This window comes from Rhizobium sp. BK176 (assembly GCF_024808055.1).
Genome location: NZ_JANUBV010000026.1, coordinates 1 through 55,892 on the forward strand (window position 1 = coordinate 1; position 55,892 = coordinate 55,892).

A 55,892-nucleotide genomic window follows, 5' to 3' on the forward strand; every position below is an offset into this window, starting at 1 on the left:
TGCGCATAGGCGTGTGCAGTCTCCTGCACCATGCGCTCCTCGTCCGTCAGCTGCTCCACCAGCCGGAACGGATCGGCCCAGTCGAAGATCTCGCGTGTTTGTAGCATTATGTCTCTCATCATTTGGTCTTCAGGAGTTCGCGCGCGATTATGAGCTTCTGCACCTCGGTTGCGCCTTCGTAGATGCGTAGCGCGCGGATCTCCCGATAGAGTTTTTCGACAATCTCGCCGGTCCGGACACCGCGACCGCCGAACAGCTGAACTGCGCGATCGATGACTGTCTGGGCCGTTTCCGTCGCCGTCATCTTCGCCATTGCGGCTTCCTGCGTCGTCGACAGCTTCTGCACATCGCGTCGCCACGCAGCCCTGTAGGTCAGCAACGTCGCGGCGTCGATCCCTGTTGCCATGTCGCCGAGGGCTGCTTGGGTAAGCTGGAGATCGGCCAGCTTTGCACCGAACATCTGCCGCTCTCTCGCATGCGAAAGCGCTTCGTCAAGGGCGCGCCGGGCAAAGCCCACGGCGGCGGCGGCGACCGAAGCCCGGAAGATATCGAGAGTGCGCATGGCGATCTTGAAACCTTCGCCCGGATCGCCGAGCCGCCGCGATGCGGGGATACGGCAGCTCTCGAAGCGGGTTGTTGCGAGCGGGTGCGGGGCAATGACATCGATGCGCTCGGCGATCGAGAAGCCGGGGTCATCGGCAAAGACGACGAAGGCTGAAATGCCGCGCGTACCCGGCGCCTCGCCGGTTCGGGCAAAGACCGTATAGACATCGGCGATGCCGCCGTTGGAGATCCAGGTCTTTTCGCCATCGAGAATGTAGTGGTCGCCGTCGGGGCGAGCCGCACAGGCCATGGCCGCAACGTCGGATCCCGCATCCTTTTCAGACAGCGCAAAGGCGGCCAGCCATTCGCCGCTGCGCACTTTCGGCATGACGGCGGCGCGAAGGGCGGCCGAACCGCTGAGGCCGATCGCTCCGGTCCCGAGCCCCTGCATCGCGAAGGCGAAGTCCGCCAATCCGTCATGCCAGGCAAGGGTTTCGCGCGCCAGGCAGACCAGGCGTGAATCAATCAGCGGGTCGGTTTCGGAAGCGCCCGTTGCCACCTTCAAAATTCCCGCGTCGCCCAACGCCCGGACGAGCCTGCGACATGCGGCATCGACATCGGTGTGGTCGATCATCGTCATCGCATCGGACTTGGCGAATGCGTCCAGCCGGGTTGCGAATTCGCGATGGCTGCTGTCGAAGAACGGCCAGTCGAGATGATCCCAGGATGGACCAGTCAATGTCGCGGGAATGGTCATAGTCTAGTTTCCCTCGAAGGTTGGCTTGCGCTTGGCGGCAAAGGCTTCAAAGGCGCGGCGAAAATCCTGTGTCGCCATGCAGATGGCCTGTGCCTGCGCTTCGGATTCGACCATCTCGTCGATGCCCATCGCCCATTCCTGGTTCAACATGGTTTTGGTCATGCCATGTGCGAACCACGGTCCGTCGGCCAGCGAGGCTGCTAGCTTGTGTGCCTCGGCGGAGAGATCGCTGCTTGGATGAAGGGCATTGTAGAAGCCCCAGGCATTGCCTTCGGCGGCGGACATGGAACGCCCGGTGTAAAGCAATTCGGCGGCGCGGCCCTGGCCGATGATGCGGGGGAGGATCCCGCATGCGCCCATGTCTGCCCCCGCAAGCCCGACGCGGGTAAAGAGGAAGGCAGTCTTTGCTTCAGGAGTCGCCAGCCTGAGATCGGACGCCATGGCGAGAATTGCGCCAGCGCCTGCACAGATGCCGTCGACAGCGGCGACGATCGGCTGTGGGCATTTGCGCATCGCCTTGACAAGATCACCCGTCATGCGCGTAAACGCAAGGAGCTCGGGCATTGCCATGCGCGTCAACGGCTCGATGATCTCGAACACGTCACCGCCAGACGAGAAATTGCCGCCAGCTCCCGATAGCACGATCGCCCGCACGTCCGATGCATAGGCGAGATCGCGAAACAGGTCGCGCAACTCGGCATAGCTGTCGAAGGTCAACGGGTTCTTCCGATCCGGCCGGTTGAGCGTGATCGTCGCAACGCGTCCGTCCTCGCTGACGTCCCAGAGGAAATGCCGGGGTTGAAGGTCCCTGAAGGAGCGCAGGTGTCCCTGCATGGTCATGTCGTTGTCGCTCATCCCGCCAAAACCTCCCCACCAGCCACTGCGATGGCCTGTCCGTTGATCGATGCGCTGCCGGGGGCCGCAAGCCACAGCACTGCGTCCGCGACCTCTTCGGGCTTTACGAGCCGGCCTTGCGGATTGGATTTCGTGAATTCGGCGAGCGCCTGTTCGGCGCTGCGCCCGGTTTTTTCGATGATCATTTCGATCGATCGCGCGATGATCGGTGTGTCGGTAAAGCCCGGGCAGACTGCATTGACGGTTATCCCCGTCTTTGCGAGTTCCAGCGCCAGTGACCGGGTCAGGCCAACGACGCCATGCTTGGCCGCGACATAAGCGGAGACGTATCCATACCCGGTCAGCCCCGCGGTCGAGGCGATATTGATGATGCGTGCCCCGTCTCCCCGTGCCTTGAGGTCCGGCAGCACCGCCTGGGTCACGAGGAAGACGCCGGTCAGATCGACGGCGAGCACCTCATTCCACATGTCGAGGCTGGTCTTTTCGAAGGCGGCGCTCGGGGCCTGGCCGGCATTGTTGACGAGAATGTCTACCGGGCCGAATGCCTTGCGGGCGCTCCCCAGTCCCCTGGCGATTGCTGCCGCATTTGTCACATCGAACCCATCGACGACATGAACACCTTCGGTTCCGATTTCATCGGCGAGAGCCTGCAGCGGCTCGCGCCTTCTGCCGGCGAGCGTCACATGCGCCCCGTCCGAAACAAGGGCACGGGCGATCGCCGCTCCGATACCGGACCCGGCGCCGGTGACGAGGGCGTGGCGGCCTGAGAGTTTGCCTGACGTGGTCATCATGACGCGCCTATTTGGCCGGCGCCGCCGTGGCGGCGCGGGCGAGGTTGGCCTCGTACTGATATTTGCCGGCCTGATATTGCTTCGGCCACGCTATCGAGGTCAGACCGATCTTGGCTGCTTCATGCAATGACCAGGCAGGGTCGGCAAGGTGCGGACGGGCAACGGCGCATAGATCGGCGCGACCGGCCGCAATGATGGAGTTGGCGTGATCGGCCTCCGAGATCGCGCCGACGGCGATTGTCGGAATGCCGACCTCGTTGCGGATCTTGTCGGAGAACGGGGTCTGGAAGAGGCGGCCGTAGACCGGCTGCTCGTTTTTTGACACCTGACCCGAGGAGCAATCGATGAGGTCAGCGCCGGCATCCTTGAACATCTGCGCGAAGATTGCCGCATCCTCGGGCGTGTTCCCGCCGTCCATCCAGTCATGACAGGACAGTCGCACGGACATCGGCTTGTCCTCGGGCCAGGCGGCGCGCATTGCCCGGAAGATCTCGAGCGGGTAGCGGGCGCGATTTTCGTGGCTGCCGCCATACTCGTCATCGCGCAGGTTGGTGACCGGCGAGAGGAAGCTGGATAACAGGTAGCCGTGGGCGCAGTGCAGTTCGAGCCAGTCGACGCCGGTCGTAACCGCAAGTTCCGTCGCACGGACATGGTCTGCCTTGACGCGGTCCATGTCGGCGCGATCCATCGCCTTCGGGACCTGGCTGTTCTTGAGATAGGGCACGGCGGAGGCCGAGATCAGCGGCCAGCCGCCTTCGCTGACGGGTTGGTCGATGCCGTCCCAGGCGAGCCTGGTCGAACCCTTGCGGCCGGCGTGGCCGATCTGGATTCCCATCTTGGCGGCGCTGTTGGTGTGAACGAAATCGACCAGCCGGCGCCATTGCGCGGCTTGCTCCTCGTTCCAGAGCCCGAGGCAACCAGGCGTGATGCGGGCGTCGGGCGAGACACAGGTCATTTCCGCAAACACCAGTCCGGCACCACCGAGCGCCCGCGAGCCGAGGTGGACGATATGAAAATCGTTCAGCAATCCATCCTGTGCCGAATACATGGCCATCGGCGAAACCACGATGCGATTGATGAGCGTGGTTCCGCGCAGTTGATAGGGCGTGAACATCGGTGGCAGGCACCTGTCGTTTCCGACAGCGACGCCCGATTTCTTCGCAAACCAGCGCTCGTAGCCTTCGAGCCAGGTCTTGTCGCGCAGGCGCAGGTTCTCATGGCTGATGCGTTGAGAGCGGGTCAGCATGGAATACATGAACTGCTGCGGCTCAAGCCTATCGGCGTAGCGGCGACCCACGACCTCGAACCATTCCATGGCGTTGCGCGCCGCATTCTGGATGCGCGCGACGTCGACACGGCGAATCTCCTCGTAGGTTTCGAGGACGGCCGGGATCGCTTCCCTGCCGTGTCCGTGCATCTGGAACTGCCTTGTCAGCTCGATCGCATCGTCGATTGCGAGCTTCGTGCCGGAGCCGATGGCGAAATGTGCGGTATGAGCCGCGTCGCCCATCAGCACGACATGCGAGTTGCCATTGAAATGACTCCACTTGCCGCAGATCAGGCGATTGAAGTTCAGCCAGGCAGAACCACGCAGATGGCGTGAGTTGGTCATCAGCGGTGCGCCGTCGAGCACCTCGCGGAACAGGTTTTCGCAAAACGCGATCGAGCCGTCCTGATCCATCTTGTCGAGACCGTGGGCCAGGTAGGCCTCCTCGGTCGTCTCGATGATGAAGGTCGAGGTCTGGTCATCGAACTTGTAGATGTGCGCCTGGAACCAGCCGTGGTCCGTCTTGCGGAAGTCGAAAGTGAAGGCGTCATAGAGTTTGTTGGTGCCAAGCCAGATGTACCGGTTCGGCCGGGTGATCATGTCGGGTTGGAACACCTCGGGATAGTGGTTGCGGATCTTTGAATTCAACCCGTCCGATCCGATCACCAGGTCGGCGTCGGGGAAGTCGAGATCGGAGGTCACGTCGGTTTCGAAGATCAGCTCGACGCCGAGTTCCTCGCAGCGCTTCTGGAGGACGTTGAGCAGCTTCTTGCGACCGATACCGACGAAGCCGTGGCCGGACGTGCGCTGGCGGGTGCCCTTGAACCAGACCTCGATGTCGTCCCAGTGATTGAACGCATCCTGGATCTCAGCGGCACTTTCCGGGTCCCATTCCTGCATCGCGGCCATGGTGGCATCCGAGAACACGACCCCCCAGCCGAAGGTATCGTAGGGCCGGTTGCGCTCGACGACACGAATGGAGTGCTCAGGGTGAAGCTTCTTCATCAAAAGGCCGAAATAGAGCCCCGCTGGACCTCCTCCGATACAGACGATGCGCATCTTCATTCCTTCCCGGTCACGCCGCGCATGTGCCGGCGATCAAGTTATTTGAAGTTTAAAATATATAGAGGCAGAGCGAGGCGTCAAGGGTTAATCAATGGAATCCCGCAGGCGGTGGGCTCGTCCCTATCGCTCGAGCCTGCGATATCCACCATGCCAGTAGATCAACGCATCCTGGCCTTCAGTGACGCGAATGGCATTCACCTGGCCGATAATGATGGAGTGCGTCGCCCGGTCGATCATTTCCTCCAACGTGCAATCAAGGCTAACGGTGGCATCGACCAGCAACGGGGCACCGGTCGAAAGCGTGATCCACTCGGCGTTGGCGTAACGCTCAGAGCCTTTGCAGCCGTGGCGGCCGGAGAAGCGTTCGGCAATGTCCTGCTGGTGGCCCGCCAGCGAATTGACGCCGAAATGGCCGAACCGGCGAAAAAGCGGCCAGCTGGAAGACGACCGGTTGACGCAGGCCATGACCAGTGGCGGGTCGGCGGCCAGCGAAACGGCAGATGTGACGACGAGGCCGGAGCGCTCGCTACCCGTTCCAACAGTGATAACGGCGACATTGCCGGGAAGATGGCGCATGGCGGCCCGGAACATGTCCGTTGACGGTTGAAGCCCGCCCTGGCTTTCCTGAAGCAGCATGACAATCCTCCCAGAATGCGTGGTGTGTGCGCCCGCTCAACCGGAATTGGTTTTCCGCAATAGAGCATGCGCCGGTTCAGATGCTGGAGCGTTCCGTTCGCGGCGGTTGGAGACGTTGCGGCGACAGTGCCGAAAACGATTTGAGCGCCCCGCCAGGGTTAGACAGCAATATCGAATGCCTTGGCTGGACGGCGAATGCCCTCTGAGGCCAGGATCGGCAGGACCGTGTCGCGGAAGTACGGGAACTCCACCAGATAGTCCACGAACGAGAGCGTCGTGCCCCGGAAGCCGGCCTTATGCAGCGAAAGGATGCCGTCTGCGATCTGCTCTGGTGTTCCGACGAGCGGGAAGCCGCCATGGCCTGCGGCCATCCGGTCCCGGATCAGTGCCAAAAGGTCATGCGGGAAGGACTGGGCATGCGCAAACTGCAGGCGCACCAGATTGTCGACGGCGTCCCAGTCAGCATTGTCCTGCCCGAAATGACGAAGATAGTCTCGAGCCTCCTTCTCCGTCGGGCGGCAGACGACGTGTGAAAAAGTCAGGACGCCGACAGGGCGGCCAACGTCTGCAGCCTGCGCCTTCAGTGCGGTGATCTCGTCGACCGAGCGGGCGAGATCGATTGCCGGCGTGAACAGGAAATCGGCGTTGCGGACCGCGAAGTTGCGGCCTTCACCGGAGCCTGCCGCGTTCAGGATCGGGACATGGCCGGATGGCCGTGGGTCTCCCAGAATGTTGGTGAGCTTGAAGTGCTGGCCGTTCCAGTCGAAAGCCTCCTTGCGGCTCCACAGTGCCTTGACGACATCAAACCACTCTTGCGCATATTCGTAACGCTCGGCGTGACCGGCTGGAAGGTCGAGACCGAGCGCCTGATATTCCGGCTGGTTCCAGCCCGCGACGATATTCAGCCCGATCCGGCCGCCGCTGATCTGGTCGATGGTGGCGATCTGCTTGGCAACGACCGCCGGCAGGTTGGCTGCCGTATGGATCGTCGCAAAGACGTTGATATCGCGTGTCCGCGCCAGAAGTGCGGCCGCCCAGGTCATCGTTTCGAGCACGTTGCCGTGGAAGTTTGTATCGCCGCCATACCCGATCCAGCGTGCGATCGGGAGCATGAAGTCGATGCCGGCCGCGTCGAGGAGGTGGGCAAGTTGCAGGTTGTTGTCCCAGGAGTTCACCCAGCGTTCGGGAACCTTTGTTACCGACATGCCGCCGGAACAGTTGGTCGCGAAGGTCCCGAGCAGGAACTGCTGGTCGTCGAACATGGAGTTGCGCTCATTGATCATGGGTTCACCTCGTATTATTTGTTATAATTTATGATACAAACTCTATGATTAAATTTATCGCTGTCAATCGACAAATGCTGATGGACGCGGTTTTGGGTGGAGGCTATGTCTTGGCTTTGGGAGATCGAAGAGATGCAGCGCAAGGAACCGCATGAAAAGCAGCCTGATGCGGTGGACCGCAGCTGGCATCTGGCGCGCACAGCCGTCGAGGTGGATGTCGCCGAGATCGAGTACGCGCTGATGCGCGCCTACGAGGCGTTCGGCCGCTGGCAAACGGAGTGCCTCGCGTCGGTTGTCGATATTGCCGCAAGCGGTCCCGAGAATGCCATGCTGCACATCATCCGGATGAATGACCGCCCGAAAACGATCAAGGATCTCGCGCGTCTTGCCAACCGCGAGGACATTCCGAACATCCAGTACAGCCTGCGAAAGCTGATAGGGGCGGGGCTGGTCGTGCGCCAGGGCAGTGGCCGGTCGGGCGTCACCTATCAGGTGACCGAAAGCGGTCGTGGGGTCACTGACCAGTATGCGGACATCCGTGCGTCACTGTTGATTGCGGCCATCAAATCGGTTCCGAATTTTCCGCACAAACTGGAAGAGGCAACGCGGACACTGGAGCTTTTGACGGGTATTTACGAACAGGTTGCGCGCGTCGCTGCCACGCATCGTCGCTCGCATCCCTGACGCTCACTGGAAGAACTAAGCCTCGGCAACGCGGTCGAGCCAACCGGGCTCAATACGGGGCAGGGGAATGGCGTCAAGCAAGGCGCGCGTGTAGGCGTTTTCGGGAGCAGTAAAGACACGATCGCACGAACCGTGCTCTACCACGGTGCCGTGCCGCATCACGTAGACCCTGTCGCAGACTGCACGGATGACGGACAGATCGTGGCTGATGAAGGCCATGGACAGACCGAGGTCTCGCGAGAGTTCCTTCATCAGGTTGAGGACCTGGGCCTGGGTGGAGACGTCGAGCCCGGAAACGACTTCGTCGGCCAGAACGAAGTCGGGTTCGAGCAGTGCTGCTCGCGCAATGCCGACACGCTGGCGCTGGCCGCCCGACAGCTCATGCGGATTGCGATCAAGGCAGGCGGTCGGCAACATGAAGCGCTCGAAGATCGCGGCGATCCGGCGCTCTGCGCTCCTGGCGTCGTCTGCGAGACGGTGCAGGAGCAGGGGCTCCACGAGAATGCGCCGGATCGTGTGGCGAGGGTTCAGCGAAGCCATTGGATCCTGAAAGATCATCTGCATGCGTCTTCGCAGTGGCCGTAGTGCCGCGTCGGGAATGTCTGTGATGTCTTTCCCGTCGAAATGGATCGTACCGGCCGAAACATTGACGAGCCGAAGCAGTGCGCGGCCAAGCGTCGTCTTGCCCGAACCGGATTCACCGACGATGCCGACTGTTTCTCCACGCCTAATGTCAATGTCGACGCCAAACAGCACCTTGTGGCCGCCGCCCGGCTTTCCGAGCAGTCCGCGGGTCGCGCCGTATGTGACTTCGATGCCGGATGCGGTCAAAAGCTTGTCAGACATTTGGCCTCGCATCCGTTCCAATTTCCCGCCGCAACTGATCGAACACGGCCTGCGGGACAGGCGTCAGCCCGGCGTCCGGACGGTCATAGCGCGGGCTCGCCGCAAGCAGGGCCGCTGTGTAAGCGTGAGCCGGTCGCTCGAGAACGTCAGCACACGATCCGGCTTCGACGACCTTGCCCGAATAAAGCAGTGTCACACGATCGCAAATCTGTGCGACAACGCCGAGGTCGTGCGTTACGAAGATCACAGCCGTTCCATGCTTGTCCTGCATGGCCCGGATCAGACGCAGTATCTGCTTTTGCACGGTCACGTCGAGTGCCGTCGTGGGCTCGTCGGCAACCACGAGCTTGGGCTCCAGTGAGAAGGCGGCGGCGATCAGCACGCGCTGGCGCATGCCACCGGAAAGCTCATGCGGATAGGCCTGCAGCACACGCAAGGGATCGCGGATGTGCACCTCCTCCAAAAGCGAGATGGCCCTTGCATGCGCTTGCCGCACGGACATCCCACGTTTCATTCTAAGGCCATCTGTCAGCTGCGCTTCGATGCGCCGGCTCGGGTTGAGTGCCGTTTGCGGATCCTGCGGAATGAGCGCGATTTCGTTTCCGATGATCTGCCGCAATGTCCTCGGAGGAAGGGTCAACAGATCGCGATCCTCAAACAGAACCGAACCGCCAGTGACACGAATGGTGCGTGGCAGGATGCCGAGCAAGGCTTTTGCGATCGTGGATTTTCCCGCGCCGCTTTCACCGACGAGGCCGAGCACTTCGCCACGCATCATCTTGAGCGACACATCCCTGAGGATGGAAGCGCCGCCATCACGATCGGAAACAGCCGTCAGGCCGGTTATGGAAAGGAGAGGAAGATTGCTCATCGGCCCATCACCGGATCAAGGGCACGGCGAAGGCCATCGCCCAGCTGGTTGAATGCCAGGACTGTAGCAAACAGCGCGATCAGCGGCGCGACCATGACCCACCAGCCTTGATAGATCATCTGCCTGCCGGCAGCGATCATGCCGCCCCATGTCGGTGTGTCCGAGGAAACGGAAAGGCCGACAAAGGACAGGATTGCTTCGACGATCACCGCAATGCCCATCTCCAGGCTCACCAGGGCGATGAGGACCGGCGCGACGTTCGGCAGTATTTCCGAAAAAAGAATGCGTGCGCGGGAAAAGCCTATGGTTTGCGCAGCCGTTACATAATCCATCTGCGCCTGGGATTTCGTTTCGGACCGGACGACACGACAAAATCGCGTCCAGTCAATGATGACGATGGCGGCGATCACCGAGTGAACGCCGGCGCCGAGAACAGCAACAAGAAGGATCGACAAGAGGACGGGCGGGAATGCCATCCATATGTCGACAAGGCGCGAAATGACCCGGTCCGCCCAGCCGGCGTACCAACCGGCGATGAGGCCCAGCAACGTGCCAATCAGAGCTGCAAGCGTTGCTGCGACAAAGGCGACGAGCAGCGCAATGCGGGTCCCGAAGATCAGGCGCGAGAGCACGTCGCGGCCGAGATCGTCGGTGCCGAGCCAGTAGCCGGGCTCCGCACCGTCGATCCAGGCAGGAGGCAGGGTGCCAAGCATGAGGTCCTGTTCGAGCGGATCCTTGGGCGCGATCCATGGCGCGCCGACTGCAAGCAGGACGAGGATGAGGATGAATGCGCCGCCAAGGACGACCTTCGGTTGGGCCATGAGTGCGCGCCGTCGCCGTTTGGCCGCCGTTTGTTTGGGATAAGAAGGAATATCAACCATGACGCAGCCTCGGATTGAATGCGGCAACCAAGAGGTCGACAAGCAGGTTGACCAGAATGAACAGCACCCCGAAGACGAGTACGAGACCCTGGATCAAGGGCAGGTCGCGGTTGATGACGGCGTCAATCGCCATGTTGCCGATGCCGGGGTATGAGAAAATCCGCTCGACGATAACTGTGCCGCCGATGAGAAAGGTGAATTGGACACCCGTGAGCGCGATGGTCGGGCCGATCGCGTTGCGTAGCGCCTCCTGCACCACAAGGCGAAGCTCCGACATGCCTTTCAGCCGGGCGAGGAGAATGTAATCCTGCATCATTGCTTCGGACAATGCCGCCTTAAGGACACGGGCGATGATTGCAGCAAGCGGGAGGCCAAGCGCGAGCACCGGCATGACCATATGTGCGACGACATCGGAAAAAACTGCAAAGCGTAGCCGCGCGAGGCTCTCGATCAGATAAAACGATGTCGCAAACGGCATGTCGGTCGTAGGGTCGATGCGACCGGAAAGCGGAAACAGTGGATAGAAGACCCCGAGCATCAAAACGAGTGCCAGGGCCCAGACAAAATCTGGAACGGCCAGAAAAACCCCGTTCAGGGCGTCGACAACCGGTTCGAGCGGGCCGCGCCGCATGAGCGTGCCGACGACCGCGATCGTTACCCCCGATGCAACTGCAAGGACGAGGGCCGCGACGGCAAGTTCGAGCGTTGCCGGCAGGCGCTCGCCAAGCAGGTCGAGAACGCTGCGCTTGAGAGATATCGAGGTGCCGAAGTCGCCGCCGAGCATCGCCTTCAGCCACAAGCCGAACTGGACCGGGAGGCTCGCGTCCAGGCCGTAATGGGCGCGCAGAGCGGCAATGTCGGCAGCACTTGCGCCCGGCGAAATCATCATGGCGATCGGATCGCCGGGCACCACGCGCAACAGGACAAAGACGATCAGGGCGACGCCGAACAAGGTGACGGCTGCCATGACGACGCGGTTGAAGATAGAAAGCGCTATCATCAGCTCATTTTTCTCGCAGGACGCCGGATTTAGCCAACATGCGGCCGGTAGCGCCTGCAAAGGATGCCCTTTGGGAATGCGGACGGGCCAACTGACCCGCCCGAAGCCGGATTTATCATCCGGTGGGGAGCATGCTTTACGCCTTTGCGACGAGGGTCGGCTGCAGGGCGCCCGATACGTTCGGGACAACCTTGAGGCTTTCCTTGTAGACGATCGGCTGGGCGTATTGGAGAAGCGGGATTACATAGCCCTGTTCTGCAATATACTTGCTGACGGCCTTCCACCCGGCGATGCGCTTTGCCTCATCCTTCTCGCCCCAGAGCGGGCCGATCATGTTGTCGAGGTCGTCGGTATTCCAAACCGAATGCGGCGAGGGGCCGAACATCGCAAAGCCCGTCGACGTGGTTGGGTCACCGATCGCGTTGCCCCAGTTGTAAAAGGCAGCCGGCGCCAGCGCGTCGGCAGCACGCAGTTCGTAGTGCTTGGCGATTTCGTAGACCTCGATGTCGGCTTCGATGCCAACCTTGCGCCACATCCCCACGATCGCCTGGATCATCTCGTAATCCTTGGGCTTGAAGCCCCGCGTGGTCTGGATCTTGAACTTGACGGGCTTTTTCGGCGAGTAACCGGATGCGGCGAGCAGCGCCTTTGCCTTCTCGGCATCGAAGCCGACGACGATCGACGGATCGAAGGCATCATATTCGGGCGCCTCCAGCGTGTCGATCGGCACGCCATAGCCGCGCAGCAGGCGGGCAACGATCGCCTTTTTGTCGATTGCGTGGTGGGCGGCCAAACGCACGTTCTTGTCCAGCATCACGTCGATGTTGTTGATGAAGATCATGCCGATATCGGAGATCGGGGTCGCGGTGCCCGAAAGCCCCGACTTCTTTTTCAGGCGATCGAAATCTTCGTAGGGAATTTCGAGCGTGACATCGGAAGAGCCGGCTTCGATTTCAGCGACGCGGCTGGTCGTATCGGGTACGAACTTGAAGACGACGGTATCGAAGGCGGGCTTGCCGCCGAAGTAGTTTGCGTTTGCCTTGAGGCGGAGAAAGGCGTTGCCCTCGTAAGCGTCGACCATATAGGGGCCGGTGCCGATCGGCTTCTTCTCGAAGCCTTCTGCACCGACTTTTTCATAATAGGCTTTGGGCAGGACGTAGCCGGTCAGAAACGCCATCCACTTGAAGTAGGTCGGCTCGAAGCGCAGTACATCGCCGGTGATGCGATGGCCCTCAATCTTATAGTTGCCGGCCGTCGACCAGATGAAGGAAATCGGATTTCCTCCCTTCTGATCGGCCGCGCGGGTCAGCGACCAGACGACGTCCTCCGGCGTAAACGGCGTGCCGTCATGCCATGTGACGCCTTCGCGGACATCCATCCAGACCTTGGTCTTGTCTTCATTCCATCCCCAGTCCGTCAGAAGCCCGGGTTGGAACTTCAGGTCCGGTCCCTGGCCGATAAACTGGTCGAAGATCGAGCGATAGATGGCCTGGATGGCCGGATTGACCGCCGACGGGCCGGTGGTGGGGTCGAAGGATGGCAGATTGACGTTGAAGGCTATCGTCAGCGTGCCGTTTTCGGCAGCCAAAACGATATTTCGACCGGCGAGAATCCCGGTAATGAAGGTTGCTGCGCCCAGGCTCAAGGCCTCGCGCCGAGTAAGCGTCGTCATAGTCACTCCGTTCCCCTTGTGAAGCGGAAGGAGGGTTTTCTTACCTGCCGGCCGCTGGCGATTTATTATCGGAATGCTTCAACCTTAAAATAAGTCACAGAAACCGGCAAGCGCTTTGTTGAAGCTTGAAAAATCCACTTCCGTGATCAATAATATGCTAGAGCATATAATTTTCGGCAGATGGCCATTGGTCATGCCGACGCCGGTGTGTAACGCCTTCAATCAAAGAAGGCATTTGCCGATTGACAGGGTCGCGCGCGCCGAAATATGCTTTTGCAAATGAATAGAAAGGCAGTCCGCATGGACGAAGGGGAATGCCATGGCCGAACGCTCATTTGCGCGTGAAGTCGAGGATCTGAAGCTGGGGGAAGGTGAAATCTTCCGCGGCGAAGGCATCCTTGCAATCACAAAAGCTCTCCTGCAATCCGGTGTGTCCTATGTCGGCGGATATCAGGGTTCGCCCATCTCGCATCTGATGGACGTGCTTGCCGATGCCAAGGACGTGATGGAGGATCTGGGCGTCCATTTCGAGACCTCGGCGTCGGAAGCCGCGGCCGCAGCCATGCTTTCGGCTTCCGTCATGTATCCGCTGCGCGGCGCCGTCACATGGAAGTCGACAGCCGGCACAAACGTCGCCTCGGACGCGCTGTCCAATCTTGCGTCCGGCGGCGTGACGGGTGGCGCGCTGATCATCATCGGCGAGGATTACGGCGAGGGCTCCTCGATCATGCAGGAGCGCAGCCACGCCTATGCGATGAAGTCGCAGATGTGGCTCCTCAATCCGCGTCCCAACCTGCCCTCCATCGTGCAGTCGGTGGAGAAAGGGTTCGAGCTGTCGGAAGCCTCCAACACGCCCGTTATGTTGCAGGTCGGCATCCGCAGCTGCCATGTTCACGGCCAGTTCGAGGCAAAGGACAACAAGCGGCCTGAGTTCACGCTGAAACAGGCCTTGGAAAATCCGGTGCGCGACGTCAATCGCATTGTCCTGCCGCCGGCGTCCTTCCTGCATGAGAAGGAAAAGCTCGGCAAGCGCTGGCCGGCTGCAGTCGAATATATCAAGAAGAACGAACTCAACGAATACTTCGGCCCTTCCGAAGGCGACATCGGCATCATTCTTCTTGGCGGGATGTACAACGGCGTCATGCGCGCGCTGCAGCAGCTCGGGCTTGCCGATGTCTATGGCAACTGCTCCGTGCCGCTCTATGTCCTGAACGTTGCCTATCCCCTGGTCGATGATCAGGTTGCCGACTTCTGTGCTGGCAAGAGGGCGGTCCTTATGGTCGAGGAGGGCGCGCCGGAATATATCGAACAGTCGCTGAACACCGTTCTGCGCCGTCGCGACATCCAGACGAAGGTATCCGGCAAGGACGTCCTGCCGCTTGGCGGCGAGTACACCACGCCTGTGCTGATGAAAGGCATCAGGGATTTCCTCGAGACGCATCAGCGTGTGCTGCTCGGCAATCAGCCACCGCTGCCTGACCCGACGCCGGTCCTCAACGATCCGAAGGTCAAGGCGCTTGCAGAAGTGGTGCCCCCACGTCCGCCTGGCTTCTGCATCGGCTGTCCCGAACGGCCAATCTTTGCGGCCATGAAACTTGTGGAGCAGGAACTCGGCGAGCACCATGTCTCGGCCGATATCGGCTGTCATCTCTTCTCGATCCTGCCGCCCTTCAATATCGGCGGCACGACGATGGGCTACGGCCTTGGCCCAGCCTCGGCCTCCGCTTTCAATGTCGATGCGGAGAAGCGGTCGATCTCGGTCATGGGGGATGGCGGCTTCTGGCACAACGGTCTTGCGACCTCGGTCGGCAATGCCGTGTTCAACAAGCAGGACGGCGTCATCCTTGTTGTCGACAATTACTATTCGGCCGCAACCGGCGGCCAGGACGTGATGTCCTCGCGCGCCATCAATCCGCGCCGCAAGACGAACAACTCCATCGTCAACGCCGTGAAGGGGATCGGCGCCACATGGGTTCGGCAGATCGACCGGACCTATGACGTTGCCAAAATGCGCGATACGCTACGCGAGGCCCTGACGACGAAAGAGCCGGGCCCAAAGATCATCGTCGCCTCGTCGGAATGCATGCTGAACAAGCAGCGCCGCGTGAAGCCGCAATTTGCCAAGGCCGTCAAGGACGGCCAGCGCATGGTCAAGGAGCGCTTCGGGGTTGACGAAGACGTCTGCACCGGCGACCACGCCTGCATTCGCCTTTCCGGCTGTCCGTCCCTGTCGGTCAAGCACACCGACGACCCGCTGAAGGATGACCCGGTCGCAGCAATCGACAACAACTGCGTTGGTTGCGGCAACTGCGGCGAGGTGTCGGAAGCGGCCGTCCTCTGTCCGTCTTTCTATCGCGCTGACATCATCCACAATCCGACCGGTTGGGATCGGTTTACCGCCCGCCTGCGTAGCGCCGTCATCGGCTGGCTGCAGAGGCGTCGCGCCTCCAGCCGCATTGTCTTCGTGGAGCAAGGCCTGCTATGAACGAGCAACGTCCCATGAGCACTCGCCTTTCGACCGACAAGCCAATCTCGCTGGCAATCCTTGCCATGGGCGGCCAGGGCGGCGGCGTTTTGGCCGACTGGGTGGTCGGAGTTGCCGAGAGCCAGGGCTGGATGGCTCAAACAACTTCCGTTCCAGGCGTCGCACAGCGAACCGGGGCGACGATCTATTATCTGGAACTCTTGCCGGCGCGCGATGGCCATGAGCCGATCTTCGCGTTGATGCCGACGCCCGGCGATGTCGACGTCGTGCTTGCCGCCGAGCTAATGGAAGCCGGGCGCTCGGTGCTGCGCGGCCTCGTGACACCAGACAAAACAACCCTGATCGCATCGACGCACCGTGCCTTCGCCGTCGGTGAAAAGGAAAAGCCCGGCGATGGCATCGGCAATCCCGTTGTTGTCGTAGAGGCGACGGATTTTGCAGCAAAGAAAACCATCGCCTTCGACATGGAAGCGCTGGCTGTCAAGAACGGCAGCGTGATCTCGGCCGCAATGTTCGGTGCCCTGGCGGCGGCCGGTGTGCTGCCCTTTCCCAAGGATGCTTTCGAAGCCATGATCAGGGCGGGGGGCAAGGGCATCGAGCCCAGCCTGCGCGCCTTCAACGCCGCTTATCAACGCACCGTGGAAAAACCGCGCGATCCGGTCTCCGACCGGCCGCACAAGCGGCTTGATCCCTTGCCGTCAAGCACTGGCCATGCGACGCTCGATGCTCTGCTCGACAGGATACGCGGCGAGTTTCCCGAGCCGGCACGCGCATTGCTTTTCGCCGGTGTCAAGAAGCTGACCGACTTTCAGGATCCGGCCTATGCCGACGAGTATCTGAACCGTGTCGGCGCGCTTCTGATGAACGACCGGGCGGCGGGCGGTCCGGACAAGGACTACGCCTTCACCTGCCAGGCGGCAAAATATGTGGCCGTGGCGATGGCCTATGACGATGTCATACGCGTGGCCGACCTCAAGGTCCGCGCTTCGCGCTTCGACCGCGTCCGCAAGGAAGTCGGCGCCAGAGACGACCAGATCGTCTACATGACAGAATACATGCATCCGCGCATGGACGAGGTTTGCGGCACCTTGCCGAAACGGATCGGCCTCTGGATCGAAAGTCGGCCGGCCGTCTTCAATCGCCTCGATCGCTTCGTCAACAAGGGTCGGCGCGTCAAGACGGGCACGCTGTTCTGGTTCTTTTGTCTCTATGCGGTGTCAGCCCTGCGCGGCACACGCCGCGGCACGCTGCGCAACATGCGAGAGATTGAACATAGAGAAAACTGGCTCACGCAGGCGCAACGGCTGCTTCCAGACGATTATGACCTTGCCGTCGAGGTCCTCAACAACCGGCGTTTGGTGAAAGGTTACTCTGACACCCATACCCGGGGTCTGTCCAAGTTCGACCGGGTGATGTCGGCACTGCCGCTGTTGAAGGGGCGCGAGGATGCAGCGGCATGGATGCGACGGCTGCGGCAGGCGGCATTGCTCGACGAGAACGGGATCGCACTGGATGGAGCGTTAAAGACGGTTGCGACGCTCTGACGCGTGGCGATCTCAAATCTCATGCTTGCGGATATTGTGCAGCACCTTGTGCAGCGTCGACAGGAAGGCGCGGTACTCGACTTCGTCCACGCCGTCGAACATCTGCAGGAAGAGGTCATACATGCTCGGCCAGAGCTTTTCGAACGCTGCCCGCCCTTCTTCCGTGATCGAAACGTCTCGGACGCGCATGTCCTCAGCCCGAGGCTGGCGCCTGATGTAGCCTTGTTCCTCGAGTGAATCGAGTGTTCGGCTCATGGTCGATTGTTCGGTCACCGCGAAGACGGACAGTTCGTTGATCGTAACCGACGACGCAATGCTCAAGACCGCGAGCGTGCGCATTTTGGCGGTTGTCACGTCCTGTTCCTTGAGCTCTTCTGCCAGATTGGCGTTCCAGCGCGCCATCAGTCGGTTCATCAGGTAGGGGGCGAAATGGTTGAGGCCGATCTCGCCCATCGTCGGACGCGTCTCGTAACCGTCTTCCTTGCGTCGCAGAACCGTACCCGAAAACCGTTCTTCCATGGATGAGCGTTTCCTTGTCCTTGCGTCAGGGGAGGGAAGATGCGAGCAAAAATCCGGAGCCGCCTGACAGACCGGGGCCGGGATGGGCCGATGCGCCGATATGGTAGAGACCCGGAATGTGGGTGCGGTGGTTAACAGAAGACTTAAACGGGCGCCAGAGGAAAAACTGGTCTATTCCGCAGTAGCCGCCATAGGGATCGCCGCCAACGAGGTTGATGTTCATTGCCTCGAGATCAGCGGGAGAATAAGCCGCGCGAGCCAGCTTGATCGATTGGAAATCCTCGATGTGTTGCGACAGGATTGCCTCGATGCGATCGGCGTAGCGCTCGCGAATGGCTTGCGTCCAAAGACCGTCGGATGTGGTTGCGATCTCGCCCGCCGCATCGCCCTTGATGAAGCGCGGCGCTTCGGGCAATTGCAGCCAGAGGATCGATTTTCCGTCTGGTGCACGGCTCGGGTCGAGAGATGCAGGCTGGCCGACGCAGATCGTCGGCTCTGCGGGCAGCAGGCCACGCTCGCATTCGTTGGCGGCGCGTGACACCCCGTCGAGACCGGGTGTCAGATGCAGTAGTGCGACCTTCCCGAGTTCCGGATTGGCCTTCCACCTCGGCGGCTCAGCCAGTGCGTAGTGGATCTGCATGTTGCCCTTTCCATAGCGGAAGCGCGCAACGGCCTCTGACGTCTCGGCGGGCAGAGGCTGCGGCCAGTCCTTCGTGAGACGCCCGTAGAGCTGGTTCGGCGTGGTTGAGCAGATGACACCGCGGTTGGCTGCGAGGATCTCGCCGCTCGCAAGCCTGACGCCGCCAGCCTGGCCTGAAGGGGATGTTGTCACCTGCGCGACGTCGGCTCCGGTTCGGATCTTGCCGCCATGATCGGAAATCAATCTTTCAAAAGCATTGAGCAGGGAGACTGCGCCTCCCTTGGCGATCGGGCAGCCGGCAAGTTCAATCGCAAAGCCGATGACCTTCAGCATTTCGGCGGAATACGCGGCTTCCGGTCCCAAGCCGCAATGCAGCACCCAAGGAGCCCACAGGGCATGAATATCCTCGGACTTATAGGTGGTTTCCAGATAGCCGCGGGCAGGGACCAGCGCCTCGCCGAACCAGGCGGCAAGTTGGCGAAGACCGCGTCCCCAGCCCTGCTTTGCGACGGCCTTCAGCGTCGTGCCAGACCACAGCGCGCCACCGAGAAGTGAAAACAGGAAAGGCGCGTCTGCACCGAGCTTGTTCATCTCGCTCGAGAAGACCATGCCGTCACCGGCGTGGAGCTTGTCGAAGGTCGCGACGTTGCGTTGCCGGTCCATGGAGAAGATGACATGCGAACCATCCGGCCGCAGGACGCCGGTCGGCAGATCCGCATGTGCGAATTCCAGACCGCGGGCTTCAAGATCCTTGCCGAGCACCCCATAGGCGGGCGAGGTCACAAACAGCACCATCGTCGTCGCCATCAGGTCGTGGACAAAGCCGGGCTCGGTTATTTCCTCGCTGCGCAGGCAGCCGCCGATTTTTTCATTCCGCTCGAGAACGAGGACCTTGCGGCCCTTCTTCCCGAGCATCGCGGCTGCCACCAGCGCGTTTATGCCACTCCCGACAACGATGTAGTCGTATTCAGCCATTGTGTCGCCTCGGCGCAGCCAGAAATGTCAAACGGGCCGGAGTCTGGCTCCGGCCCGCACGAGCTTTAAGTCGTGACAAGCGCCAGCGCGCGCACGGGTGAACCGGTGCCCTTGACGAGCTTCAGCGGAGCGGCAATCAGGACCGCACCTTTTGGCGGCAACTGGTCGAGCTGACAAAGGCTTGCAAGTCCGTAGCGGTTGGCCTTGTGCATCAGGTTGTGCGCGGGAAAGGGCGGGTTCATCCCACCGGCCGAGCCTGCATCGGTTCCGATCGTTTCCTGACCCCAGCCGATGATGTTCTTGGTCAAAAGGTATTCGATGGCCTCCGCCGTCGGGCCTGGGGAATGAGGTCCATTTTCATCGGCATTCAGGAACGTCTCGCTCGAGCCGTTGCGCTTGTACCAGTCGGTGCGCAGCAGCACCCAGCTGCCGGCTTCGATCTCGCCGTGCTCGGCTTCCCATTCCTTTATGCTCTCTACGGTGAGCAGATAGTCGGGGTTGGCGGCAGCTTCCTTCGAGCGGTCGATCACGTTGACGGGCGCGACGAAGTTCTGCGGCGCAATGGTGTCGGTCGTATTGTTCGGATTGTCCTTGCCAGTGATCCAGTGACAGGGCGCATCAAAATGCGTTCCGGTGTGCTCGCCGAGTTCCAGCCAGTTCCATGCCCAGAATGGCCCGTCCTGGTCATAGGCCGAAATGGTGTGGACCTTGACGTTCGGTGTGTTCTTGCCGAACTGCGGCGGCAGATAAAGCACCGGCGTGTCGGGTCCGAGTGGGGCAGTGAGATCAACGACCTTCACGGCGCCTGACACAAGTGCGGTTGCGAGGTTTGAAAGAGCTGTAGTCGACATTTCATGGTTCCCCTTGGCGAGATGCCAGCGCGACGGTGCAAAGGGCTTTGGAGGCTTCTTGTCTGTTGCCCGTGATGGCTGGATAAGGGGAGCGTATGTCACGAAATATGATATTGCAAGTATTTGGATGTTCCGAGAAGGTCCCGGGGCGCCGACAGGTCAACGGGGCTAAAACCGCAGTGACTTCACCTGAATATCAGACTTTCAATAGCAATCAGAGGTCTCCCGAGGACGTTGTTGGTGACCTCGAGGCTTTCCGGCCCTTGAACAGGTTCGTCTAAGATGTATGCATGTGCGAATAAAAAGGCAAAGTGAACGAGGGGTTCAAGCATGAGTTACGATGCAGTGGTGGTGGGCGCCGGTCACAATGGTCTTGCTGCGGCCGTCCACCTGGCGGCGAAGGGATGGAAAGTAGCGGTCGTCGAGGCCAAGGGAGAGCCGGGCGGAGCTGTGAAAACCCGCGAACTGACCGTCCCCGGCTTCCGTCACGACGTTGCAGCCATGAACCTGTCAATGTTTGCCGGTTCCCCCTTCTTTGCCGAACACAAGGAAGCACTGATCGCACACGGCCTTGATTTCGTGCCTGCGGCTGATTGTTTTGCGACAGTGTTTCGCGACGACACCTTTCTTGGCGTCAGTTCCGATCTTGAAAAGACCAGCGACGGTATTGCGGCCCTTTCGCCGGAAGACGCCCGAAGGTGGCGCGCGATGCTTGCCGAATTCGGATCAGACGCACCCCATATTTTTGCTCTTCTGGCGACCCCAATGCCGTCGTTGGCGGCATTGAGGGTTGTCTGGAAAGCATGGCGGCAGAAGGGAACCGGCTGGCTCTACGACACGCTCAGGCTTCTTTTCGCCTCGCCCCGAGATTTTCTGGATGGACGCTTCACGCATGCCAAGGTCAAGACGATGATGGCGGCGTGGGGCTTACATCTCGATTTCTCCCCCGATATCGCCGGCGGGGCCCTGTTCCCCTATCTTGAATCGATGGCAAACCAGGCTTTCGGCATGGTGATCGGCAAGGGCGGCGCCGACACGATGATCACAGCGATGACAGGACTTCTCCAGGAAAAAGGCGGAGAACTGATCCTTGATGCACCGGTCGACAGCATCAGCGTTTCATCGGGACGGGCAACCGGCGTGGTCCTGGCTGACGGGCGAACCCTCGAGGCGCGCAGGGCTGTCATCGCCAATGTTCATCCCAAGAACCTGTTTGGCCGGCTCGTTGCGTCAGACCCGGTGCGCGCCGAGTTCGATCGCAGGCTCGGAAAATTCCGCGAGGGGCCAGGCACGATGATGATCCACCTCGCGCTCGAAGGGTTGCCCGATTGGCGGGCGGGGGAAGAACTCAAGCGCTTTGCCTATGTGCACGTCGCCCCCGACCTGGAAATGATGTCGCGGGTCTATGCAGAGGCAGCGGCCGGATTACTTCCGACGGAACCCGCCCTCGTCGTCGGCCAGCCAACGGCAATCGATCCTACCCGGGCGCCGCACGGAAAGCATGTTCTTTGGTTGCAGGTGCGTGTCTTGCCGGCGAATTTCCATGGTGACGCCGCAGGCAACATCAGCGCCCGGAACTGGGATGAGGCAAAGGAAGCCTATTGTGAGCGTGTCCTCGACATTCTCGAGCGCTATGCGCCGGGCCTGCGTTCGAAGGTGCTCGGGCGCGCGATCTTCTCGCCGACTGACCTGGAGCGTGAGAACCCGAACCTGATCGGCGGCGATAATCTTTCGGGAAGTCATCATCTCGATCAGAATTTCATCTTCCGACCCGTTGCCGGATATTCGCGCTACGCCACGCCTGTGAGGTCGCTCTATATGTGTGGCGCCTCGACCTGGCCGGGCGCAGGAACGGGAGCAGGATCGGGCTTCATGCTTGCAAAAATGCTTTCCCGGTCGTAACGGCGACCGCCAAAGCAATTCCTTTGACATTTCAAATATTGGTGCCTAGACCAACGGGACTTATCCAGATGGTTCGGGCGGAGTGACATGGCAGACGCGGAGGTGGATACCGTCGACCTGGAGACAATTGTCCAGGGCGCGCATGAAAAGCAGGAGCTTCGGCTCTGGCTGCGGATGCTTTCCACAACGAAGCTGATCTCGCAGGAGGTTCGACGTCGCCTTCGAAACGAATTCAAGGCAACCCTTCCGCAGTTCGATCTGATGGCCCAGCTTTATCGCGAGCATGACGGATTGCGCCTTGGTGAATTGTCCAGGCGCACCATGGTGACGAACGGAAACGTGACCGGGCTGGTGGAGCGACTAGAGGCCGATGGCCTTGTCGTTCGTGAGACGCCGGACGACGATCGCCGCGTCACGGTCGCCAAGCTGACGCCCAAGGGCGATGAGCTTTTCACCACGATGGCAGCGGCTCACGAGAGCTGGCTGCGCGATATGATGGCCGATGTCGACCCTGCCGATATCAAGGCGCTCTGGTCGAGGATCGGCGCCGTCAAGGTTTCCGTCAGCAACCACCTTTCGGATCCCAACTTCGACTAGCAGGGCGTTTGCGGGGTTTAGCGGGTCTTTTCAGCCTTGAAGCGTTTTTCCAGCAGGCTGACGAGGCGCACCATCGGCCACAGGAAAAGGATGTAGACCAGCGCAGCACCGATCAGCGGCGTCGGGTTTGCGTAGAGCGCCTGTGCGTCTGTTGCTTCCTTGAGGAGTTCGGGAAGCGCCACTGTCGAGGCAAGCGACGTGTCCTTGAACATCGAAACGCAGTTGCTGGTGGTGGGGGGGATAACAATGCGCAGTGCCTGCGGCAGAATGACTTTGCGCAATGTCACGACAAAGGGAATGCCGAGAGCGGCCGCCGCCTCGAACTGCCCGCGTGGGACGCTTTCGATGCCGGAGCGGAAGATTTCCGCCGAATAGGCTGCCATGACGATCGAAAAGGCCAGAACCGCGGAGGCCCACGAGGAGAGGCGGATGCCGAGGAACGGCAGCGCGTAATAGATCAGGATAAGGACCACAAGCACCGGAACTGCGCGGAAGACGTCGATGTAGATCGTCGTCAGCAGGCGCAGCGGCTTTGGCGCATAGAGGCGGATCAGGCTTACGATGAGGCCGGCCGGAACGCCGACGGCAATCGCGAGAAGACCGAGCAGGAGCGTGTTCCAGAGACCGCGAAGAAGTGCCGGCAGGCTGGACATCAGGACATCGGAGTTGAAGAAGGTCTCGACCAGCGACATGGGCATTCCTTGCAGGTACGGGGTAGGCATCACGCCGGCCAGGGGCCGGCATGACAGATCCAAACTCGGTTGCGAGCTTATGCCTTCGGGATCGGCAGTTCGGTGATCGTTGACGAGCCGGCCGGTGCGTCGCTGCCGAACCACTTCTTGTGGATCTTGGCGAGCGTGCCGTCCTTCTTCATTTCGGTGATGGCGCCATTGATCTTCTCAAGCAGAGGATGATCCTTGGACATCATCAGGCCGTACTGTTCGCCGGTCTTGATGCGATCCTTGATGGCAAAGCCCTTCATCTTGACGAAGAGATACTCCATGCCCGGGATGTCGCTGACAACAGCGTCCACACGGCCGGCCCCGAGGTCAAGGAACATTTCCTGCTGGGCGTTGTAGCCCTTGACGTCGGCAAAGCCGTTGGCTGCCGTATTATCCTTGACCCACTTGTCGCCGGTCGAGCCGGAGAGCACGCCGATTGTTTTTCCCTTGAGATCGGAAAGACCCTTGATGGCGCTGTCTGCCTTTGTGGCCACACCCATGTCGGAGTCGTAGTAAGGCTGGGTGAAGGACTGAGATTTCAGACGATCAGGGGTGATGGTGATCGAGGAGATCGCCACGTCGATGCGCTTGGAGGTCGTGCCTGCAAACAGTGCCTGGAAGCCGTAGTCGGCGATTTCGGGCTTCAGGCCAACACGCTTGGCAGCTTCGGTGACGATATCGACCTCGAAGCCTTCGAAGGCGCCGCTGTCGTTCTTGTATTCGAAGGGCGGATTGCTCGGGTAGGAACCGACATTGAGGACATCGGCGGCATAGGCGGTGGAGGCTCCGGCGGCAAGGCCGATGGCGGCCGCAAGGGCCAACAGGTTACGACGGGTCAGGCTCATTTTTATCTCCCTCTGGTTTATTGGCCTGCGCCGGGTTTTTGCCGGCGCCGGTGTATCCCGTTCCGCCCTGGGGCGGAGCGTCATTTCATCGCGTCGACCATGCGATCGAGCGCAATCCTTATCTGTTCGATGTCGCGGAATACGCACATGCGCAGGAATGCCGCGGAGGAATTGCCGAAGAGATGGCCCGGCGCCAGGCCGACACGGGCCTTTTCAAGAATGTCGGCACAGGCCTCGCGCGCGTCGGCGCGGCCCTTAAGGGCAAAGAAGGCATACATGCCACCCCGCGGCTTGTCGGGGAGGATCATGCCAGGGATCCTCGCGAGCCGTTCGTAGGCAAGGTCGAGGCCGGCCTTTGCCTTGTTGCGGATTTCCGCCACGAGCGGTTCACCTTTGGTCAGGGCGGCAACGGCGCCAGCCTGGATCATGCCTGCAGTACCGCTGTTCATATACTGCGTCATGGCCGCAAGCTGATCGGCGATGCCGGACGGATGAGACAGCCAGCCGATCCGCCAGCCGGTCATCGCCCAGGCCTTGGAGAAGCTGTTGATCGAGATCACACGATCGGTGTCGTCGGCTATCTGGAGGATCGAAGGTGCAACGTTGCCCTCGAAATAGAGGCGACCGTAGACTTCGTCGGATATGATCCAGATGCCGGTACGCCGGCTGAACTCGAGGAGCGCCTGCATCTCTTCTGCGCTTGCCGTCCAGCCGGTGGGATTGGACGGGGTCGACAGGAAGATGGCTCGCGTACGCGCATCGCAAGCGGCAAACAGCTTGTCGAGGTCGAGGCGCCAATCGGTATCGAAGTCAAGCGAAACGGGGCGGGGCTCGCCGCCGATCAGATGGATCGCATTGTGGATGTTCGGCCATTGCGGCGCGACGTATACGACATTGGTTCCGATGTCGACGAGAAGCTGCAGGGCGATGTAGAGCGCCTGCATGCCGCTCGGCGCCACGGTCGTCCGTTCGATTGCGATCGGTCGGTCGTGCAGGTCGGACTGATAGCGGCTGAGGGCCTGGTTCAGGGCGTCGAGCCCGCGCATGTTCGGGATGTAGAATGTCTGTCCTTCGTCCAGCGCCGCCTTGGAGGCCTCGCGGATGAAGGCCGGCGTCACCAGATCACCTTCGCCGTACCAGAGCGGGATGACATCTCCGAGTTCGCGGGCCCGCATCGCCAGGGCTGCGATGTTATCCGTTCTGAGATCGCGGATTTGCGCGCGGATGCCATCGAAGGCGTGGCGGGCCTTTTTCGTTTCCGCGGAGAGTGGTGATGACCAAAAAGACAAGGATCAGTCCTTACATGTCTGGCCTAGCGCCTGCAGCTTGAAGCGAGGCCAGCGCCTGGCGGGAGAACGTTATTCGAAGTCGGGCGCAATTCAAGGGAAATTTTAAGTTTCAAAGGTCTCGTAGCGCCCGAGACAGTTTTGCCGCGAGCGGCTGCCCGCCGCTAGGCTTTTCGTTTTGCAAGAATCTCGCCAAGCACCCTGTCGAACCGTGCGATTTCCTCTGGCTTGTTGTAGTGAACGAGCGAGACGCGAACAGCGCCGTGCTCCATCGACAAGCCAAGCCGTTTCATCAGTCGGGGCGCAAACATGTGACCATCACGCAAGCCGATGCCGGCCTCTCCCATATCCGCTGCGATCTGCTGTGGCGTGACACCTGGAATGTTGAAGCAGATGGTTGGAACGCGGTCTGAAAGCCGGGCTTCGTCAGACACCCCGTAGATGACTGCGCCGTGTTTTTTAAGAACGCCGATCATGTCGCGAGACAGCGTCAATTCATAGTCGCGGATCGCGCCCATCGCTGCCGCCAGCGCCTCGCGGCGCGAATGACCGGCGCCGGCCAGGAAGCGGCGACCGAGCGCCTCGAGGTATTTCACGGCAGCATTCATGCCTGCGACGTTCTCGTAAGTGAACGTCCCGACTTCGATCTTGTAGGGCGGCACATCGGGGATGAAGTCTTCCTTGAACGTCGGAAGCCTGCAGAGCGCGTCGTAGCGTCCCCAGAGGAAGCCCATATGCGGGGAGAAATTCTTGTATCCGGAACAGACCAGATAATCGCAATCCCACGCCTGTACATCAATGAGGCCGTGCGGACCGTAGTGGACGCAATCGAGAAACACCTCCGCGCCGACGGCATGTGCGAGTTTCCCCACGGCTTCAACGTCGACGATAGTACCGATTGAATGGGCCGTGACCGTACACGCGACGAGACGCGTCTTGTCGTTGAGGAGCGGCTTCAGATCCTCAACGTGCAGAGTGCCGTCGTCGCGCATCCGCCACCAGACGACCTTGGCTCCGTCCGCCTCAAGCGCAAGCCAAGTGGCTATGTTGGCGTCGTGGTCCATGTCGGTGACGACGATCTCGTTGCGGTCGCCGAGCATCTTGGCAATGCCGAGGCTGACAAGCCGGATGAAGGAGGTCGCGTTGAGGCCGAAGGAGATTTCTTCCGGGCGATAGGCGTTGACGAGGAGTGCCACAGTTTCGCGTGCCTCGTCGAGATTGCGATCTACGCCCTGGCTGTGCCGGTAATTGGCCATCCGCTGGACGTTGAAGTCGACAAGATGGGTCGCTACCGCGTCAACGACGGCCTGTGGGACCTGCGCGCCACCGGCATTGTCGAGGAAAATGAAGTCGCCGGCCTTCTGAATGGCCGGGAACATTGCGCGGATTTCGTCGACCGGGAAGCCATTCTGGCCAGTAACCTTCAATGGGGATGCCGATAGGCTCATAATTGCTCCTGCAATTGACTGTTCCGCATGGCCGTCTTCGTCACCGCGGCCTGTTTTGATCATTTGATCACAAACAATTTTAGAGTTCAACTAATTTCGGAGCTCCACATGTCAACCGTCAGCGAGCGTTCCAGCCGCCCTTGCCACCGCAATAGCTCCGCAGCGTCTCGTGCGTGTGCCGGATGTCGTTGCCGATAGCCTCGCGGGCCGCGGCAAAGTCCTGAGCCTTGATCGCTTTTATGATGACATCGTGCAGACCCGCCGGATCGAGCTCACCCTTGTCGATGAGCGGCGCTACCACGCCCGACAGCAGCCGCATATAGGGTCCGAGACGGAGCCAGAGCGTATCGATCAGCTGCAATAGGACCTCCGATCCCGAGGCCCGGTAGATAGTGAAATGGAACCGCTGGTTCATCTCGATGAGTTCGTAGACGTTCTCACGGGCTGTCGCATGCTGCTGCTCGACGATTAATTCAAGCTGCGCGATATCGGCAGCTGTCAGACGTGGACCACCGAGTTCGGTGGCGAGGCCCTCGACGGCGATCCGGGCGCGGGCAAGATCATCCAGCCGGGCGGCGGTCACCGGTGGAATTCGCGCCGAACCGTTCGGGGCAACCTCGACAGCATTTTCGGCTGCCAGCCGGCGCAACGCTTCACGAACCGGCATGTTGCTGGTGCCGAATGTTTCTGCGAGCGAGGCAATCGTCAGCGTCTGTCCGGGATCAAATCGGCCAACCATGAGGGCATTGCGCAGCTGTTGGTAAACTGCCTCCTGGATCGTCGTCCGCGATGAAACAGGGCCAAGGGCCATTCGTACTATCCTATTCTTCCTGCGATGGAGTTTCGAGCCGGAGAGGTCGATTCAATCTGCGCGTTGAGCCGGTCTTCAAGCGCCTCTGATCGGTCACTGTCTGTAGCCGGCTCCTATCAGAAGCGGGAGGACGCGATCGCAGAAGAAGGGTAGCTCCTGCGTATAGTTGACGAATGAAAGCGCGATGCCGGCGTAACCTTGCCGTGAGATCGCAATCATCTCTTCGGCGATGCGCTCCGGTGTTCCGACCAGCGGATAGCTGCCGGCACCGCCGGCAAAGCGCTGGCGATAGCGATCGTAAGCCTCGCGATCATGCGATTGCGAGAATTCCTTCTTGCCAGCCATGTGGGTGTCGACCGCCTCGTGGTCGGCCATAGCGACGGCATAGCGATGATAGTAGTCCTCAGCCTCGGTCTGGGTTTGCCGGCAGACGACGTGGCACACGGTATAGACGCCGACCTCGCGGTGGTGCTGCTGGGCGCGGTCGCGGATGTCGGCCACATGTTTTCCTGCTTCGTTGATCTCCGAGAAGGTCGTAAACAGGTAGTCGCAGTTCCTCGCTGCAAAATCCCGACCCGGTCCGCCGAACGCTGCGTTCATCGTGACCGGACGCGGCGTTTGCAAGCTGGCTGGACGGCTGATGGCCTCCTTCAGTTTGTAATAGGTGCCATCGTAGTCGAACGGTATATCCGACGTATAGGCACGCTCCAGCACCTGAAGCCACTCCTCCGCCTGGTCATATCCCTTCTCGACCAGCGACGTGCCGAACATGGCAAACTCCTTTGGATTCCATCCGCAGACAATATTCAGCCCGGCCCGGCCATTGCTGACGTGGTCGACCGTTGCCAGCGCCTTTGCCGCATAGAGCGGGTGGACAAGCGGCACATGCACCGTCATGAACAGCCCGATCTGCTTGGTGGAAGCCGCAAGGGCGGCTGCCCAGGTGAACGTCTCGAAAGACCATTCGCGCACCCGGTTCTTGCCCCCGAACCCGCGCCAGCGGGCGATTGGAAGCAGGAACTCCAAACCGGTGCGATCGGCGATCTGTGCGGCGGTGAGGTTGTCGGCCCAGCTGGCAGTCCAGCGCTCCGGGACGTCCGTGATCGCAAGGCCGCCATCCGCGTTTGCGGAGAAAACGCCGAGCTTGAGGCGGTTTGCCCCTTTGAGCGGATGCTGCTTCACGATGGTCCTCCCTCTGTCCACGCAGCTTTTGCGCTGCCTGGCTCTCAGCTTGACCATGTTTTAAGCTTGAGAGCAAATTGCTTTATGTCTAAACCTTTTTTGGACCTTGGATTCTGGATGGGAGATGCTCAGATGGATGATTTTCGCACGAAGTGTCTCGAACGCGCGCTGCTCGTCGGCACCTTTTCGGCGATCCCGCATCCCGTCGCCGTCGAGGTGATGGCGCAGTCCCAACCAGATTTCATCTGCATTGATTGGGAGCATGCCCAGATCGGACGCGAGCGCATCGAGGATCTCGTGCGTGCGGCGGATGTGCATTCGGTAAAGGCGATGGTGCGTGTTCCCGGCCACGCGCCTGAAGCGATCGCGGCCGTCCTCGATGCCGGCGCGGGCGGCGTCCTCGTTCCGAGAGTTTCGACCGCCGAGCAGGCAAGGGCCGCCGTCTCTGCCACTCGCTACCCGCCGATCGGCAGCCGCGGCGTTGGCCCCGGCCGGGCGGCGGGTTACGGCTACCGTATTCCGGACTATCTGGCGAAGGCCAACGACATGCTCGTACTGGCGATCCAGGTCGAGACCGCCGAGGGATTGGCCAACATCAAGGAGATCGTTGCCGTTGAAGGCGTGGATCTGATCTTCATCGGTCCTGGAGATTTATCGGTCTCTATCGATGCCATGGGCCCGGCCGGCCAGGACAAGCTGGACCGTGCGATCAGGACGATCACGTCAGCGGCTTTGAACGCGGGTCGCGCCGTTGGCATCTTCCGCCCGTCGCCCGCCGATGTCGGCAGATGGCGCGGAGCAGGGATCAGCTTCTTTGTCCTCGCCAGTGACACCATGTTTCTCGGTGCGGCGGTTCTTGATAGTCTGGATGCAGCCCGCAAGGCCGGCTCGTCGAGCTGACGACACGCGTGGTTACAGGCTTCCCTTGCTCGACATGCTGGGTCTCTTCGGCCGCAGCGCCATACGCGGCCTGGGAGGCAACTATAAGGCAAGCCGTTCTCTGCAGATTGTTTCCACCCGTGTCTGCAAGACCTTGACGCGCTCAACCAGCCAGGCGAGTTCCTCGTTGGTGATTGTGTATTTCGAGGAATATCGGGCTTCCACATAGGCCCGCGCCAGCAATTCGAAGCAGCGCCGTGAAAACCGGCTGTCGCGCGGCCAAGCCTCTACCAGCCTGAGATCTATCCCCTCGGCCTGAGAGCGAAGAACCTTCAGACGATGGGATTTGGGGCTGTAGAGCGTCAGCGTCAGCAGGATACTATGGTACGATTTCTCAGTCGCTTGATGAAGATTAAAGGCGGCATGACGCGGTACACCGTCGGCCATGCTGGTTTCGGCGAGCTTGACCGAATGCCGAGCTAGCTCGAACCATTCGTTGAAATACTGGCTTGCTTCATAGTGTTGCTCCTCCGCCGTCAGAGGCTTCGGCTGCGCCAGCGAATGACCGGGCTGCTGGTAGAGGACAACGCCGTCCCTGGCGATGTCGACGAAGAAAGGCCGGCCGCGGGAGAGCTGGTCATTGACATCGGCCAGCGTGTGGATGATCGGCACGACCGGTGTTTCGATACGATGCGCGATCTGCTCCTTTAAAAGCTGCTCTTCAATGCCTTCCCAGAGCTCCTGCTCCTCTGCAAAGGAATTGCTATTGACGACAATCAGGAGGTCGTAGTCGGAACGGTAGCCACTCAGGTGATCCTCGACCCAGTCGCCACGGGCGTACGAGCCGTAGAGCAGGACCATCAGGATCTTGCCGGTCTGGCGCCTGGCCGACAATTTGCTCGCCCGGAAGCGCTCGACCTCGGCAAACAGGATCTGGAGGATGCGCGCCAGTTCGCGCCGCTTCCTGTCCGGCAGATGTTCGATATGGTCGGTCAGGGTCAAAGCTGCGTCAAAGCCTTCAGTCAGAATCGTATCCATCGTAGCGGCTCCGTTACGATTGCGCACTCAAACCTTTTACGAGATTGTCGTTACAAATGCAATCTTAGGATGCGCATGCTATGCGGGACATCCGCATGCGAGCAGGCGAGTAGCCATTCGGTCCGAGTAGGTTTCGGCTATCGACTTATCTGGTCTGGACGCATACGACTTCGTGTTGAGAGCGTTCCCGCTCGTCTGGTCGCTTGACAAGGATCAGAACGAAACGGCCCGCTCGCTTCTCACTCAAGCGCTTGCCCATGACGTTGACTATCCCTTCGCTCTGTCGTTGCTCGCATGGTGCCACGCGCAACGCGCCGTGTATGGTTGGACCGACGCTCCAGGCCGTGACCGGGATGAGGCCTTGTGCCTTGCACAGCGCGCTGCCTCGCTCAGCCACGATGACCCGATGGTTCTCGCGATCCTTGGAGCGGCGCATTCGTTTGCACGGGACTTCGACGTGGCAGAGACACACCTTGAGCGAGCGCGTTCGCTCGATCCGAATTCAGCCTGGGCCTGGCTGCGTAGCGGTTGGCTTGATGTGTATCGCGAACGCTCCGCGTCCGCGCTCGGACATTTTGCGCGGTTCCGTCGGCTGAGCCCGCTCGATCCGATCGCCTATATGGCGGACGTCGGCGTCGGCGCCGCCCATTTCGTTGACGGGCGATACGACGATGCGATTACCTGGATCCAAAGAGGCCTTAGCCAGCAGCCTGACGCGAGTTGGGCTCTGCGGTGGCTCGTCAGCGCCTATGTCCACGCCGGCAGATTGGATGAGGCACGACGTGCCTGCCTTCGATTGCGAGAGAGCCATCCCGACCTTACGCTTGCCAAAGTCAGGGTTACATGGTGGCCCTCTGCTATTATGGCCCGTATCTTATCGGGTCTGCGTGACGCTGGCTTGCCCGAAGGCTGACTGGATCGGCTCAACCAAAGTCTTCACCGAGATCGACAAACTTCATCGAAGGTCATGAATCCCCCAGTGCTTGAGAGCTCCTGCCACGCAAGATGCCATTGAAGCGCATGGCCAAGCCACGCATGACGGCGAACGCTCGAGACTGAATGCATTGACCTTTCTGGCCTGAGGATCTGTGAGCAGGTCGGGCGGTTTTATGCGCGAAGCTGCAGCCACCACAGACGAGAATGGACTCCATCGATCTCTACCGGCACGGACGGGCATCGCTCAAACTTCGGTGCCCAGGCTTCGCGTCTGGGAGGGCCAGCAGGCCAAGTTAGAGAATCGTTTGCGGCCAAAGACTGATACAACCCAGCCCGAGGTCACTCGAAACGCTTGAGGATCTCACGAGCCTGAAGGTCGCGATCATTCATTAGATCGACCAGATCGGTTGCCTCTCCCCGTGTTAGGGCATCAAGGGGAACCTCGCGGACGACCACCGCCCAGCCCGTAAAAGAATCGATTACCGACCATAACCCGTCAAAGGCGCCGGATGGCCTTTGCCTGATCGAGTACCGCCGGGCTGACCTCGCCCGTTTTGCTTGCCGAAGCCAGTGCATCCTCCAGTGCCTCATCGCCGAGGATCGGATCATCTTCGGATGGCTCGACGCCGTTGTCGATTTCATATCGGGCGTAGGCCACCGCGTAGGCTGCAATCGCAGTCAAGCGCGGGTCCGAGCTGTTCAAGTAGGCTCTGTAGTTGCGCTTTAGCGAGTTCAAGCCAGCAAGCTGCGCAGACGCGTTCTTCTCCTTAGTGACGGTGACGCTCTTGTCAGTTTTCGCGAAATGCGACTTGTCGCCCGCCTCGCTGGACTTGCCCTTCGTGCTCTGCTGTGTTTTTGGGCTGCCATGGCTTGAGTTGCCGCCTCGGGCCCCATTGTTGCTATGCGTGCCATTGTTGCTGTGCGAGCCGCTGTTGCCATGGCTGTCGCCCTCCTTCCAAGAGCGCCCAAAGCACCGTTAAATCCAGCCGCGAGACGGGACTATTTTCTCGAAACCGTGTCTAGCGCTAGATAGGCTGCATTTTGCGCATATCACTTAATTGCCGCTTCATCTGATGAATACGTGCCTGATCATCCGACGGGCGGCGCATCGCGACGCTGGTCGACAATATGTCGATGACCACAAGTGCGGCGATCCGAGAGATCGTCGGCGTATACATGTTAGTGTTCTCGAGTGTTTCGACGATCAGCGAAACGTCGCAGTAATTAGTGAGCGGCGATTCCGATCCGGTTAGACAGATCACTGAGGCCCCGTTTTCCCGAGCGATGCGGGCGATCTCGATGATCGAGCGCGTGGTGCCTGTATTAGAGATCACGAAAGCCACCTCGCCCGGATTCATCATCGAGGCGACCATCAGCTGCTGGTGGGAGTCCAGTTCCGCGCCGCACGGCACGCCGAACAGAGGGAATTTCTGCTGGGCGTCGCGGGCGACGATACCCGAGGCGCCGAAACCGAAAAACACGATCGAGCGGGCATTCGAGAGGATTTCGATCGCCTTATGCAGTGCCGCCTTGTCCAGCCGGGTTCGCGCCCAGTCGAGGCTCGTCATCGTGTAGTCGAATATCTTTTCGGCGACGATTTCAGGCTCGTCGGTGTCGAGCAGGACCGAATGCGTTGCCGGTGTCCCAAGCGCGAGGCTCTGGGCCAATCTGATCTTGAAATCCTGAAATCCGCTGCAGCCGATCGCCGTCGCAAAGCGCAGCACGGTCGGCTGGCTGACCTCCGCAAGCGCTGCCGTTTCACCAACTGTCGCGTTCATGATGCGGCGGGGATCGTCAAGCACCACGTCCGCGACCTTTCGATCCGACTTGCGCAATTCCGAACGCATCGTCCTGATGATTTCGATAATGTTCCGGCCGCTGTTGGTCCGGATGTCGCTATCCATTCGGATCGCCTTTCCTGCATGTCTGACGCAAGGCTAGAAGCTTCAATCTTCCAGAGCAAGACCGCCCCCGCCAGAACAGAGGCGCTTCATTTCATTCCGCGCGCCACGACAGGCTCAGTCCCGTTTGAGCGCGATGAATTCTTAGGTCGGCGGTCGACGCAATCGCGGCATCGATCGTTTCCGGCTCTTCGGTATTGAAAGCGAAGAGGCCATAGTGATGGGCCACCATATCCCGGGCGCCGATCCGCCGGGTAACGCCGATTGCCTCGTGCAGCGAAAAATTTCCGGCCACGCCGTTTTGCGACAGCTCGGGGCGCCGCCCATTGACGGGCAGCAAGGTTATATCCGGCCGATGCGCCAAGACGTCACGCTCGAGGCCAGGGAAAGGAATACAATCGCCGGAGTGCCACAGGCGAACGGCATCCGCCGCTATGACATAGCCGAGGAAACGGCAGTCTCCCGCAGCGTCGATTTCCATCGCTTCGTGCGCAGAGGCGGTCGGCAGGATCGTAAGCTCGGGGAGGGGCGACACGGTCTCACCGGCATTGGTCAGAACAATCCGGGATTCGGCCACGCAGGAACGATCGATCGCTTGCTGGCGCATCGCCCGCGGGGCGAGCAAACCCGCAGACGGGTTTTTCTCCAGCAAGGGCTTGAGCGTCCCCGGGTCCATATGATCGGTATGCGCATGCGTGCAAAGCACTAGATCGACAAACGCGATTTCATCGGCTGAAACCGGCGGCGGCATCATCCTCTCGTGCGGGCGCTCGGTGCCTCTATATTTTTCCGCCAGCGTGTCCGACAGATACGGATCGATCACCAGTCTGCGGCCGTCGATATCGATGACGAAACCCGCCTGTCCCAGCCAGTACAGCCGGAGACCCTTTGCCGGCGGCTTGCTTAGATAGTCTGCCAGCGGGGCGCTGAAAGTAGTTTCTTCAAGGCGTCCGGTCATGGCCGATCTCAGGCCTTCAACGCGAAGAGCAGGTTGTTTGCCGCGATACGCGTGGCACGATCGACGCTCTCTGCTGTAAAGCCGCCGATATGGCTCGTTGCGATGACGTGCTGGTGCGAGGCAAGCGACAGCGAGAGCGGCGGCTCCTGTTCAAACACATCCGTCGCATAGCTGCCGATCTGTCCGGCATCCAGCGCCTCGATCAAGGCGTCCTCATCGACGAGGCGGGCGCGGGCCGTGTTGATCAGGACCTGACCGTGCTTGCTCGAAAAAATCCGGTTCCGATCGAGGAATGTCGAGCCGTCACGCGGGAGCGGGCAGTGAAGGGAGACGATATCGGCCTTCGCGATGATTTCATCGACCTCGGCATAGGCAAAAGCCTGGGACGGCAGGTCCAGGTTGGGCCGGGCCGGGTCGAAGGCGATGACGCGGGCGCCAAGGGCAATGACCATTCTGGCAACTTCGCGGCCGATCGCCCCGCAGCCGATGATGCCGACGGTCCGTTCATGGATTTCCGCGCCGCGCATCCGCGGCCAGCCACCGGACTTGATGCCTGCATCCGAGAGCGGAATTGACCGGAGAGCGCTGAAGATCAGGCCGATCGTCAACTCCGCCACGCCCATCGAATTGGCACCTTCGGCAATCATGATCTGCACGCCACGCTCGTTGAGAACGTCGAGCGGAAGGTTGTCGACGCCCACGCCGTTACGGCTGATGACCTTGAGATTTTCCGCAGCCTCGATGATTCTCGGCGTCACCGGTTCGACGCCGGCCAGCCAGCCGACGCAGCCCGGCACCAGATTGATCAGCTCTTCCTCGGTGGGCATGGCGCCGGCAGTCGAATAGACGATTTCAAACCCGCTTTCCTTCAGCTTCTCGACCTCCGGGTGCGGTTCTGCGGTCAGCGATCGCGGGGTCACAAGGATGCGCTGGTTCATTTTTACCTCCCCGCCGCAGCGAGTGCGATTTCCGAAATGCGATCGAAAGATGGTCCCGACGGCGGAATTTTCACGTCGAAGACTTCCGCCACGACCTGCGTCCAGCCGTGGATGAAATAGGTCCAGCCGTCCTCGACTTGCAGCGCCTTTTCGGCTTGCTGCCGCCGCGCCTGATCGAGAAAGACGAGGTCGCCGCGATAGTTCAGATCCCAGACGACGGATCGCTCGGGGAAAATGGCGGCGTCAGTCAGCGGCGAGCCAGGCGCGTCTTTGCCGAGGCCTGTCGCATTGATGACAAGCGATCCCGGCTTCAGGGATGCTAGAACGGCGTCGTTTGCCGCCGGCGTCTCCGCGAGCAGATATTCGATCGGGACCGCGGTCTCGACCTGCTGGTGAATGCGCCTGATCTCGTCCAGACGGTGCTGGCTGCGATTGGTGACGACGATACGCGCGGGAACGTTGCTGCCGCGGGACTTGCGCATCAGGTGCCAGGTCAGCGCGATCGTCGAGCCGCCGGCGCCCATCGAAAACAGGTCCGCATCGCTGTGTTCGAAATAGTCTTCGCCGAGGAAGGCATCGATCGACAGCCCCGACGAGATCGGATCCTTCGCATGGCAGATCAGCTTGCCGCCGCGCTTGGAAATGCAGCTCGTCTCGTCCATCAGAAGCGCATGCGGATCGATGACGTCAAAAAGGTGCCGGCATGCGTGGAAAAGGTCGATCTTGTGAGTCGTGACAAGCGCGCCCATCGACAACGGGTCGTCGCGGATGAATTCGACGGCTTTCCGGTAAGCGGCCGGATCGGCGTGCAGCTTGAAATCGATGCCCTTGATCACCGCATCCTTGAGGCCGAGATATTCGGCCCATGCAGGAAACACCTTCATGATCGAACTTTTGCCCGTCGTGACGCCGATGAAATAGAGCGTCGGCTGGGTGGCTGGCTGATAGGTGCTCACGCGCGCTTCTCCAAAGCTTCCTTCGCGACCTTGACGGCTGCGGCGGCATTGCGGGCAATATCGGCAAAGCGGCCGTCGCGAATATCTTCAGTCTTGGCGATCCAGGTTCCGCCGACCGCGATAACCTGCTTGATGGCCAGCCATTCACCGATCGTGGCTTCAGTCACACCGCCGGTTGGTATGAACCGGATTCCCAGATGGGCAAACGGTGCGGCGATGCCCGAGAGGGCCTTCGGGCCACCGGCGACGCCTGCGGGAAAGAATTTGGCAAGCTTCACGCCGCGAGCCGACGCAAGCGTCAGGTCTGACGGCGTCATGATGCCGGGGCAGAATGGCAATCCGGCATCCTTGGCGGCATCAACGATTTCAGGATCGAAGCCGGGCGCCAGCCCGAAACGTGCACCGGCGTCGATCGCCCGCTTGAGATTGGGCTTGTCGAGAACCGTTCCGGCGCCGATGCAAAGCTCGGGACGGGCATCGCGCAGGGCAGCCATAACTTCGGCTGCCGCTTCCGTGCGGAACGTGATTTCGGCAACCGGCAGGCCGCCCTCCAGAAGGGCGTCGGCAAGCGCCACGGCATCGGAGGCGCGCTCAATCGCGATAACGGGGACGACACCAAGGCTGGCGATCAGATCGATAGGGTTTTTCATGGCTGGTTTCCTCTGCCGGTGAGGCTGTTTCAGGCCTATGTCTTGATAAGGGTGCGTGCATGCTCTGCCGAACGCGGCAGGTAGGCCTTGTTTTCCACAAGCTCCCAGCCGCCGCCGGGCATGGCCACGACACGATGGCGCATCCCGTTCGACGCTTCGATGATGCCGTAGTCCTGGCCGCTATCGGACGGGTAGGCGAAAACCATGACCAGATCTTCGTCGCCGACATTGATGGAGCGGTGAATCCAGTAGGGCGGCACATAGCAGATCGTCTGCGGCCGGATCTCGATGATGCGCGTCTGGCCTTCCGGCGATTCGAGCTGCATCAGGCCATGTCCCTTCTGGCCGTAGTAGATTTCCGGCCGGTCGGCCTTCGCGTGAATATGGCCGCGGGTCAGGAAGAACTCGTCCCCGACACGCCCAGGGCTCATCCGCGTCACGCCGTAGATAAGATCGCCGCTATGCGTGCCCGGCTTGAAGTCCTCGACGTCGTAGACGACCGGATCGCTCAACGTTTGCAAAAGCGCCGTATGCGCATCCTGATCAGCATATAGCCCTGCCAGATCGCTCAGCCGCTTTTCGTACCGGCCCGTATTTCCGCTCATTCCGCCGCCGATCGGATCGACGACGCTCGAGACTGGTTCGCGCATCATGAAAGCACCTCCATTTGGTAGTAGAATTACATAAATAGAAGAAATGATACGTGCAAGATAAATTTTTAGGCAAAATAAGAGCGATTGTTTGCGCAAAATGCTGAAAAAATATATTGACGTAAAAATTCTACGTAATTACGCTACATAACAGCCAATACAAACTGGCTCGCGAATTTCGCGCCTATCTGGAGGAGAAGAGAAATGAAGAAAACAGTTGTGAAGCTCGCGCTCGGCGCGGCTGTGTCCCTGCTGGCCATGTCCGCAGCAAACGCCGCCGATTGCAAGATCGGTATTTCCATGAAGACCCTGGACGCGCCTTATTTTGCAGCACAGGAAGTCTCGGCAAAGAAGCATGCGACGGAACTCGGATGCGAAGTCATCTCCGTGGACGGCCAGAACGACCTGAACAAGCAGGTCGCCGACGTCGAGGACATGGTTGCGCAGGGCATCCATGCGCTGATCATCAACCCGCGCGACAGCAAGGGCCTCGTTCCTGCGGTCAACGCTGCGACCGCAGCCGGCGTGAAGGTTTTCGTCATCGACTCGACCATCGATCCGCAGGCGAATTTCGTGACGCTCGTGCAGTCGTCGAATTCGCAGAACGGCCTGCTGGTCGGCCAGTGGCTTGCCGACAATACCAAGGGCAAGGATCTGAAGATTGCGCTGATTTCCGGCGACAAGGGCAATGAGGTCGGCCAGGAGCGCCGGTTGGGCGTGCTTGCCGGTCTGCTCGAAGGTCAGTTGCGCAACGAGGGTCGTGCCCGTTTCGAAGTCGTCGGCCAGGGCTGGGGCGCATGGGGTAACGAAGGCGGCCTCAAGGCCATGGAAGACCTCCTGACGGCAAACCCCAACATCAACGTGGTTCTCGGCGAAAACGACTCGATGGTCCTCGGCGCCCAGAAGGCGATGGAACAGGCCAACCGCACCGACGGCGTCCTATTCCTGGCGGCTGCCGATGGCCAGAAGGAAGCGCTGCAGGAAATCAAGGACGGCAAGTACGGCGCAACCGGACTGAACGATCCGGCGCTCGTCGCGTCGACCGCGGTCGATCTCGCAAAGAAGGCAATCGACGGAAGCCTTCCGAAGGATATTTCGAAGATCACCTACACGACGCCGACGGCAATCACCAAGGACAACGTCGACAAGTATCTCAAGAAGGACGCGGTATTCTAAGAGCCGATCCTCCCAGCGGCCGGCAGCGAAAGCCGCCGGTCGCACTTGTTGCATTTGTGACTCGCACGCAGCCTCTTGCGGCTGTCAGGATCGGATGGATCCTGCCGTCACTCATGATGAGATGTTGCATATGGAAACTCTGGTAGAACTGGCCGGCATTCGTAAATCCTTCGGTGGGGTGCGCGCGCTGCAAGGGGTCGATTTCGCGCTGCGCGCCGGCGAGGTGCACGCGCTTCTCGGCGAAAACGGCGCCGGCAAATCCACGCTGATGCGCGTACTGGGCGGGGAATACATTCCCGAAGCCGGAAGCGTCATTATCCGCGGCGAGGAGCAGCAGTTCCGTGGTCCGACCGACGCTCTGGACAAGGGCATTGCCATCATCCACCAGGAGATGGCGCTGGCGACCGATCTGACGGTTGCCGAAAACATCTTTCTTGCCGAGATCCCCTCGGTCATTTCCTGGCGCGATCTCAACCGCCGGGCTGCAGAACTGATTTCCAGTCTCGGCTTCTCCATTTCGCCCTCGGCGACCGTGTCCGATCTGTCGGTCGCTCATCAGCAGGTCGTCGAGATCGCCAAGGCGCTGTCGCGCAATGCCAGCGTCATGGTCTTCGACGAGCCGACCGCGGTTCTGTCCGTCCGCGACGCGGAGCGCCTGCTTGGCATCATCCGCACGCTGCGCGAACGCGGCGTCGGCATCATCTACATTTCCCACCGGCTGGACGAAGTGTTTCGCATCGCCGATCGCATCACCGTGATGAAGGACGGCGCATCGATCTCGACGGTCCAACGCAAGGACTTCGAAGTCGACGATGTCATTCGCATGATGGTCGGCAGATCGCTCAAAGCCCTGTTCGGCGAGGATGTCGAGCGTACGATCGGAAGCGAAGTTCTTCGCGTCGAGAAGCTTTCCGACGGCGCCCGCATCCGCGATATTTCGCTCAGCGTGCGGGCAGGGGAGATCGTCGGTCTCGGCGGGCTTGTCGGTGCCGGACGGACGGAACTGGTCCGGATGATTTTCGGCGCCCAGAAGGCTGCCTCGGGTAGTATCTTCCTGCATGGCAAGCAGGTGCGCATCAACACCCCGTGTGATGCGGTGAGGGCCGGCATCGGGCTTGTGCCGGAAAGCCGCAAGGAGCAGGGGCTCGTTCTCGACTTCCCGATACGCGTCAACGCCACGATGTCCAAGCTGGCGCCACTGGTGAACGCCTTGGGTTTCGTCCGCCGCTCGGCCGAGATGACGACGGTGCAGACGCTTGCATCTCGTCTGCGCATCAAGGCCGGCAGCCTCAATGATCCCGCATCGAGCCTATCGGGCGGAAACCAGCAGAAGGTCGTTCTGGCAAAATGGTTTCACGCCGGCGGCGATCTGCTGATCTTCGACGAGCCGACCCGGGGCGTCGATGTCGGCGCCAAGACTGAGATCTATGCGCTGATCAAGTCGCTGGCCGCCGAAGGCCGCGCCGTTCTGGTGATCTCCTCCGAACATATCGAACTTTTTGGGCTGTGCGACCGGATCCTCGTCATGCGCGAAGGCGAACTGACGGGCTCGCTCGAACCAGAAAATTACACCGAAGAAAAACTGCTGAAGCTCGCGATGGTCAATACCGTCACGCAGGCTGAAGCCCTCGCGACCAACTGATTGGGTAACGCCGTGACCGATTTGACCGAAACAGCCCGCCATCCAAGCTCGCTCAATATCAGCAACATCCTGCATCGCTACGGAACATTGGCGATCCTGATCGCCCTGCTGATCGTGGCAACCTCGATGTCGGACGTGTTCCTGACACAACGCAACATCATCAATGTGCTCCGGCAAAGCGCCGGCACTAGCCTGATGGCGATCGGCATGTTGTTCGTCATCCTGACGCGGGGCATCGACCTGTCAGTCGGCTCGGTCGCTGCGCTCGGCAGCATCCTGTCGGCCATCCTCATCCAGGATTACGGCACGGGCGTTTCGATCGCCGGCGCTCTGCTCGCCGGTGCGGCCTGCGGCCTTGTTTCCGGCAGCCTGATCGCTTTCCTGAAATTGCCGCCATTCGTGACGACGCTTGCGATGATGACGGTTGCCCGCGGTCTGTCTCTGATCATATCCGGCGGACAGCCGATCCAGATGGGTGATGCCGGAAGCTTCATCACCAGCTTCGGATCCGGTTTGATCGCCACCATTCCTTATCCGGTCGTTCTGATGGCCGTCGTCTTCGTGGTTGCCGGGACCGTGCTGGTCTTCACGCGCTTCGGACGCCTGGTCAAGGCAATCGGTTCGAATGTCGAGGCGGTCAGGCTTTCCGGTATTCCGGTCGCCTATTACACGACGGCCGTCTATGTCATCTCCGGCGTTCTCGCCGCTGCAGCCGGCATCGTTTCGACCAGCCGTACAGGCATCGGATCGGCCAATATCGGCGTCGGCGCCGAACTCGACGCCATCGCGGCCGTCGTCATCGGCGGCGCGAGCCTGATGGGCGGCCGAGGCGGTGTCCTCAATACTTTCATCGGTGTACTTGTACTCGGCATCATCGCTAATATGATGAACCTCGCCCGCGTTCCCGGCTATCATCAGCAGGTCTTCATGGGCTGCATCATCATCGGTGCGATGCTCCTGCAATATGCCTCGAACTGGTTCCGCAAGTAGCATCGCGCCTCTTGCCGGGAATGGACCCCAATGTCTCAAGATCTCTTTCTCGCCATCGATGTCGGCACCGGCAGCGTTCGTGCCGCACTGGTCGACACCAAAGGCAAGATACTCTCGGTCGCGAGCCGTGAACACGAACAGATCGTTCCCCAGTTCGGCTGGTCCGAACAGCGGCCGCGCGATTGGTGGCACGGTGTCGCGCAGGCCATCCGGGATGTTCTTGAAACGATACCGGACGCACGGTCGAGAATTGCCGTGGTGGCCGCATGCGGCCAGATGCACGGCACGGTTCTCGTCGATCAACACGGAGAACTGACGCGCGACACGGCGCCGCTTTGGAACGACAAGCGGACCGTCAACTACGTGACGGCGTTCGAGCGCACCCATGCGCCGGAAGGCTATCTCGCCGACAGCGCGAACCCGCCGGCGCCAGCCTGGCCCGGGTTCAAGCTGCAATGGCTGCGCGACAACGATCCGGCCGCCTATGGCAGGGCGGCCGCGGTGCTGATGTCCAAGGACTACATCAATCTGCGCCTCACCGGCGAGATCGCCATGGATCGCAATGATGGCGGCGCCAGCTTCCTGATGGATCCCCGGACGGGACAATGGTCGCCGAAGATGATCGCGCTGCTCGGCCTCGACGTTGAAAAGCTTCCCCCGCTTCGCGATCCGGTCGAGATCCTCGGCCATGTCACCGGCAAGGCGGCGACGGAAACCGGCCTTCGCGAAGGGACCCCGGTTCTGGTCGGCGGTGCCGATTACCCCGTCGCTCTGCTCGGTTCCGGCGTCTGCCGCCCGGGCATCGGCTCGGAGGTCATGGGAACGTCGGCGATCATCACCGCGATCGCCAGCCAGCCGCTTCTCGATCCCTCGGTCTGCAATGTCGGGACCGTCGATGGCAACTGGGGCGCCTTCATGCTTCTGGAATCCGGCGGCGACGCGATGCGCTGGGCCCGCCGTGCCTTCCACGAGAAACAGGCTTCATACGAGGAAATCGTCACCAAAGCCGCCGAAGCGCCTGCCGGCTCCGAACGCCTGTTCTTCATGCCCTATCTTGCCGGCGAACGGCTGGGTGATCATCGCAACGCCCGTGCCCAGTTTTTCGGCATCGGCGCCGCCCATGGGCTTGCCCACATCCACCGTGCCGTTCTCGAGGGCGTGGCGTTCGCCGTCAAGCGCCACATCAACATTCTCGACCGCATTTCCGGGGCGCCGCTCGAGCGGGTGATCGCGTCGGGCGGCGGCGCCAAGACCAAGCTCTGGATGAAGATCAAGGCAAGCGTCTATGGCATCCCTATCCTGGTGCCGGAAGAACCGGAATGCGGCCTGATTGGTTGCGCGATCATGGCTGCCACGGCGACGGGGCAATACGGGACCGTCCGACACGCGGCCGACGCCTATGTTCGCTATTCGGAAGAAATCCTGCCGGACCCGCGCTGGATGGATGTCTACCGGCCGATGCAGCAGTTCTTCGAGAAGCTCTATGCGCATAGCCAGGCGCTCTACGACGATCTCGACAGGTTGCCGCAATGACCCGCCGCGCCGTACTCTTCGACATGGACGGAACGCTGGTCGACAGCGAACCGCTGCATTTCGACGCCATGTCGCGGGCAGTGACCGCGATGGGCTATGTGCTGCCGGAGGAGTTTGCGAATGTCCTGACGGGCATGAGCGGCGCCGACTGCCACGCCCTGCTGCAGCAAACGATCGGCTTCAAGCCATCGCTTTCCGAATACACCGGGGCGAAATATCGGTCCTATCTCGAGGCAGCGCCCACACTGCACAGGCGCCGCGGCGCGGATGCGGCGCTGGCGCTGCTCGCCGATAATTCGGTACCTTTCGCGATCGTCTCCAATTCCGACAGGATGATCGTCGACGCCAATCTGCGGGCCGTCGGCCTGCAAAGCCCAGGGTTGATTTCCGTCAGCCGCAGCGATGTCCGCCGGGGCAAGCCCGATCCCGAGCCGTTTTTGCGGGCCGCCTACCTGCTCGGTATCGATCCTGCGGATTGCATCGTCGTCGAGGACAGCATTCCGGGTGCGACTGCTGGCCATGCCGCCGGCATGATGGTCATAGGCTGGCCTGAACCGCATCGGGACGATCTTGTCTTTCCCGAGGACACGATCGTTGCGGCCCCGCATGACCTCGCGGCGACGCTCGCCGCTCGTCTTAATGAAAACCACACCACCAAAAGCATCAAGGATGCATCGCATGTATCTCGATAAGTTCAAGCTTACCGGCAAGTTTGCCGTCGTCACCGGCGCCGGCCGCGGCATCGGCCTTGCCGCAGCCGAAGCGCTCGCCGAAGCGGGCGCGACCGTCGTGCTGACCGATATGAACGGCGATCTGCTGGCGACCGCCAAGGCGGAGTTGTCGGCCAAGGGCTATAAAAAGGTCGATAGCGAAGTACTCGATGTCACGGATGCGGGCAGGGTGCAGGCGGTCCATGATGCGATCATGGCGCGTCATGGCCGTGTCGATATCCTGGTCAACAACGCCGGCATCGCCATCAGCAACCACCCGGCCGAAACGATGGCCGACGACGTCTGGAACAAGGTGATCGACGTCAATCTCAACGGTGTCTTCTGGTGCTGCCGTGCCTTCGGCAAGTCGATGCTCGAAAAAGGCGGCGGCAGCATCGTCAATGTCGGATCGATGTCCGGCTTTATCGTCAATCGCCCGCAGGAGCAGGCGAATTACAACGCCTCGAAGGCTGCTGTCCATCATCTGACGAAATCGCTGGCGGCCGAATGGGGTGCGCGCGGCGTACGCGTCAATTCGGTCGCGCCGACCTACATCGATACCGAGATGAACAAATATGTCTACGAAGATGCCGAGATGTACCGGCACTGGGTCGGCGGTACGCCGATGAACCGTCTGGGGCGCACCGATGAAGTCGCTTCGGTCATCCTGTTCCTTGCTAGCGATGCCTCCAGTCTGATGACCGGTTCTATCGTTCTGGCCGATGGAGGTTACGTATGTTGGTAGAATCTGCACCGGACATCACGCCGCGCGGCGCACGGTTTCCCGGCCGCTATATTCAGGCCAAGGGCGCGATCGGCCTTCTGGGGCAGGAGGCGGCCGGATTCGGTAAGCGTGCTGTGGCGCTTCTGGATCGCGGCATCTTCGATCTGCTTGAGACGGATATTGCGGCTGCTCTGTCCGGGCATGTCGAAGCCAAGCTCATCCGCCATGGCGGTGAATGCTCCGAGCACGAGATCGGGTCGCTGGTTGCGGCTGCGCGCAATGCGCAGGCCGAGCTGATTATCGGTGCTGGCGGCGGCAAGGCTCTCGATACGACCAAGGCCGCGGCGAGGGATCTCGGCCTGCCGGTCATAATCGTGCCGACGATCGCCGCGTCCGATGCGCCCTGTAGCGCGCTTGCGGTGATCTACAACGAGGACGGCACGGTCGCCTATGACACATTTCTGCCGAGCAATCCCAATCTCGTGCTTGTCGATACCGCGCTGATTGCCAAGGCGCCGGCCCGTTTCCTGGCTGCGGGGATCGGCGATGCGCTCGCCACCTGGTACGAAGCCGATTCCTGCCGCCAGAGCGGCGCGTCCAACTGCATGAGGATGCCGGGCGTGTCCCTGGCCTTCGAGATTGCGCGGTTTTGCCGGGATACCATTTTCAAATACGGCGCTGCCGCGCTTGAAGAATGCGATGCCGGACAGGCAGGCCCTGCGCTTGAGCGCGTTGTCGAGGCCAACATCCTTCTCTCGGGGATCGGTTTCGAGTCGGGCGGTGTGGCCGCCGCCCATGCCATCCATCACGGCCTGTGCGAACTTGAGGATGTGCATCACCACTTGCATGGCGAGAAGGTGGCGATCGGCGTGCTTGCCGGCCTGAAAATTCATGGCCGCGAGGACGAGTTTCTGAAGGTGCGCGACTTCTGCCGCAGCGTTCGCCTGCCGACGCGCCTTGCCGATATCGGCATTGCGGATGCGACAAGCGACAAGCTGGCGACCGTGGCGCGCCGCGCGTGCCGTCCGGGAGAGATCATCCACAACGAACCGATACCGGTCAGCGAAGCGGCCGTTCTCACAGCATTGAAGGAACTGGTCTGAGCATGACGGGAGAAACGAAAATGGACGGCGTAACGGCATTCGCACCGGACCTCTTGAAGGAAAAGATGGTCGTCGTTTCTGGCGGCACGAGCGGGATCGGACTGGCGGTGGCGAATGGTTTTGCCGCCGCAGGGGCGACCGTCATCGCAACCGGCAGCTCGCAACAGCGTCTGCGCGACGCGCGCGGGGAAACGACCCGCCCAATCAGGTTCGAGCAGCTTGACGTCAGGGATGGCGCGGCAGTCGAGGCGTTTTTTGGTGGCCTCGACAGCCTCGACGTTCTCGTGAACTGCCAGGGCATCGCCCGGCCGGACAACGAATGGAACGAGGAAATCTTCCTCGATGTCATGGATGTCAATCTCAACAGCGCGATGCGCCTGTCCCGCGCGGCCTTTCCTCTGCTCAAGCGCAGCGGCGGCAGTATCGTCAATTTTGCCTCGATGCTGAGCTATCTCGCCGACGAAAGCGTCCCGTCCTACACCGCCAGCAAAACGGGAATTGTGGGCTTGACTCGGGCGATGGCCCATAAATATGGCCGCGATGGCGTACGCGTGAATGCGGTCGCGCCAGGGTATCACCGGACCGAAATGACCAAGGCGCTGTGGTCGGTTGCCAAAAGCGAGCAGAAGATCGCTGAGCGTTCCGCATTGAAGCGATGGGGCACAACAGAAGATCTGGTCGGACCGATCCTGTTTCTGTGCTCGAATGCCGCCGCGTTCGTGACCGGCGTTACTATACCAGTCGATGGCGGATATCATGTAGGTTAATTCGGTAATCGCTGAACTAACGTTTTGCGCTGCCCGTATTTTCCGCTCACAGTTGAGCCGCCTGGGCGACGATACTGATACTGGCCGGGCGCTACGCGTTTTCTTTCCTAGCGACAGTCAGCAGAATGTGGCCGTGGGTCGACGTTCGGCGTGGAACGGATCGAAATCGACTTGCAGCTTTAGCGGCCTAGCGTAAGGCGGGCGAGTTGTGTCTGACAAGAAGATCTCAATCGTAAGGGCTCATACGCGAAATCGCATGGCATCCACAAAAGCCGAGAACGCCGGCGATTTCTGTTTTCTGCTGGGATAAAATAAGTGATATCCTTAATATATCGGGCACCATTCAGCGCGATGCGCTGCGCACCCGTCGTCGCATCTGTGGCCAGTTACCGGATTGGGCGCTGTCGGCGGACGGCGTTCGGACGCTGCGACAAACCTCCGAAATTATGTCTGCTGACACCGGTGATACGCTGACTGTCGCCGCGACCTGACGGGCGGTTGCGATGGATGCGGAGGGGGAGGAGGATGATGGTGATGACACCAAAGATCTGCCCGGGGTCGACTACGCTGCCATAGATGCCCTGCTGGCCCGATCGGAGGCAGCGATCGAACGAGCCAGGAAGCCCGGCCGGGCTCCGGCCGATCCGATGATCTATGATCTCGACTGGGATGAGGACGCCCGGCTCGATGAATGGCGCGGCGTGTGGCACCAGGCCGAGCATCTGCCGGCGGTGCTGCAGGCGATCATCGCCTTCGATGCCTGGAACGAGCTTTCCGTCCTTCAGTACGCGCCCTGGCTCGGCCGATTGTCTTCTCCGCGTCGATTCTCCGGGAGGCGGGCATCACCACCGACGCCTATCTCGCCGCCATCAACCTTGGGCTCAAAACCATCCCCGTCGATCGGCGCCGGCATCACGATCGTGAAACCCGGCTACTTGCCATTGCTCGGCCTGCGCGAGATCACGGGGTGGGGGAGGTTTCGAGCATGGGGATAATGTGAACATTATCTCTCGCCTCCTCTGCGGCTTTAAAGGGAGGCAATTCAGACAAGAGCCTTAGTGTCGTCGTTCGGGACGCTGAGCGCGTAACCGAACGCCGACATTCGAGTAAACAGTAATTGAGGACACCATGCACGAGACATTCCGGGCATTCACCGAAAACTTGGACCCGAAATTCGAAGCTCTTATGGCTCAAGCGCCGGTCACAGACACAATCTTGCGTCCGGACTTTAAGGGTTCGGGCATCTATATGTTTTCGGGAGGCGGGAATAGCCTCTACGTCGGCCGCACTCGCGATGTGCTCAAGCGCTACGGCCAGCATACCCGTCGATCCAGCGGCCACAACAGCGTCCTCAATGCGTTGAGCGCTGGACAGCGGGGTCTTCACGAAGTTAGCGAGCCACGCCCCGCAGCTTTGCCACGAACACGCAAAGGTTTATCGCAGTAGGCGGAGCGACCGCACTTTCAACGGCTTTCAATGCATCCCAGCGGCCGGGGTGATGGTCGTACCGTTCGACACCGTCCGGGCGTGATCTTTCATGTCGGTACGTCTTGAGGATTGTGGCTCTTAAATGGCAGCGGGTGCGGGCGCGTCCATAAAGAAAACAGCGGCGACGGCACCCGGCAAACGCGAAACCCGGGCATAGGTTACCGAACCGTCAGTGCGTCAAGAAAATGGCCGGCTCCGGACGTGGGAGAGGACTCCGAAGCCCACAGCTTGTTCAAGCCGATCGCCCCGGGGGAGGAGTGAAGCGATGGGCAAAGACTAGTTTGGTCCAGCACCTCGGAAAACTACACTAAGGTATTGGCCCGCCTGTATGAATAGCCGATTTCGCCGCTGCCGCTCTTCTCCATATCCTCCATGCCGATCAGACGGCCGCAACCACTACCGTCTCGTGATTGTCCAGTAGACCGCGCCAAGGAGAATGATTATGGATACGATCACAGCCACCAGAACCCGCACGCTTCCGCTCGCCACCCCGACCGATCTCGGCGTCGATGCGACCCGCGAAGTATCCGCCGCGCTGACCGCGTTGCTGGCGGACGTTTTTACCCTCTACATCAAGACTAAGAACTTCCACTGGCATATCTCCGGTCCGCATTTTCGCGATTACCACCTTCTGCTCGACGAGCAAGGGGCGCAGATTTTCGCAATGACGGACGATATCGCCGAGCGGGCCCGCAAGATCGGCGGGACGACCGTCCGCTCAGTCGGCCATATCAGGCGCCTGCAGCGTCTACTCGATAATGACGCAGATTTCGTTGCGCCCGACGACATGCTTGCCGAACTTCGCGAGGACAACAAACAACTAGTAGCAATCCTTCGGCAACTGCACACCCTGACTTCGTGTTGCAACGACCACGCCACAACCAGCCTGATTGAAAACTGGATCGATGAAACGGAACGCCGTGTGTGGTTCCTTTTCGAAACGACGCGCCGCGCGCACTGAACCCCCGATTTCTCCAAAAAGGATTACCCGATGAAACATTCCGTCTTCTATTTGCTGGCTGCTGGCATGCTCGCCGCTCCCGGCGTTTCCCGCGCGGAGCGTGCCGAAGTCGGTCTGCTGGACTGCGATGTGTCTGCCGGGATTGGCGTCATCGTCGGCACCAAACAGGACCTGCACTGCACGTTCAGGCGGAGCGATAGCGGGCCTGTCCAGCATTACTCGGGGAGCATCACGGAGTTCGGCCTCGATGTCGGAACCGTCGAAACGGGCCGCATGGCCTGGCTGGTCTACAACGCCACACGCGAATCCGTGGGCGGTCTGCAGGGCACCTATGATGGTGTGACCGCCGGCGCCAGCGTGGGCGTGGGCGCAGACGCCCACATCCTCGTCGGCGGAAGCTCCAGGACCGTAGCGCTGCAACCCGTGTCCATCGAGGGAGACACAGGGCTCAACCTCGCCGTCGGCGTTGCCTCGCTAACGCTGCACCAGACCCCGTAAATCCCAACCGGAGCCAATGCGATGAGCGACAATTCGGTTGAACCGGCGATCACCAGAAGGCACGCCCTGCTGGCCGGCGCCGGCCTTTCCGCGACGATGACAATGCCGTCGCTCGCCTTTTCCAAAACCACCAAACCATCGAAAGAAGGAGTATTGCCAATGACCAGCAGCTTCGTGGAAACCCAGGACGGCGTCCAGATCTTCTACAAGGACTGGGGCCCAAAGGAGGCGCGACCCATCGTATTCCACCACGGCTGGCCGCTCTCCTCCGATGATTGGGACGCCCAGATGCTGTTTTTCCTGCAGAACGGCTTTCGTGTCGTGGCCCATGACCGCCGCGGACACGGGCGCTCCTCGCAAGTCAGCGACGGGCACGACATGGACCACTACGCCGCCGATGCCCACGCTGTGGTCGAACATCTCGATCTTAAGGGCGCCGTTCACATCGGCCATTCCACAGGTGGCGGGGAGGTCGCCCGCTACGTGGCGAAATTCGGTCAGCCTGCGGGGCGCGTCGCCAAGGCCGTGCTCGTCAGCGCTGTTCCCCCGCTGATGCTGAAGACCGATGCCAACCCCGAAGGCCTGCGCCTAGAAGTCTTCGACGGCTTGCGTTCGGCGCTTGCGGCAAACCGCGCCCAATTCTTCCGCGATCTTCCGTCCGGGCCCTTCTATGGCTTCAACCGCAAGGGTGCGATCGTATATGAGGGCGTCATCCAAAACTGGTGGCGTCAGGGCATGATGGGCAGCGCAAAGGCGCATTACGAAGGCATCAAGGCGTTTTCGCAAACCGACCAGACGGAAGACCTAAAGGGGATGTCAATTCCAACGCTGGTGCTCCACGGCGACGACGACCAGATCGTGCCGCTTGCTGATGCCGCGCTGAAATCGATTAAGCTTCTCAAGAACGGCAAGCTGAAGGTCTACCAGGGCTATCCTCATGGCATGCTGACGACCCACGCAGAGGTTGTCAATCAGGATCTGCTGGCCTTCGTTAAGGCTTGAGACCAAAGCATCCGCCGCCGGACAAGAAGCTGACTGTCCGATGAGCCGGCGTTCACCACCTTCCGCTAGGTCGGTAGGAGCGATAACGGCGTCCGCCGCAAGATGAAATGGATCTTGCTGCGGCCGTTGTCGCTGTCTGACCCCCGCCATCGCCAGGTTCTTTGCTAGGTCCTTAGCTGTTCGCTACGGCGGCAACCAAGCCTTCTTCAGCCCGGCCGGGGATCATATCAAGATGCCGCTTTTTGGTAGCTTCAGGGATGTGGCTTCTTCTATGCGACACCGGGTCATGAGGTGGCTTACCGGACGGCGCTCCCGCACCGGTCGGCCGCGACCTCACCTGGTGTTCGGAAGACCGGAGCAAGAGAGCCCGGGAAGAACTGGTAGCTGAAGCTTCGAGTTGCTTCCTTTCCGCCAATTTCGGGACTAGTTCGAGAACTGGAGCCGCGGCCGGACCGTGTGTCCTATTTTCAGTCGTGTGGTTGAAGGTGGTCTCCGACGACAAGCGGGCGATCTTTCAGGCGCCCGCGAATGCGCAGCGCGCTGTCGCCTACCTGCACGGCCCTCAACCGGCTGCAGGCAAAGAACGGGAGGCCGCATGATAGCGACGCCCTCGTCCTTCCGCCTGTTAATGCTCGTCTTTTCGGCCATAAAATGCTGCGGTGTCGGCTCCATGCCCCCCTCGTTATTTGCGACAGGACTCCCCGAGCCGCCAAAGTCCGCCTTACCCGTACCTCTGGGCATGGCAGCGCGAAGAGGGCGAAAGGGAAGGCCGGAAGCCTGTCTCGATTTTATGGTGCTGGCCATTCAAATGTTGGTCAGACCACCTTCTCATCCTGGCGCTTTCCAGCACGCAGCCGCGCGCCGGCCAGACGGAGCTCGAGATCCCGCAGCTTGAATGCCGGCGCGCTGGAATGCGCGACTTGAGACGCCTGATTACCATGTCGAAGGTCAACCACGATATCGCGGAGCTACTACAAGCCGAACTCGCCGCTCATGAGCGCACGGCCAAGCATTCCGCACGACCGGGAGCGTGCGCCAGGCCCAGCGACATAGCCACGTCCGGAAGCCATAAGCCGCCGGCGTGTTGTCGTTGTCATCGGCATTGCCGTATCTCGGTTATTAACCCCTATGCCGAGCCCTTTTACATCGGTCCAGTCGGATGTCGGAAGTGCTCTCGCGCCCACGCGACAAACTTCGTCGGCTGTTTGCCAGATACAACGTTTGCGAGCTCGAAGTCAGCGACGGTGAACGTGCCCATGTAGGTATGCGCCTCAAAGTAATCGAAAGTGGCTTCCACCTCAGCTGGAAAGACGCCACGCGGTGCACGGGCAAACGAAAATTCGTGTTCGAGCTGCCGAAGGGTATCGATCACCTCGTTGAAGCTTAGAACGTCACCGACAAGAGGCAAGTATTGTCCATTGCCTACCTCTGCAGGACGGCTGAACGCCCCTGCAACAATGTCGCCGAACTCGTTGATGTCGCCCATGTGAATGCTGCGCGAGTTCGGGTTGAGCGGAAGGGTCCAGCCACAAGAACCGTCTGGACGCTGCTGCGGCGCCATGACCGATAACAAATTTTGATAATAAAAAGGTGGCACTACGAACGTGTGGTGCGTAAATCCGGCGGACCGCACGATATGGTCAACTTTAGCCTTACCGGTGTAATGGGGAACGTGGAAACGACCCCCACTTATTGTATCAACATTCGGCAAGGTCGACCAAATTAGGTGTTGAACACCGGCCGCCTTGGCGACCTCAATTGCGGTTGTTGCCTGCTTGATCTCGTCGGTTCCCTCTTGCCAGAAATTCGTCACGAGGAAGAGCCCGTGCGCACCTGAGAGCGCCGATATAAGAGTTTCGGGTCGGTCAAGATCAGCCTCGACGACTTCGTCGGCAATGTCGCTATGCTCTCTGGGGTGACGAGTGAGGGCACGGGTCTTGAATTCATTGTCGGTCTTGAGGGCGCGCAAGACAGCCCCTCCCTGCTGGCCGGTTGCGCCGACGACGGCGATAGTCTTCTCAGTTGTGGAGGACATATTCGTTCCAAAATCCAGATTGAGTTTACGGGTCGGGGTCGCATTTCGCGGCGTTCCCGATTTTCGCGAGTTCGAAAAAGCACTCTTTCGTCTAGGCTTGGCGGTCACCTTCAATGTCGACGATGATCTTGCCAAAAGGCGCGCCGCGAACCTGTTGTTCGAATGCGTCTCGTGAGCTCTCGAATGCGAAACGCTTTCCGATAATTGGATGGATGTCGCGCCTTTCGATGAAAGCATTCATTTCCTCAAAGAGCTTACGCGAGCCGACCCGGACGCCGCGCACGTTGACCGTGCCGCCAAGGATGAGCATGGGGTTCAGCACTCGCTTAGGGTTCATCAAACCGACAAAATGCACCGTGCCTTCCCGAGCTGTCGCGGCGATTGAGCGCTCTAACGTGTCAGGCCCGACGGCATCGACGACGTGCTCGACGCCCCATCCCCCGGTGAGTTCGCGGGCGCGCAAGTGCCAGTCAGGTTCGTTCTTGTAGTTGACGACGTGGCTGGCGCCGACGTCTTTGGCGCGGGCCATTTTTTCATCACTAGAGGAGATAACGATTGTCTTTGCTCCAAGCGCGTTTGCGAATTGCAACGCAAAGAGGGCGACGCCACCTGTTCCAGTGATGAGCACTGTTTCCCAGGCGCGAACATTTCGAACTGCGTTCCAGGCGGTGACCGCGGCACATGGAAGTGTAGCAGCTTCCTCGTAATTGAGGTTCTCAGGCAGTCGGACCAAACCCTCCTCATGGAAAGCTCTAAATTCTCCAAGGACCCCATCGATCCCGTGTCCCAGTGTCGTGCTGGAATCAACCGCATGTGAGGGGATGGGGCCATAGATCCAGTCCTGGACGAAGTTTCCCACTACCCGGTCGCCCACCGCGAAACGACGGACCAGTGGGCCGACGGCCACGACCTCACCTGCGCCGTCCGAAAGTGGGATTGTGGCGCGGGAGAGTTGAGTTCCATCCTCCCCGTTGAGGTAGAAGCTATCCTTGTAGTTGACGGACGCAGCTTGCATCCTCACCAGCACTTCGTTTTGTGCGAGTTCGGGCATGGGCTCCTCGGATAGACGGAGCCCGTCAATATGCGGAGTTGTAAGTCTGAAGACACGCATTTTAGATGCTTTCCTTGGCTTACCACGGGCTCCGCCGCGGTGCAGCGGATGGCCTGTGGCAAAAGATAGATTATGCGGCGGGGGAGCGATCGGAGGTTGGTCGTCCGTCCAAGCTAAGTGAACCCGAACCGAAGGCGATGATCTGCAACAACCCGCCAGCGATCGCGATGTTCTTTAGAAAATTCGTCGACTGCATCTGGTCCGTCAGGTCGGCGTGAAATGCGAATGCTGTGACGATACAAAAGAGGGCCAGTATGCCCGCCGCCATCCGTGACTTAAAGCCGGCAAGAAGGAGCACGCCACCGCCGACTTCGATAATGATGGCGATCAGATAGGCTAGATCGGGGAGGGGCAGGCCGGCGGAAACGATGTAGCCCTTGACCATGGCGGCGTTGGTGATTTTGGCGAGACCGCTCACCAGAAAAATGATGCTAATGAGCAGGCGACCGATGGCTGGAAGATAGCGCAAATTGTTGGACATTGGAGAGATCTCTCATGTTGAGCAGTCACTGGAATAGTTCTGGCGATTAGCTAGACGGAAACGGACTACACAAAAAGCTGGATAATCTTGCGCAATTTGTTCTAATAACTGGGATGATTACCCCGCACCCACCCACCCTAGAGCAGCTTCGAGTTTTCCTCGCGATCGCGGACACCGGCAGCTTCGCGGGAGCTGCTCGCAGCCTTAACCGAGCGACATCTGTCGTGAGCTACCAACTCGCGAACTTGGAAGCCCAGCTAAGTCTCTCGCTGTTTGATCGTCGAACGGCGAAAAGGGTGAGCCTCACGGAGGCCGGTCGAGCACTATTGCCAAGTGCAAGGGCCATCACAAGAGAGGTCGGCGGGTTGCTAACCCGCACCAGAAGCCTCTTGCAGGGCGAAGAGGCTGAAGTCTCTTTCGCCGTTGACGTAATGATGCCGATCCCAGCACTCACCGAAATCCTCAACGCCTTCAGTGCTGCCTATCCGTCCGTTACCATGCGATTGCATGTTGAAGCTGTCGGCGCGGTAACGCAACTCGTCCGCGACGGGGTCGCCGACCTCGGTATCAGCGGGCCTGTGCCGGCGACGGCAGATGGTTTGGAGTTTGTTCCGCTTTGCTCGATTGCCGTGGTTCCGGTCGCGGCCCCCAGTCATCCCCTCTCTGCGGAGAAAGACGGCGCAATCGCTGAAATTAAGGCGCGCAGGCACGTGCAGCTTGTCCTGTCGGATCGATCCAAACTCTCGCAGGGGCGGGATTTTGGCGTGCTTTCCGAACAAACCTGGCGGCTGGCCGACCTTGGCGCAAAGCACGCACTGCTGCTAGCAGGGGTCGGTTGGGGATCAATGCCTGAGCCGATGATACGCTCGGACATGGAGGCCGGGCGACTGGTGAGGCTACCGCTCAATTTGTGGAAGGACGCTCGCTATCAGTTCAGAGTAGTCCAGAAGTCTGACAAGGATCTGGGACCGGCCGGTCAATGGCTGTTGGATAGGGTTCAACAGGGCGAAATTGGCTGAGCACAAGCCCAAGGTCATGCGATCGAGATCTCCGTGCGTGGTGAAACCGTATACTAATAGACAATCAACCCGTGGCGTAATCCGAATGGCTCCGCACAGCAATCGGCGGCTACCGCCAAGAAAGCAGGAACCAAAACCGCTGCTGCGAGCTTAAACTCGAGCAAGTATTATTCCGCCCCAGATTGACCGTGCCCATTCGCCCGCCGTTGGCGCCGCCGAAAAAGTTTCGCCTGACCGTGCAAACTCTCGAATGGTCGATATGTTTTGTCATGTGGCAAGCCCGGCTGCACGGTGTGCAGTGATTACGGATTGGCCATGAACAATGCAATTGTCACAGGACCGACGCCACCGGGAACAGGGGTGATCGCGGCGGCGACTTTAACTGCCTCCAAGTGGGCTAGCGAGTTTGCCGAAGCCACCGCTCGAGCCGAGACCAGCCGCGGAAGCGATTGATGCCATTCAGCCTTTCGATCCAAGCGGAAGAGGAGCATCTTCGGAGCACTCATTGCCAAACGATATCACGATGAGCTTTTTGCCTTGCTCGAACTCATCGTCACCAACCCAAGAATGGCGCGCGAACGCCATGAGATTTCTCCTCCTGTCAGGATCCATCCGTTCAAGGCGCACCTTGTGGTGTATCGCATCATCGAAGACGGGAGCATGTTCGTGATCCGTATCCGCCACGGCCATGAAGATTGGTCGGGAGACTGTTTCTAATCAAAGCCTTCGACGCATTCATAATGTGCTGGTCGCGAGTTCGAATCCGATCAAGGCGTTCAGATCTAGCA

General features: G+C 60.4%; 51 protein-coding genes and 5 pseudogenes. 23 read left to right on the forward strand and 33 right to left on the reverse strand.

Annotated features, from left to right (window positions below; genetic code table 11):
* Positions 1–118: 118 nt before the first annotated feature.
* From FHT76_RS36000 to FHT76_RS36025, 6 genes are all read right to left on the reverse strand, one after another.
* Positions 119–1,300, reverse strand: a complete 1,182-nt coding sequence (locus FHT76_RS36000) for an acyl-CoA dehydrogenase family protein (RefSeq protein WP_183758579.1) — start codon at positions 1,298–1,300, stop codon at positions 119–121.
* A gap of 3 nt (positions 1,301–1,303) precedes the next feature.
* Complete coding sequence (locus FHT76_RS36005; protein ID WP_183758581.1) at positions 1,304–2,155, reverse strand: enoyl-CoA hydratase family protein; 852 nt, start codon at positions 2,153–2,155, stop codon at positions 1,304–1,306.
* Positions 2,152–2,946 (reverse strand): SDR family NAD(P)-dependent oxidoreductase, encoded by a 795-nt coding sequence (locus tag FHT76_RS36010; RefSeq protein WP_210281060.1) that lies wholly within the window; start codon positions 2,944–2,946, stop codon positions 2,152–2,154. Before FHT76_RS36010 ends, FHT76_RS36005 begins: the two co-directional genes overlap by 4 nt.
* 7 nt (positions 2,947–2,953) lie before the next feature.
* A complete protein-coding gene (locus FHT76_RS36015; protein ID WP_183758585.1) occupies positions 2,954–5,272 on the reverse strand; it encodes a bifunctional salicylyl-CoA 5-hydroxylase/oxidoreductase in 2,319 nt (772 codons plus the stop codon).
* 126 nt (positions 5,273–5,398) lie between these two features.
* A complete protein-coding gene (locus FHT76_RS36020; protein WP_183758587.1) occupies positions 5,399–5,914 on the reverse strand; it encodes a flavin reductase family protein in 516 nt (171 codons plus the stop codon).
* Between the two features lie 158 nt (positions 5,915–6,072).
* The gene (locus FHT76_RS36025) at positions 6,073–7,197 is read right to left on the reverse strand and encodes an LLM class flavin-dependent oxidoreductase (RefSeq protein ID WP_183758589.1); all 1,125 of its coding nucleotides are present in this window, start codon (positions 7,195–7,197) and stop codon (positions 6,073–6,075) included.
* A gap of 105 nt (positions 7,198–7,302) precedes the next feature.
* Here FHT76_RS36025 and FHT76_RS36030 point away from each other — a divergent pair, with 105 nt between their 5' ends.
* Positions 7,303–7,881 (forward strand): winged helix DNA-binding protein, encoded by a 579-nt coding sequence (locus FHT76_RS36030; protein ID WP_246720211.1) that lies wholly within the window; start codon positions 7,303–7,305, stop codon positions 7,879–7,881.
* Positions 7,882–7,896: 15 nt separating this feature from the next.
* On the opposite strand, the gene FHT76_RS36035 is transcribed toward FHT76_RS36030, so the two are convergent.
* The 5 genes from FHT76_RS36035 to FHT76_RS36055 form a co-directional block, all read right to left on the reverse strand.
* Positions 7,897–8,727 carry an ABC transporter ATP-binding protein gene (locus FHT76_RS36035; RefSeq protein WP_183758592.1) on the reverse strand — a complete coding sequence of 277 codons (831 nt, stop codon included), beginning with the start codon at positions 8,725–8,727 and terminating at the stop codon, positions 7,897–7,899.
* Positions 8,720–9,598: an ABC transporter ATP-binding protein gene (locus FHT76_RS36040; protein ID WP_183758594.1), complete on the reverse strand. Its 879-nt coding sequence runs from the start codon at positions 9,596–9,598 to the stop codon at positions 8,720–8,722. Before FHT76_RS36040 ends, FHT76_RS36035 begins: the two co-directional genes overlap by 8 nt.
* Positions 9,595–10,419 carry an ABC transporter permease gene (locus FHT76_RS36045; RefSeq protein ID WP_246712816.1) on the reverse strand — a complete coding sequence of 275 codons (825 nt, stop codon included), beginning with the start codon at positions 10,417–10,419 and terminating at the stop codon, positions 9,595–9,597. Before FHT76_RS36045 ends, FHT76_RS36040 begins: the two co-directional genes overlap by 4 nt.
* A 52-nt stretch (positions 10,420–10,471) precedes the next feature.
* Positions 10,472–11,479, reverse strand: a complete 1,008-nt coding sequence (locus FHT76_RS36050) for an ABC transporter permease (protein WP_183758597.1) — start codon at positions 11,477–11,479, stop codon at positions 10,472–10,474.
* Positions 11,480–11,615: 136 nt separating this feature from the next.
* Positions 11,616–13,151, reverse strand: coding sequence for an ABC transporter substrate-binding protein (locus tag FHT76_RS36055; RefSeq protein WP_183758599.1), 1,536 nt, complete (start codon positions 13,149–13,151; stop codon positions 11,616–11,618).
* 319 nt (positions 13,152–13,470) lie between these two features.
* Between FHT76_RS36055 and FHT76_RS36060 the strand changes: the two genes are divergently transcribed.
* Complete coding sequence (locus FHT76_RS36060; RefSeq protein ID WP_183758601.1) at positions 13,471–15,636, forward strand: indolepyruvate ferredoxin oxidoreductase subunit alpha; 2,166 nt, start codon at positions 13,471–13,473, stop codon at positions 15,634–15,636.
* Positions 15,633–17,180: an indolepyruvate oxidoreductase subunit beta family protein gene (locus FHT76_RS36065; protein WP_183758603.1), complete on the forward strand. Its 1,548-nt coding sequence runs from the start codon at positions 15,633–15,635 to the stop codon at positions 17,178–17,180. The genes FHT76_RS36060 and FHT76_RS36065 overlap by 4 nt, the downstream gene beginning before the upstream one ends.
* A gap of 12 nt (positions 17,181–17,192) precedes the next feature.
* Here FHT76_RS36065 and FHT76_RS36070 read toward each other — a convergent pair whose 3' ends face one another.
* The 3 genes from FHT76_RS36070 to FHT76_RS36080 all read right to left on the reverse strand — a co-directional run bounded on the left by FHT76_RS36070 (position 17,193) and on the right by FHT76_RS36080 (position 20,165).
* Positions 17,193–17,699: a MarR family winged helix-turn-helix transcriptional regulator gene (locus FHT76_RS36070; protein ID WP_016558305.1), complete on the reverse strand. Its 507-nt coding sequence runs from the start codon at positions 17,697–17,699 to the stop codon at positions 17,193–17,195.
* A gap of 25 nt (positions 17,700–17,724) precedes the next feature.
* The gene (locus FHT76_RS36075) at positions 17,725–19,314 is read right to left on the reverse strand and encodes an NAD(P)/FAD-dependent oxidoreductase (RefSeq protein ID WP_183758605.1); all 1,590 of its coding nucleotides are present in this window, start codon (positions 19,312–19,314) and stop codon (positions 17,725–17,727) included.
* 65 nt (positions 19,315–19,379) lie between these two features.
* A complete protein-coding gene (locus FHT76_RS36080; protein ID WP_183758607.1) occupies positions 19,380–20,165 on the reverse strand; it encodes a cyclase family protein in 786 nt (261 codons plus the stop codon).
* Positions 20,166–20,495: 330 nt separating this feature from the next.
* On the opposite strand from FHT76_RS36080, the gene FHT76_RS36085 reads away from it, so the two are divergent.
* Positions 20,496–22,067 carry an NAD(P)/FAD-dependent oxidoreductase gene (locus FHT76_RS36085; protein WP_183758609.1) on the forward strand — a complete coding sequence of 524 codons (1,572 nt, stop codon included), beginning with the start codon at positions 20,496–20,498 and terminating at the stop codon, positions 22,065–22,067.
* Between the two features lie 87 nt (positions 22,068–22,154).
* Positions 22,155–22,664 (forward strand): MarR family winged helix-turn-helix transcriptional regulator, encoded by a 510-nt coding sequence (locus FHT76_RS36090; RefSeq protein ID WP_183758611.1) that lies wholly within the window; start codon positions 22,155–22,157, stop codon positions 22,662–22,664.
* A gap of 17 nt (positions 22,665–22,681) precedes the next feature.
* Here FHT76_RS36090 and FHT76_RS36095 read toward each other — a convergent pair whose 3' ends face one another.
* The 6 genes from FHT76_RS36095 to FHT76_RS36120 all read right to left on the reverse strand — a co-directional run bounded on the left by FHT76_RS36095 (position 22,682) and on the right by FHT76_RS36120 (position 28,961).
* Positions 22,682–23,356, reverse strand: a complete 675-nt coding sequence (locus FHT76_RS36095) for an amino acid ABC transporter permease (protein ID WP_183758613.1) — start codon at positions 23,354–23,356, stop codon at positions 22,682–22,684.
* A gap of 77 nt (positions 23,357–23,433) precedes the next feature.
* The gene (locus FHT76_RS36100; RefSeq protein WP_183758615.1) at positions 23,434–24,231 is read right to left on the reverse strand and encodes an ABC transporter substrate-binding protein; all 798 of its coding nucleotides are present in this window, start codon (positions 24,229–24,231) and stop codon (positions 23,434–23,436) included.
* A gap of 80 nt (positions 24,232–24,311) precedes the next feature.
* Positions 24,312–25,520: a pyridoxal phosphate-dependent aminotransferase gene (locus tag FHT76_RS36105; RefSeq protein ID WP_183758617.1), complete on the reverse strand. Its 1,209-nt coding sequence runs from the start codon at positions 25,518–25,520 to the stop codon at positions 24,312–24,314.
* A 161-nt stretch (positions 25,521–25,681) separates the two neighbouring features.
* Positions 25,682–26,965: a cysteine desulfurase-like protein gene (locus FHT76_RS36110; protein WP_183758619.1), complete on the reverse strand. Its 1,284-nt coding sequence runs from the start codon at positions 26,963–26,965 to the stop codon at positions 25,682–25,684.
* 118 nt (positions 26,966–27,083) lie between these two features.
* Complete coding sequence (locus FHT76_RS36115; RefSeq protein ID WP_183758621.1) at positions 27,084–27,776, reverse strand: GntR family transcriptional regulator; 693 nt, start codon at positions 27,774–27,776, stop codon at positions 27,084–27,086.
* A gap of 93 nt (positions 27,777–27,869) precedes the next feature.
* Positions 27,870–28,961, reverse strand: coding sequence for an LLM class flavin-dependent oxidoreductase (locus tag FHT76_RS36120; RefSeq protein WP_183758697.1), 1,092 nt, complete (start codon positions 28,959–28,961; stop codon positions 27,870–27,872).
* A 129-nt stretch (positions 28,962–29,090) separates the two neighbouring features.
* Between FHT76_RS36120 and FHT76_RS36125 the strand changes: the two genes are divergently transcribed.
* Positions 29,091–29,858 (forward strand): HpcH/HpaI aldolase/citrate lyase family protein, encoded by a 768-nt coding sequence (locus FHT76_RS36125; protein WP_183758623.1) that lies wholly within the window; start codon positions 29,091–29,093, stop codon positions 29,856–29,858.
* 81 nt (positions 29,859–29,939) lie between these two features.
* Here FHT76_RS36125 and FHT76_RS36130 read toward each other — a convergent pair whose 3' ends face one another.
* A complete protein-coding gene (locus tag FHT76_RS36130; protein WP_183758625.1) occupies positions 29,940–30,875 on the reverse strand; it encodes a HEPN domain-containing protein in 936 nt (311 codons plus the stop codon).
* Between the two features lie 172 nt (positions 30,876–31,047).
* Here FHT76_RS36130 and FHT76_RS36135 point away from each other — a divergent pair, with 172 nt between their 5' ends.
* Entirely contained in the window at positions 31,048–31,788 is a 741-nt protein-coding gene (locus FHT76_RS36135) for a tetratricopeptide repeat protein (protein WP_183758627.1), read from the forward strand.
* Positions 31,789–32,319: 531 nt separating this feature from the next.
* Here the strand turns inward: FHT76_RS36135 and FHT76_RS36140 are convergent.
* From FHT76_RS36140 to FHT76_RS36170, 7 genes and pseudogenes are all read right to left on the reverse strand, one after another.
* Positions 32,320–32,760: pseudogene (locus FHT76_RS36140) on the reverse strand (hypothetical protein); the annotation flags it as partial.
* A gap of 76 nt (positions 32,761–32,836) precedes the next feature.
* Positions 32,837–33,715: an SIS domain-containing protein gene (locus FHT76_RS36145; protein WP_183758629.1), complete on the reverse strand. Its 879-nt coding sequence runs from the start codon at positions 33,713–33,715 to the stop codon at positions 32,837–32,839.
* A gap of 91 nt (positions 33,716–33,806) precedes the next feature.
* Positions 33,807–34,670 (reverse strand): MBL fold metallo-hydrolase, encoded by an 864-nt coding sequence (locus FHT76_RS36150; RefSeq protein WP_183758631.1) that lies wholly within the window; start codon positions 34,668–34,670, stop codon positions 33,807–33,809.
* 8 nt (positions 34,671–34,678) lie between these two features.
* Positions 34,679–35,608, reverse strand: coding sequence for a phosphoglycerate dehydrogenase (locus tag FHT76_RS36155; RefSeq protein ID WP_183758633.1), 930 nt, complete (start codon positions 35,606–35,608; stop codon positions 34,679–34,681).
* Positions 35,609–35,610: 2 nt separating this feature from the next.
* The gene (locus FHT76_RS36160; protein ID WP_183758635.1) at positions 35,611–36,564 is read right to left on the reverse strand and encodes a shikimate dehydrogenase; all 954 of its coding nucleotides are present in this window, start codon (positions 36,562–36,564) and stop codon (positions 35,611–35,613) included.
* Positions 36,561–37,214, reverse strand: coding sequence for a bifunctional 4-hydroxy-2-oxoglutarate aldolase/2-dehydro-3-deoxy-phosphogluconate aldolase (eda, locus tag FHT76_RS36165; protein ID WP_183758637.1), 654 nt, complete (start codon positions 37,212–37,214; stop codon positions 36,561–36,563). Before eda ends, FHT76_RS36160 begins: the two co-directional genes overlap by 4 nt.
* A gap of 35 nt (positions 37,215–37,249) precedes the next feature.
* Positions 37,250–37,867: a glucose-6-phosphate isomerase gene (locus FHT76_RS36170; protein WP_259186452.1), complete on the reverse strand. Its 618-nt coding sequence runs from the start codon at positions 37,865–37,867 to the stop codon at positions 37,250–37,252.
* A 201-nt stretch (positions 37,868–38,068) separates the two neighbouring features.
* Between FHT76_RS36170 and FHT76_RS36175 the strand changes: the two genes are divergently transcribed.
* The 8 genes from FHT76_RS36175 to FHT76_RS36210 all read left to right on the forward strand — a co-directional run bounded on the left by FHT76_RS36175 (position 38,069) and on the right by FHT76_RS36210 (position 46,509).
* Positions 38,069–39,040 (forward strand): substrate-binding domain-containing protein, encoded by a 972-nt coding sequence (locus tag FHT76_RS36175; RefSeq protein WP_183758641.1) that lies wholly within the window; start codon positions 38,069–38,071, stop codon positions 39,038–39,040.
* Positions 39,041–39,170: 130 nt separating this feature from the next.
* Positions 39,171–40,682: a sugar ABC transporter ATP-binding protein gene (locus FHT76_RS36180; RefSeq protein WP_183758643.1), complete on the forward strand. Its 1,512-nt coding sequence runs from the start codon at positions 39,171–39,173 to the stop codon at positions 40,680–40,682.
* Between the two features lie 12 nt (positions 40,683–40,694).
* Positions 40,695–41,672, forward strand: coding sequence for an ABC transporter permease (locus FHT76_RS36185; protein WP_405049331.1), 978 nt, complete (start codon positions 40,695–40,697; stop codon positions 41,670–41,672).
* 30 nt (positions 41,673–41,702) lie between these two features.
* Complete coding sequence (locus FHT76_RS36190; protein WP_183758645.1) at positions 41,703–43,205, forward strand: FGGY-family carbohydrate kinase; 1,503 nt, start codon at positions 41,703–41,705, stop codon at positions 43,203–43,205.
* Positions 43,202–43,897, forward strand: coding sequence for an HAD family phosphatase (locus tag FHT76_RS36195; RefSeq protein WP_183758647.1), 696 nt, complete (start codon positions 43,202–43,204; stop codon positions 43,895–43,897). Before FHT76_RS36190 ends, FHT76_RS36195 begins: the two co-directional genes overlap by 4 nt.
* A complete protein-coding gene (locus tag FHT76_RS36200) occupies positions 43,884–44,660 on the forward strand; it encodes an SDR family NAD(P)-dependent oxidoreductase (protein WP_183758649.1) in 777 nt (258 codons plus the stop codon). Before FHT76_RS36195 ends, FHT76_RS36200 begins: the two co-directional genes overlap by 14 nt.
* A complete protein-coding gene (locus FHT76_RS36205; RefSeq protein ID WP_183758651.1) occupies positions 44,651–45,742 on the forward strand; it encodes a glycerol dehydrogenase in 1,092 nt (363 codons plus the stop codon). Before FHT76_RS36200 ends, FHT76_RS36205 begins: the two co-directional genes overlap by 10 nt.
* Positions 45,743–45,762: 20 nt before the next feature.
* Positions 45,763–46,509: an SDR family NAD(P)-dependent oxidoreductase gene (locus tag FHT76_RS36210; RefSeq protein WP_183758653.1), complete on the forward strand. Its 747-nt coding sequence runs from the start codon at positions 45,763–45,765 to the stop codon at positions 46,507–46,509.
* Positions 46,510–46,749: 240 nt separating this feature from the next.
* On the opposite strand, the pseudogene FHT76_RS36215 reads toward FHT76_RS36210, so the two are convergent.
* Positions 46,750–46,845: pseudogene (locus FHT76_RS36215) on the reverse strand (LysR family transcriptional regulator); the annotation flags it as partial.
* Positions 46,846–46,847: 2 nt separating this feature from the next.
* Here FHT76_RS36215 and FHT76_RS36220 point away from each other — a divergent pair.
* The 6 genes and pseudogenes from FHT76_RS36220 to FHT76_RS41510 all read left to right on the forward strand — a co-directional run.
* Positions 46,848–47,503, forward strand: a pseudogene (locus FHT76_RS36220) (DUF1612 domain-containing protein); the annotation flags it as partial.
* 936 nt (positions 47,504–48,439) lie between these two features.
* Entirely contained in the window at positions 48,440–48,958 is a 519-nt protein-coding gene (locus FHT76_RS36225; RefSeq protein WP_183758655.1) for a Dps family protein, read from the forward strand.
* 30 nt (positions 48,959–48,988) lie between these two features.
* The gene (locus FHT76_RS36230) at positions 48,989–49,456 is read left to right on the forward strand and encodes a DUF992 domain-containing protein (protein WP_183758657.1); all 468 of its coding nucleotides are present in this window, start codon (positions 48,989–48,991) and stop codon (positions 49,454–49,456) included.
* Between the two features lie 21 nt (positions 49,457–49,477).
* Positions 49,478–50,458, forward strand: coding sequence for an alpha/beta fold hydrolase (locus FHT76_RS36235; RefSeq protein ID WP_183758660.1), 981 nt, complete (start codon positions 49,478–49,480; stop codon positions 50,456–50,458).
* A 148-nt stretch (positions 50,459–50,606) separates the two neighbouring features.
* Entirely contained in the window at positions 50,607–50,846 is a 240-nt protein-coding gene (locus tag FHT76_RS36240) for a zincin-like metallopeptidase domain-containing protein (RefSeq protein WP_259131608.1), read from the forward strand.
* Entirely contained in the window at positions 50,836–51,057 is a 222-nt protein-coding gene (locus FHT76_RS41510; protein ID WP_405049332.1) for a hypothetical protein, read from the forward strand. The genes FHT76_RS36240 and FHT76_RS41510 overlap by 11 nt, the downstream gene beginning before the upstream one ends.
* A 542-nt stretch (positions 51,058–51,599) precedes the next feature.
* Here FHT76_RS41510 and FHT76_RS36245 read toward each other — a convergent pair.
* From FHT76_RS36245 to FHT76_RS36255, 3 genes are all read right to left on the reverse strand, one after another.
* A complete protein-coding gene (locus FHT76_RS36245; protein ID WP_259131566.1) occupies positions 51,600–52,601 on the reverse strand; it encodes an NmrA/HSCARG family protein in 1,002 nt (333 codons plus the stop codon).
* On the reverse strand, positions 52,585–53,544 hold the full coding sequence (locus FHT76_RS36250; protein WP_259186457.1) for an NAD(P)-dependent alcohol dehydrogenase: 960 nt from the start codon (positions 53,542–53,544) through the stop codon (positions 52,585–52,587). The genes FHT76_RS36245 and FHT76_RS36250 overlap by 17 nt, the downstream gene beginning before the upstream one ends.
* A gap of 130 nt (positions 53,545–53,674) precedes the next feature.
* Positions 53,675–54,085, reverse strand: a complete 411-nt coding sequence (locus FHT76_RS36255; protein ID WP_183758664.1) for a DoxX family protein — start codon at positions 54,083–54,085, stop codon at positions 53,675–53,677.
* A gap of 113 nt (positions 54,086–54,198) precedes the next feature.
* Here FHT76_RS36255 and FHT76_RS36260 point away from each other — a divergent pair, with 113 nt between their 5' ends.
* Positions 54,199–55,104, forward strand: a complete 906-nt coding sequence (locus FHT76_RS36260; RefSeq protein ID WP_183758666.1) for a LysR family transcriptional regulator — start codon at positions 54,199–54,201, stop codon at positions 55,102–55,104.
* 302 nt (positions 55,105–55,406) lie between these two features.
* Here FHT76_RS36260 and FHT76_RS41515 read toward each other — a convergent pair.
* A pseudogene (locus tag FHT76_RS41515) lies at positions 55,407–55,493 on the reverse strand (hypothetical protein); the annotation flags it as partial.
* Between the two features lie 63 nt (positions 55,494–55,556).
* Here FHT76_RS41515 and FHT76_RS36265 point away from each other — a divergent pair.
* Positions 55,557–55,821, forward strand: a pseudogene (locus FHT76_RS36265) (type II toxin-antitoxin system RelE/ParE family toxin).
* Positions 55,822–55,892 lie beyond the last annotated feature (71 nt).

What these genes read in the sequence shown, in the direction of transcription:
- FHT76_RS36005 (WP_183758581.1), bottom strand. Translation starts at nt 2,155, where the DNA reads ATGAGCGACAACGACATGACCATGCAGGGACACCTGCGCTCCTTCAGG.
- FHT76_RS36090 (WP_183758611.1), top strand. Translation starts at nt 22,155, where the DNA reads ATGGCAGACGCGGAGGTGGATACCGTCGACCTGGAGACAATTGTCCAG.
- FHT76_RS36060 (WP_183758601.1), top strand. Translation starts at nt 13,471, where the DNA reads ATGGCCGAACGCTCATTTGCGCGTGAAGTCGAGGATCTGAAGCTGGGG.
- FHT76_RS36070 (WP_016558305.1), bottom strand. Translation starts at nt 17,699, where the DNA reads ATGGAAGAACGGTTTTCGGGTACGGTTCTGCGACGCAAGGAAGACGGT.
- FHT76_RS36025 (WP_183758589.1), bottom strand. Translation starts at nt 7,197, where the DNA reads ATGATCAATGAGCGCAACTCCATGTTCGACGACCAGCAGTTCCTGCTC.
- FHT76_RS36180 (WP_183758643.1), top strand. Translation starts at nt 39,171, where the DNA reads ATGGAAACTCTGGTAGAACTGGCCGGCATTCGTAAATCCTTCGGTGGG.
- FHT76_RS36095 (WP_183758613.1), bottom strand. Translation starts at nt 23,356, where the DNA reads ATGTCGCTGGTCGAGACCTTCTTCAACTCCGATGTCCTGATGTCCAGC.
- FHT76_RS36250 (WP_259186457.1), bottom strand. Translation starts at nt 53,544, where the DNA reads ATGCCCGAACTCGCACAAAACGAAGTGCTGGTGAGGATGCAAGCTGCG.
- FHT76_RS36235 (WP_183758660.1), top strand. Translation starts at nt 49,478, where the DNA reads ATGAGCGACAATTCGGTTGAACCGGCGATCACCAGAAGGCACGCCCTG.
- FHT76_RS36075 (WP_183758605.1), bottom strand. Translation starts at nt 19,314, where the DNA reads ATGGCTGAATACGACTACATCGTTGTCGGGAGTGGCATAAACGCGCTG.
- FHT76_RS36170 (WP_259186452.1), bottom strand. Translation starts at nt 37,867, where the DNA reads ATGATGCGCGAACCAGTCTCGAGCGTCGTCGATCCGATCGGCGGCGGA.
- FHT76_RS36000 (WP_183758579.1), bottom strand. Translation starts at nt 1,300, where the DNA reads ATGACCATTCCCGCGACATTGACTGGTCCATCCTGGGATCATCTCGAC.
- FHT76_RS36010 (WP_210281060.1), bottom strand. Translation starts at nt 2,946, where the DNA reads ATGATGACCACGTCAGGCAAACTCTCAGGCCGCCACGCCCTCGTCACC.
- FHT76_RS36260 (WP_183758666.1), top strand. Translation starts at nt 54,199, where the DNA reads ATGATTACCCCGCACCCACCCACCCTAGAGCAGCTTCGAGTTTTCCTC.
- FHT76_RS36175 (WP_183758641.1), top strand. Translation starts at nt 38,069, where the DNA reads ATGAAGAAAACAGTTGTGAAGCTCGCGCTCGGCGCGGCTGTGTCCCTG.
- FHT76_RS36015 (WP_183758585.1), bottom strand. Translation starts at nt 5,272, where the DNA reads ATGCGCATCGTCTGTATCGGAGGAGGTCCAGCGGGGCTCTATTTCGGC.
- FHT76_RS36155 (WP_183758633.1), bottom strand. Translation starts at nt 35,608, where the DNA reads ATGAACCAGCGCATCCTTGTGACCCCGCGATCGCTGACCGCAGAACCG.
- FHT76_RS36255 (WP_183758664.1), bottom strand. Translation starts at nt 54,085, where the DNA reads ATGTCCAACAATTTGCGCTATCTTCCAGCCATCGGTCGCCTGCTCATT.
- FHT76_RS36195 (WP_183758647.1), top strand. Translation starts at nt 43,202, where the DNA reads ATGACCCGCCGCGCCGTACTCTTCGACATGGACGGAACGCTGGTCGAC.
- eda (WP_183758637.1), bottom strand. Translation starts at nt 37,214, where the DNA reads ATGAAAAACCCTATCGATCTGATCGCCAGCCTTGGTGTCGTCCCCGTT.
- FHT76_RS36210 (WP_183758653.1), top strand. Translation starts at nt 45,763, where the DNA reads ATGGACGGCGTAACGGCATTCGCACCGGACCTCTTGAAGGAAAAGATG.
- FHT76_RS36085 (WP_183758609.1), top strand. Translation starts at nt 20,496, where the DNA reads ATGAGTTACGATGCAGTGGTGGTGGGCGCCGGTCACAATGGTCTTGCT.
- FHT76_RS36100 (WP_183758615.1), bottom strand. Translation starts at nt 24,231, where the DNA reads ATGAGCCTGACCCGTCGTAACCTGTTGGCCCTTGCGGCCGCCATCGGC.
- FHT76_RS36020 (WP_183758587.1), bottom strand. Translation starts at nt 5,914, where the DNA reads ATGCTGCTTCAGGAAAGCCAGGGCGGGCTTCAACCGTCAACGGACATG.
- FHT76_RS36125 (WP_183758623.1), top strand. Translation starts at nt 29,091, where the DNA reads ATGGATGATTTTCGCACGAAGTGTCTCGAACGCGCGCTGCTCGTCGGC.
- FHT76_RS36130 (WP_183758625.1), bottom strand. Translation starts at nt 30,875, where the DNA reads ATGGATACGATTCTGACTGAAGGCTTTGACGCAGCTTTGACCCTGACC.
- FHT76_RS36190 (WP_183758645.1), top strand. Translation starts at nt 41,703, where the DNA reads ATGTCTCAAGATCTCTTTCTCGCCATCGATGTCGGCACCGGCAGCGTT.
- FHT76_RS36110 (WP_183758619.1), bottom strand. Translation starts at nt 26,965, where the DNA reads ATGAGCCTATCGGCATCCCCATTGAAGGTTACTGGCCAGAATGGCTTC.
- FHT76_RS36080 (WP_183758607.1), bottom strand. Translation starts at nt 20,165, where the DNA reads ATGTCGACTACAGCTCTTTCAAACCTCGCAACCGCACTTGTGTCAGGC.
- FHT76_RS36045 (WP_246712816.1), bottom strand. Translation starts at nt 10,419, where the DNA reads ATGGCCCAACCGAAGGTCGTCCTTGGCGGCGCATTCATCCTCATCCTC.
- FHT76_RS36200 (WP_183758649.1), top strand. Translation starts at nt 43,884, where the DNA reads ATGTATCTCGATAAGTTCAAGCTTACCGGCAAGTTTGCCGTCGTCACC.
- FHT76_RS36050 (WP_183758597.1), bottom strand. Translation starts at nt 11,479, where the DNA reads ATGATAGCGCTTTCTATCTTCAACCGCGTCGTCATGGCAGCCGTCACC.
- FHT76_RS36115 (WP_183758621.1), bottom strand. Translation starts at nt 27,776, where the DNA reads ATGGCCCTTGGCCCTGTTTCATCGCGGACGACGATCCAGGAGGCAGTT.
- FHT76_RS36065 (WP_183758603.1), top strand. Translation starts at nt 15,633, where the DNA reads ATGAACGAGCAACGTCCCATGAGCACTCGCCTTTCGACCGACAAGCCA.
- FHT76_RS36145 (WP_183758629.1), bottom strand. Translation starts at nt 33,715, where the DNA reads ATGGATAGCGACATCCGGACCAACAGCGGCCGGAACATTATCGAAATC.
- FHT76_RS36055 (WP_183758599.1), bottom strand. Translation starts at nt 13,151, where the DNA reads ATGACGACGCTTACTCGGCGCGAGGCCTTGAGCCTGGGCGCAGCAACC.
- FHT76_RS36150 (WP_183758631.1), bottom strand. Translation starts at nt 34,670, where the DNA reads ATGACCGGACGCCTTGAAGAAACTACTTTCAGCGCCCCGCTGGCAGAC.
- FHT76_RS36205 (WP_183758651.1), top strand. Translation starts at nt 44,651, where the DNA reads ATGTTGGTAGAATCTGCACCGGACATCACGCCGCGCGGCGCACGGTTT.
- FHT76_RS36035 (WP_183758592.1), bottom strand. Translation starts at nt 8,727, where the DNA reads ATGTCTGACAAGCTTTTGACCGCATCCGGCATCGAAGTCACATACGGC.
- FHT76_RS36225 (WP_183758655.1), top strand. Translation starts at nt 48,440, where the DNA reads ATGGATACGATCACAGCCACCAGAACCCGCACGCTTCCGCTCGCCACC.
- FHT76_RS36030 (WP_246720211.1), top strand. Translation starts at nt 7,303, where the DNA reads ATGTCTTGGCTTTGGGAGATCGAAGAGATGCAGCGCAAGGAACCGCAT.
- FHT76_RS36040 (WP_183758594.1), bottom strand. Translation starts at nt 9,598, where the DNA reads ATGAGCAATCTTCCTCTCCTTTCCATAACCGGCCTGACGGCTGTTTCC.
- FHT76_RS36230 (WP_183758657.1), top strand. Translation starts at nt 48,989, where the DNA reads ATGAAACATTCCGTCTTCTATTTGCTGGCTGCTGGCATGCTCGCCGCT.